The 57,671-nt window shown below is 24.2% G+C and carries 58 protein-coding genes (2 of these 58 cut by a window edge); 46 read left to right on the forward strand and 12 right to left on the reverse strand.

Features of this window, described 5'->3' with window-relative positions:
• From argS to EV215_RS08370, 43 genes are all read left to right on the forward strand, one after another.
• Positions 1-979, forward strand: the 3' portion of a protein-coding gene (gene argS, locus EV215_RS08160; RefSeq protein ID WP_134113516.1) for an arginine--tRNA ligase. Its footprint begins 734 nt before the window's first position; the window shows 979 of its 1,713 coding nt (coding positions 735-1,713); its start codon lies off the left edge, out of view; the stop codon is at positions 977-979.
• Between the two features lie 93 nt (positions 980-1,072).
• Entirely contained in the window at positions 1,073-1,555 is a 483-nt protein-coding gene (locus tag EV215_RS08165; RefSeq protein ID WP_134113517.1) for a chemotaxis protein CheW, read from the forward strand.
• A gap of 43 nt (positions 1,556-1,598) precedes the next feature.
• Entirely contained in the window at positions 1,599-2,459 is an 861-nt protein-coding gene (gene rapZ, locus EV215_RS08170; protein WP_134113518.1) for an RNase adapter RapZ, read from the forward strand.
• 11 nt (positions 2,460-2,470) lie between these two features.
• A complete protein-coding gene (uvrC, locus tag EV215_RS08175; RefSeq protein ID WP_134113519.1) occupies positions 2,471-4,270 on the forward strand; it encodes an excinuclease ABC subunit UvrC in 1,800 nt (599 codons plus the stop codon).
• Positions 4,254-4,637 carry a response regulator gene (locus EV215_RS08180; protein ID WP_134113520.1) on the forward strand — a complete coding sequence of 128 codons (384 nt, stop codon included), beginning with the start codon at positions 4,254-4,256 and terminating at the stop codon, positions 4,635-4,637. The genes uvrC and EV215_RS08180 overlap by 17 nt, the downstream gene beginning before the upstream one ends.
• Positions 4,634-5,680, forward strand: coding sequence for an HD-GYP domain-containing protein (locus tag EV215_RS08185; RefSeq protein WP_134113521.1), 1,047 nt, complete (start codon positions 4,634-4,636; stop codon positions 5,678-5,680). Before EV215_RS08180 ends, EV215_RS08185 begins: the two co-directional genes overlap by 4 nt.
• Positions 5,677-6,618, forward strand: a complete 942-nt coding sequence (locus EV215_RS08190; RefSeq protein WP_134113522.1) for a hypothetical protein — start codon at positions 5,677-5,679, stop codon at positions 6,616-6,618. Before EV215_RS08185 ends, EV215_RS08190 begins: the two co-directional genes overlap by 4 nt.
• Complete coding sequence (locus tag EV215_RS08195; protein ID WP_134113523.1) at positions 6,618-8,105, forward strand: GAF domain-containing SpoIIE family protein phosphatase; 1,488 nt, start codon at positions 6,618-6,620, stop codon at positions 8,103-8,105. The genes EV215_RS08190 and EV215_RS08195 overlap by 1 nt, the downstream gene beginning before the upstream one ends.
• Before the next feature lie 16 nt (positions 8,106-8,121).
• Positions 8,122-9,825 (forward strand): hybrid sensor histidine kinase/response regulator, encoded by a 1,704-nt coding sequence (locus tag EV215_RS08200; protein ID WP_134113524.1) that lies wholly within the window; start codon positions 8,122-8,124, stop codon positions 9,823-9,825.
• A 123-nt stretch (positions 9,826-9,948) separates the two neighbouring features.
• Positions 9,949-10,953: a BMP family lipoprotein gene (locus tag EV215_RS08205; RefSeq protein WP_134113525.1), complete on the forward strand. Its 1,005-nt coding sequence runs from the start codon at positions 9,949-9,951 to the stop codon at positions 10,951-10,953.
• 142 nt (positions 10,954-11,095) lie between these two features.
• A complete protein-coding gene (gene deoD, locus EV215_RS08210; RefSeq protein ID WP_134113526.1) occupies positions 11,096-11,791 on the forward strand; it encodes a purine-nucleoside phosphorylase in 696 nt (231 codons plus the stop codon).
• Between the two features lie 18 nt (positions 11,792-11,809).
• On the forward strand, positions 11,810-12,202 hold the full coding sequence (gene cdd / locus EV215_RS08215; RefSeq protein WP_134113527.1) for a cytidine deaminase: 393 nt from the start codon (positions 11,810-11,812) through the stop codon (positions 12,200-12,202).
• Positions 12,203-12,280: 78 nt separating this feature from the next.
• On the forward strand, positions 12,281-12,925 hold the full coding sequence (locus EV215_RS08220; protein WP_134113528.1) for an N-glycosylase/DNA lyase: 645 nt from the start codon (positions 12,281-12,283) through the stop codon (positions 12,923-12,925).
• Between the two features lie 90 nt (positions 12,926-13,015).
• Positions 13,016-14,329 (forward strand): tRNA (N6-isopentenyl adenosine(37)-C2)-methylthiotransferase MiaB, encoded by a 1,314-nt coding sequence (gene miaB / locus EV215_RS08225; RefSeq protein ID WP_134113529.1) that lies wholly within the window; start codon positions 13,016-13,018, stop codon positions 14,327-14,329.
• A gap of 22 nt (positions 14,330-14,351) precedes the next feature.
• Positions 14,352-15,671 (forward strand): alpha-amylase family protein, encoded by a 1,320-nt coding sequence (locus tag EV215_RS08230; RefSeq protein ID WP_134113530.1) that lies wholly within the window; start codon positions 14,352-14,354, stop codon positions 15,669-15,671.
• A gap of 71 nt (positions 15,672-15,742) precedes the next feature.
• Complete coding sequence (locus EV215_RS08235) at positions 15,743-16,117, forward strand: response regulator (protein ID WP_134113531.1); 375 nt, start codon at positions 15,743-15,745, stop codon at positions 16,115-16,117.
• Positions 16,118-16,119: 2 nt separating this feature from the next.
• Complete coding sequence (locus EV215_RS08240; protein WP_134113532.1) at positions 16,120-17,115, forward strand: sodium:calcium antiporter; 996 nt, start codon at positions 16,120-16,122, stop codon at positions 17,113-17,115.
• A gap of 15 nt (positions 17,116-17,130) precedes the next feature.
• Positions 17,131-18,378: a transcription termination factor Rho gene (gene rho, locus EV215_RS08245; protein ID WP_134113533.1), complete on the forward strand. Its 1,248-nt coding sequence runs from the start codon at positions 17,131-17,133 to the stop codon at positions 18,376-18,378.
• 60 nt (positions 18,379-18,438) lie between these two features.
• Entirely contained in the window at positions 18,439-19,434 is a 996-nt protein-coding gene (locus tag EV215_RS08250) for a M23 family metallopeptidase (protein WP_134113534.1), read from the forward strand.
• Positions 19,435-19,550: 116 nt separating this feature from the next.
• Positions 19,551-21,260 (forward strand): M30 family zinc metallopeptidase, encoded by a 1,710-nt coding sequence (locus tag EV215_RS08255; protein WP_134113535.1) that lies wholly within the window; start codon positions 19,551-19,553, stop codon positions 21,258-21,260.
• Between the two features lie 9 nt (positions 21,261-21,269).
• Positions 21,270-22,319, forward strand: a complete 1,050-nt coding sequence (ispG, locus tag EV215_RS08260; protein ID WP_134113536.1) for a flavodoxin-dependent (E)-4-hydroxy-3-methylbut-2-enyl-diphosphate synthase — start codon at positions 21,270-21,272, stop codon at positions 22,317-22,319.
• An 11-nt stretch (positions 22,320-22,330) separates the two neighbouring features.
• Positions 22,331-22,624 carry a hypothetical protein gene (locus EV215_RS08265; protein ID WP_134113537.1) on the forward strand — a complete coding sequence of 98 codons (294 nt, stop codon included), beginning with the start codon at positions 22,331-22,333 and terminating at the stop codon, positions 22,622-22,624.
• A gap of 9 nt (positions 22,625-22,633) precedes the next feature.
• Positions 22,634-23,092, forward strand: a complete 459-nt coding sequence (locus tag EV215_RS08270) for a hypothetical protein (protein ID WP_134113538.1) — start codon at positions 22,634-22,636, stop codon at positions 23,090-23,092.
• Between the two features lie 12 nt (positions 23,093-23,104).
• Entirely contained in the window at positions 23,105-25,024 is a 1,920-nt protein-coding gene (locus EV215_RS08275; protein ID WP_134113539.1) for an amino acid permease, read from the forward strand.
• A 67-nt stretch (positions 25,025-25,091) separates the two neighbouring features.
• Positions 25,092-26,363 (forward strand): alpha-amylase family glycosyl hydrolase, encoded by a 1,272-nt coding sequence (locus EV215_RS08280; protein ID WP_166667385.1) that lies wholly within the window; start codon positions 25,092-25,094, stop codon positions 26,361-26,363.
• A gap of 21 nt (positions 26,364-26,384) precedes the next feature.
• Positions 26,385-27,626 (forward strand): serine hydroxymethyltransferase, encoded by a 1,242-nt coding sequence (gene glyA / locus EV215_RS08285; RefSeq protein WP_134113541.1) that lies wholly within the window; start codon positions 26,385-26,387, stop codon positions 27,624-27,626.
• 194 nt (positions 27,627-27,820) lie between these two features.
• A complete protein-coding gene (locus EV215_RS08290; RefSeq protein WP_134113542.1) occupies positions 27,821-28,651 on the forward strand; it encodes a Rossmann-like and DUF2520 domain-containing protein in 831 nt (276 codons plus the stop codon).
• Positions 28,648-29,475 (forward strand): 3-methyl-2-oxobutanoate hydroxymethyltransferase, encoded by an 828-nt coding sequence (gene panB, locus EV215_RS08295; RefSeq protein WP_134113543.1) that lies wholly within the window; start codon positions 28,648-28,650, stop codon positions 29,473-29,475. Before EV215_RS08290 ends, panB begins: the two co-directional genes overlap by 4 nt.
• Before the next feature lie 9 nt (positions 29,476-29,484).
• Positions 29,485-30,336 carry a pantoate--beta-alanine ligase gene (panC, locus tag EV215_RS08300; protein WP_243832409.1) on the forward strand — a complete coding sequence of 284 codons (852 nt, stop codon included), beginning with the start codon at positions 29,485-29,487 and terminating at the stop codon, positions 30,334-30,336.
• Positions 30,337-30,375: 39 nt separating this feature from the next.
• Positions 30,376-30,762, forward strand: a complete 387-nt coding sequence (gene panD / locus EV215_RS08305; RefSeq protein ID WP_134113544.1) for an aspartate 1-decarboxylase — start codon at positions 30,376-30,378, stop codon at positions 30,760-30,762.
• A 26-nt stretch (positions 30,763-30,788) separates the two neighbouring features.
• Positions 30,789-31,436, forward strand: coding sequence for an SIMPL domain-containing protein (locus EV215_RS08310; protein WP_134113545.1), 648 nt, complete (start codon positions 30,789-30,791; stop codon positions 31,434-31,436).
• Between the two features lie 98 nt (positions 31,437-31,534).
• Positions 31,535-32,305, forward strand: a complete 771-nt coding sequence (locus tag EV215_RS08315; RefSeq protein WP_134113546.1) for an aminotransferase class IV — start codon at positions 31,535-31,537, stop codon at positions 32,303-32,305.
• A gap of 17 nt (positions 32,306-32,322) precedes the next feature.
• Complete coding sequence (locus EV215_RS08320; RefSeq protein ID WP_166667386.1) at positions 32,323-34,278, forward strand: PASTA domain-containing penicillin-binding protein; 1,956 nt, start codon at positions 32,323-32,325, stop codon at positions 34,276-34,278.
• Positions 34,279-34,282: 4 nt separating this feature from the next.
• Positions 34,283-35,653, forward strand: coding sequence for an anthranilate synthase component I family protein (locus tag EV215_RS08325; protein WP_134113548.1), 1,371 nt, complete (start codon positions 34,283-34,285; stop codon positions 35,651-35,653).
• On the forward strand, positions 35,650-37,791 hold the full coding sequence (priA, locus tag EV215_RS08330; protein WP_134113549.1) for a replication restart helicase PriA: 2,142 nt from the start codon (positions 35,650-35,652) through the stop codon (positions 37,789-37,791). The genes EV215_RS08325 and priA overlap by 4 nt, the downstream gene beginning before the upstream one ends.
• 13 nt (positions 37,792-37,804) lie before the next feature.
• The gene (gene def / locus EV215_RS08335; protein WP_134113550.1) at positions 37,805-38,314 is read left to right on the forward strand and encodes a peptide deformylase; all 510 of its coding nucleotides are present in this window, start codon (positions 37,805-37,807) and stop codon (positions 38,312-38,314) included.
• 8 nt (positions 38,315-38,322) lie between these two features.
• The gene (gene fmt / locus EV215_RS08340; protein WP_134113551.1) at positions 38,323-39,255 is read left to right on the forward strand and encodes a methionyl-tRNA formyltransferase; all 933 of its coding nucleotides are present in this window, start codon (positions 38,323-38,325) and stop codon (positions 39,253-39,255) included.
• Between the two features lie 21 nt (positions 39,256-39,276).
• Positions 39,277-39,906: a redox-sensing transcriptional repressor Rex gene (locus EV215_RS08345; protein ID WP_134113552.1), complete on the forward strand. Its 630-nt coding sequence runs from the start codon at positions 39,277-39,279 to the stop codon at positions 39,904-39,906.
• 19 nt (positions 39,907-39,925) lie between these two features.
• Positions 39,926-40,780 carry a bifunctional methylenetetrahydrofolate dehydrogenase/methenyltetrahydrofolate cyclohydrolase FolD gene (gene folD / locus EV215_RS08350; protein ID WP_134113553.1) on the forward strand — a complete coding sequence of 285 codons (855 nt, stop codon included), beginning with the start codon at positions 39,926-39,928 and terminating at the stop codon, positions 40,778-40,780.
• A 150-nt stretch (positions 40,781-40,930) separates the two neighbouring features.
• Positions 40,931-41,461, forward strand: a complete 531-nt coding sequence (locus tag EV215_RS10590; RefSeq protein ID WP_208320360.1) for an SHOCT domain-containing protein — start codon at positions 40,931-40,933, stop codon at positions 41,459-41,461.
• Between the two features lie 11 nt (positions 41,462-41,472).
• Positions 41,473-41,697, forward strand: coding sequence for an SHOCT domain-containing protein (locus EV215_RS08360; RefSeq protein WP_134113554.1), 225 nt, complete (start codon positions 41,473-41,475; stop codon positions 41,695-41,697).
• A gap of 66 nt (positions 41,698-41,763) precedes the next feature.
• Positions 41,764-42,453, forward strand: coding sequence for a response regulator transcription factor (locus tag EV215_RS08365; RefSeq protein ID WP_134113555.1), 690 nt, complete (start codon positions 41,764-41,766; stop codon positions 42,451-42,453).
• Positions 42,437-43,858 carry a sensor histidine kinase gene (locus tag EV215_RS08370; RefSeq protein WP_166667387.1) on the forward strand — a complete coding sequence of 474 codons (1,422 nt, stop codon included), beginning with the start codon at positions 42,437-42,439 and terminating at the stop codon, positions 43,856-43,858. The genes EV215_RS08365 and EV215_RS08370 overlap by 17 nt, the downstream gene beginning before the upstream one ends.
• Before the next feature lie 5 nt (positions 43,859-43,863).
• Here EV215_RS08370 and EV215_RS08375 read toward each other — a convergent pair whose 3' ends face one another.
• From EV215_RS08375 to EV215_RS08395, 5 genes are all read right to left on the reverse strand, one after another.
• The gene (locus tag EV215_RS08375) at positions 43,864-44,673 is read right to left on the reverse strand and encodes a sensor histidine kinase (protein WP_134113557.1); all 810 of its coding nucleotides are present in this window, start codon (positions 44,671-44,673) and stop codon (positions 43,864-43,866) included.
• A gap of 239 nt (positions 44,674-44,912) precedes the next feature.
• Positions 44,913-45,152 (reverse strand): hypothetical protein, encoded by a 240-nt coding sequence (locus tag EV215_RS08380; protein WP_134113558.1) that lies wholly within the window; start codon positions 45,150-45,152, stop codon positions 44,913-44,915.
• Positions 45,153-45,184: 32 nt separating this feature from the next.
• Positions 45,185-45,985: an ATP-binding cassette domain-containing protein gene (locus EV215_RS08385; RefSeq protein ID WP_243832412.1), complete on the reverse strand. Its 801-nt coding sequence runs from the start codon at positions 45,983-45,985 to the stop codon at positions 45,185-45,187.
• A gap of 208 nt (positions 45,986-46,193) precedes the next feature.
• Positions 46,194-46,898, reverse strand: a complete 705-nt coding sequence (locus EV215_RS08390; RefSeq protein WP_134113560.1) for a GTP-binding protein — start codon at positions 46,896-46,898, stop codon at positions 46,194-46,196.
• Positions 46,899-48,107 (reverse strand): ABC transporter substrate-binding protein, encoded by a 1,209-nt coding sequence (locus EV215_RS08395; protein ID WP_134113561.1) that lies wholly within the window; start codon positions 48,105-48,107, stop codon positions 46,899-46,901. It lies immediately after the preceding gene.
• 121 nt (positions 48,108-48,228) lie between these two features.
• On the opposite strand from EV215_RS08395, the gene EV215_RS08400 reads away from it, so the two are divergent.
• Both EV215_RS08400 and EV215_RS08405 read left to right on the forward strand, forming a co-directional pair.
• Positions 48,229-48,891 (forward strand): Crp/Fnr family transcriptional regulator, encoded by a 663-nt coding sequence (locus EV215_RS08400; protein ID WP_134113562.1) that lies wholly within the window; start codon positions 48,229-48,231, stop codon positions 48,889-48,891.
• 67 nt (positions 48,892-48,958) lie between these two features.
• Positions 48,959-49,825 (forward strand): hypothetical protein, encoded by an 867-nt coding sequence (locus EV215_RS08405; protein WP_134113563.1) that lies wholly within the window; start codon positions 48,959-48,961, stop codon positions 49,823-49,825.
• Positions 49,826-49,859: 34 nt separating this feature from the next.
• Here EV215_RS08405 and EV215_RS10525 read toward each other — a convergent pair whose 3' ends face one another.
• Positions 49,860-50,024: a hypothetical protein gene (locus EV215_RS10525; protein WP_166667388.1), complete on the reverse strand. Its 165-nt coding sequence runs from the start codon at positions 50,022-50,024 to the stop codon at positions 49,860-49,862.
• Positions 50,025-50,178: 154 nt separating this feature from the next.
• Between EV215_RS10525 and EV215_RS08410 the strand changes: the two genes are divergently transcribed.
• On the forward strand, positions 50,179-50,682 hold the full coding sequence (locus EV215_RS08410) for a hypothetical protein (RefSeq protein WP_134113564.1): 504 nt from the start codon (positions 50,179-50,181) through the stop codon (positions 50,680-50,682).
• 74 nt (positions 50,683-50,756) lie between these two features.
• On the opposite strand, the gene rpsO is transcribed toward EV215_RS08410, so the two are convergent.
• From rpsO to EV215_RS08440, 6 genes are all read right to left on the reverse strand, one after another.
• Entirely contained in the window at positions 50,757-51,017 is a 261-nt protein-coding gene (rpsO, locus tag EV215_RS08415; protein WP_134113565.1) for a 30S ribosomal protein S15, read from the reverse strand.
• A 113-nt stretch (positions 51,018-51,130) separates the two neighbouring features.
• A complete protein-coding gene (ftsH, locus tag EV215_RS08420) occupies positions 51,131-53,257 on the reverse strand; it encodes an ATP-dependent zinc metalloprotease FtsH (protein WP_134113566.1) in 2,127 nt (708 codons plus the stop codon).
• Positions 53,250-54,605, reverse strand: a complete 1,356-nt coding sequence (tilS, locus tag EV215_RS08425) for a tRNA lysidine(34) synthetase TilS (RefSeq protein ID WP_134113567.1) — start codon at positions 54,603-54,605, stop codon at positions 53,250-53,252. The genes ftsH and tilS overlap by 8 nt, the downstream gene beginning before the upstream one ends.
• A gap of 11 nt (positions 54,606-54,616) precedes the next feature.
• Positions 54,617-55,762 carry a SpoIID/LytB domain-containing protein gene (locus EV215_RS08430; protein ID WP_134113568.1) on the reverse strand — a complete coding sequence of 382 codons (1,146 nt, stop codon included), beginning with the start codon at positions 55,760-55,762 and terminating at the stop codon, positions 54,617-54,619.
• Between the two features lie 2 nt (positions 55,763-55,764).
• Positions 55,765-57,420, reverse strand: coding sequence for a B12-binding domain-containing radical SAM protein (locus EV215_RS08435; RefSeq protein WP_134113569.1), 1,656 nt, complete (start codon positions 57,418-57,420; stop codon positions 55,765-55,767).
• A gap of 47 nt (positions 57,421-57,467) precedes the next feature.
• Positions 57,468-57,671, reverse strand: the 3' portion of a protein-coding gene (locus EV215_RS08440; protein WP_134113570.1) for a CheR family methyltransferase. Its footprint extends 627 nt past the window's final position; the window shows 204 of its 831 coding nt (coding positions 628-831); its start codon lies beyond the right edge, outside the window — the gene reads right to left on this strand; the stop codon is at positions 57,468-57,470.

Genomic DNA, 57,671 nt, shown 5'->3' on the forward strand with positions numbered 1-57,671 from the left:
TAAACGGATGAATATAGAGTTTGATACATATTATGGTGAATCATTTTATCATGATATAATGCCACTAATAATAGAAGAATTAAAAGAAAAAAATATTGCAAAAGAAGATGAAGGGGCCTTAGTGGTATTTTTTGATGAAAATAAGAATTTACATCCGTGTATAGTCCAAAAAAAAGATGGAGCTTATTTGTACTCAACTTCTGATTTAGCCACTATAAAATATAGAAGAGAAAATTATAATTTAAATAAAATAATATATGTAACAGATGAAAGACAACAAGATCATTTTAGACAAATATTTGAAATTACAAATATGCTAGATTGGAAAGACGAAAAACATCACATTTGGTTTGGAATAATGAGGTTTGCTGATGGGATTTTTTCTACAAGAAAAGGTAATGTAATCAAATTAAATGATTTATTAGATGAATCTGTAGAAAGAGCCTATAAAATAGTATCAGAAAAAAATCCTAGCCTTAACGAAGATGAAAAAAGGAATATCGCTGAAGTAGTTGGGATAGGAGCTGTAAAATATGCAGATCTTTCTCAAAATAGAACAAGTCCGATTATTTTTGAATGGGATAAAATATTAAGTTTCGAAGGAAACACTTCTCCATATTTACAATATAGTTATGCTAGAATAAAGTCAATAATGAGAAATGCAAATGAAAATAATATTAAAATAGATTATAATAAAAAATTGATATTTACTGAAAATAGTGAAATTAATTTAATTAAATTTGTATATCAATTTCCTAGAATAGTGATGTTAGCGGCAACAACTTTTAAGCCGAATTTATTAGCAGATTATATATTTGAATTATCTAAAAAATTTAATACTTTTTATAATGCGGCACCTATTTTAAAAAGTGAAAACAAAGATATAATAAATTCAAGGCTTATATTATGTGATAAAGTATCGTTTATAATAAAAGAAGGGTTAAATTTATTGGGAATAAGTACAGTAGATAGAATGTAAGGAATATTTTTCTGTACTTTTGAAAAATTACAAGGTATAATTTAGTAAAGGATGAACTTATAAAAAGTATATTATTAGAAGGGGGACTTAAGTATGGAAAAAGAAAAAAATATGTCTGATGAACTTCAGGTTGTAGTATTTATTTTAGATAAGAATTATTATGGGGTTCATATTTTGCAAGTCCAAGAAATTATAAAAATGACAGAAATAACACAGCTTCCAAATACTCCAGATTTTATAAAAGGGATTGTAAATTTAAGAGGTAATATAGTTCCGATTATGAATCTTAGAAAAAGATTTGGGCTAACAGAACAAAAAGAAAATGAGAATGCTAAAATTTTAATTTTAAAATTAGAAGAGTTACAATTTGGTATAATTGTTGATGAAATATCAGAAGTTGAGAAAGTTTCGGTTTCGTCTATAGAAGCTCCACCTAAAATTGTTTCTGGAGTAAGAGGAGAGTTTATAAATGGAATAGCTAAAACTAATGATAGATTATTAATCTTATTAAACATTGAAAAAATATTAACATTAGAAGAAAAAGAAATATTAAAAGAAATAGAAGAAACAAATTAAGGCGGATAGAATCCGCCTTTAAATATATACAAATGGGGGAGATATGAAAAGTTTTGAAATATTAATAATAACTGGTATGTCCGGAGCAGGAAAATCTAGTGCTATAAGATTTTTTGAAGATAGAGGATATTTGACAATAGATAATTTGCCAGTAAAACTATTGAGTAATATGTATAAATTATTTTTTAAATCTAGTAAAATAAGAAAAGTAGCTTGTGTAATAGATAGCAGATCGTGGAATAGTGCAAAAGAGTTTATAAATGAATGTAAAAAATTAAAAAAATTAGAAATTAATTTTAAAATACTTTTTTTAGATTCGGCTAATGAAGTAATTTTGAACAGATATAATTTAACAAGAAGAAAACATCCAATTAAAGAGTTTAATACACTTTTAGAAAATATAAAAGAAGAACGAAAACAATTAGAAGAGATAAAAGATTTAGCAAATGAAATAATAAATACGTCAAATATAACACCAAAAGAATTAAATAAAGAGTTGGAAAAATTATTAACAAGTGAAACTAAAAAAATAACAATAAGCATTTCTTCATTTGGATTTAAATATGGAATACCAATTGATTTAGATCTTATGTTTGATGTGAGATTTTTACCGAACCCATATTATGTAGAAGATTTAAAAAATAAAACAGGTAATAATAGAGAAGTATTTGATTATGTATTCAATTTTGATTTAACAAATGAATTTTATTTAAAACTTAAAGAGATGTTAATATTTTTAATACCACAATATATAAATGAGGGTAAATCACATTTATCAATAGGTATAGGATGTAGCGGTGGGAAACATAGATCGGTAAGTATAGTGAATAAACTATATGATGAACTTAAAGAAAATGATACAATAGAAGTATTAAAATCCCATAGAGATATAAGAAAAAATTAGATTGGAGTTATATGAGTAATATAGATTTAAATGAATTTCCAGATATGCCTGGAGTTTATTTAATGAAAAATATTAATAAAAAAATAATATATATTGGAAAGGCTAAAAATTTAAAAAAAAGGGTAAGTTCTTATTTTCAAAAAAAACATGATAGAAAAAAAACAGAAGAATTAGTTAAAAATATTTCTACTATTGATTATATTCTCTGTAAAACAGAGTTAGATGCTTTAATATTAGAAAATAATTTAATAAAAAAATATAAACCAAAATATAATATTGCTTTAAAAGATTCTAAAACTTATCCATATCTTTTTATTTCAAATGAAAAATTTTCAAAAATTTCAGTTATTAGAAATACAAAATATTTAAATAAAAATGGAGATTATTTTGGTCCATATCCAGGAACTGCATTTGAGCTAATAAAAATTATAAAAAAAATATTTATGATAAGAGACTGTAATAGAGATATGAATAAAAAGTATGATAGACCGTGTTTGAAATATTATATGAAAATGTGTTTAGGACCATGTGTGTATAAGAATATTGAAGCAAAATATAATGAAAATAAAGAGCAATTAAAACTTTTTTTAAAAGGGAATTATAAAGAGATACTAAAAAAATTAGAACAACTGATGAATAGTTATAGTGAAAAAATGGATTTTGAGACAGCTATTATATATAGAGAAAAAATAAAAAATATAAAAAATGCAATGAAAAATCAAATTGTTGAATATGGGAAAGATATTGATGAAGATGTTTTTTTAATAAAAGAAGAGTATGGTAATATTTTTATACAAGTACTTAATATAAGAAATGGTATAATTATTGGGAAAAATGAACAAATAATAAGCCTGGAGAATAATATAGAAGAGAGGAAAATAGAAGAATTTTTTTTAGAAATTTTTATTCAATATTATAATAATTATGTAATACCTAAAAATTTAATATTAGATAAAAAATTTAAAAAACTAGATAAATTAATAAAAAAATGGATTTTTATTGAGAAAAAAATAAAAATAAATCTATATTACCCTGAAATAAAAAGCAGAAGAAAAAAATTAATTGAAATGGGGTATTTAAATTTAGAAAAAGAAATAAAAAATTTTTATAATCGAAAAACAATACTAGAAATAGGAATAAAAAATTTATTTACGATATTAAAATTAAAAAAAATACCTAGAAGAATAGAATGTTTTGATATATCTAATATTCAAGGGAAAGATGCAGTAGCTTCAATGAGTGTAGCATTAGAAGGAAAACCATCTAAAAAAGAATACAGAAAATTTAAGATAAAAACAAAAGATACTCCTGATGATTTTCATATGATGAGAGAGGTTTTATTTAGAAGATATTCGAAATTAAATGACAATGAGCTTCCAGAGCTTATATTAATTGATGGAGGAAAAGGTCAATTAAATTCTGCTGCAGAAATATTGCAGAAATTAGGAAAAATTGATAAAATAGATTTAATAAGTATAGCAAAACGAGAAGAGGAGATATTTAAATATGGAGAATCTGTTCCGTATATTATATCTAAAAGAGATGAAACACTTAAAATACTTCAAAGATTAAGAGATGAAGCGCATAGATTTGGGATTACTTATCATAGAAAATTAAGAACTAAAAGAATAATAATAAGTGAACTTGATAAGATAGAAGGAATTGGACCTAAAAGAAAAGAAGTTTTATTAAAAAAATATAAATCAATTGAGAATATAAAAAAACAAAGTTTAGCTGAATTAAAATCCATTTTACCAGAAAAAATAGCAATAACTCTGTATAATTCACTAAATAATGAAAGGAGTGAATGATATAAAAACAGTATTAATTATTGATGATGAGCCTACTATTAGATTTTTATTAAAAGAAATAATATCTGATATGGGGTATAAAGTTTTAGAAGCGTCTAGAGCAGAAAAAGGACTACAGCTAATAAAAAAAGAAAAAATAGATTTGATATTATTAGATATTCAGCTTCCAAATATGAATGGATTAGAAGCTATACAGCAAATAAGAAAAATAAATATGGAAGTTCCAGTATTTATGATAACAGCTTTTCATAATATGAAAAATGTGGTAGAGATGTTAGATGTTGAGATTCAAGGTTTTATACCGAAACCTTTTGAAATATTAGAATTAAAAGATAAAATTTCAAAAATATTGGAGGCAAAAAAATGATGGTTAAAACTATTGATTTAAAAGAAAATATGGAATTAAAAGAGGGAATAGTTGTAAATAATATTGTACTTATAGAAGAGGGGACAAAATTAACAAAAGAGCTTATTGAAAGAATAAAAAAATTTAATATAGAAGAAGTCTCTATTAAAGATGAGGAAAAAAACATAGAGGATATTTTACTTGAAGAAGAAAAAATAAAAGAAGAGTTTAAAAAAGAATATTTAGAAAGTATAGAAGACACAAAAGAAGTATTAGAAGATGTTTTAAATAATAAAATTGATGATACTACATTAGAATTAATTGTAGATAAAACAATGGGTAATATAGAAAAGGATAAAAATATATTACTATCATTAATGGATATGAAATCTGAAGGAGAATATTTATTTGATCATAGTTTAAAAACTACAATGTTAGCTATTATGTTAGGGAAAGAATTAAATTATACTGATGAAGAATTGGAAATATTAGGAAAAGCTGCAATATTACATGATGTAGGAATGCTTAAAGTAAAAAAAGAAATAATTGATAAAAAATCAAAATTAACTTTAGAAGAGATGGAAGAAGTAAAAAAACATATAGATATTACTTTGGATTTGTTAAAAAATGAAGAAAAAGAAGTATTAGAAATAATAAAATATCATCACGAAAGAATAGATGGAAAAGGTTATCCAAATGGACTTAAAAGCGAGGATATACCAGATATGTCTAAAGTATTAAAAATAGCAGATATATATGCGGCACTTGTATCAAATAGAAGTTATAGAAAAGCTTTTAATGCAAATGAAGCAATAAAAGAGATGGTTCATGCTTCTGGAAAAGAAATAGATTTAATTTTATTTAAGAAATTTTTAAAAATCATGTCAATGTTTCCAATAGGAAGTAAAGTTAGATTAAGTAATGGGAAAATAGCTATAGTAAAACAAATTACAGAAAATATTTTTAGACCTGTAATAGATATTGAGGAGAATGGGAAAATAGAAAGAATAGATTTATCAAAAAAAGAAAACTTTTTATTGCATATAATGGGGTTAGCAGAATGAAAAAAGCTTTATTTTTTTTAATTTTAATTATAGTAGGATGTAGTCGAGAGATAATTTTAAGAAAGGAACCTTTAGAAAAGGTTCCTTTTAAAAGTGAATTAAAAAATACAGGAAATGTAATTAAAATATTTTATATTGAATACCCAAAAACAATAAATGAAAAAAATAAGTTTTGGACAGAATTTAGTAATATATCTAAAAAATTAATTGCTACTCAAGAAAAAAGAAACATTATTTTAACAAAAGAATTTTTTGATGATTTAAAAATTTTAACTCAAGAAAAAATATTTAAAGAAGAAAAAATATTTATTAAAATAGCTTCAGATTTAACGGAAGAAGAGAAAAAAGAATTAGTAAAATATTTTAAAGAATCCGAGAAAGAAACTGTTGATGATTATTTGAAGTTACAGATCAAATATTGGTTAACAAGATTACATAAAATAGGTGAATTTAAAGAAGAAAAAATATACAATGAGAAAATTAAAAACGATTTAATTTTAGAAGTAATAGAAAAAAGAAAAGAACAATTAAAATATATAATCAATGCTAATTATAACTATATAGCTAAATTGGATAATATTAATGTAGATAGTAAAATATATTTTAATGATAAAAATGTAAATATAGAATATGAAAGTATTTTAAAAAATCAAATTTCAAAATACGAATACGTATATATAACAAATTTAACAGAGGATATTATAGAAAAAATTTATAATAAAATAATAAAATTGGATAAAAACATTATTATATCAAATGCCAAATATAAGGGATATATATATAATGATAAATTTGTATTTTTTGTAAATGGAGAAAAAACTGTAAAAGAGTATAACGAATATAATGTTTTCATTGAAATAAAAAGTAGTAGCTTAAAAGAATTATTAAAATATAAAAATCTAATTACTTTGAATGAATTTTTAAAAGGAGAAAAATAATGATTTTATTAATGTATTTATTATTAAATATAGGAGTAATAATGTTTTTCAAACAAAAATATCAAAAAGAAAAAATAAAATCTAATGAAGAATTAATTAAAAATATCATTCAAAGAAACAAAGATTATAAAACAGATGATGAAATTCAAGATGAATACATAGAACTTATAAATGATATTGAAAATCAAGAGAAAGCTTTAAAAATATCATTGGACGAAATAAACTCGTATAAAAAAGAATTAAATATAACTTATAAAAGTTTGTTAGCTAAATCAACAGAATTAGAATATAGTAACTTAGTTTTAGAAAAAAGAGTAGCAAATTTATCAAATTTAAATGCAATAGGAAAATCTGTTTTATCTGAATTAGAGTTAGATAAAATTATTTCTATAATATTAGATGCATATTTTGTTTTAACAGGAGCTAAAAAGATAGTTTTATATTTATGGGAAGAAGGAGTATTAGTAAATAAAGCAATTAAAGGAAATGTAAAAGCTAAGAAAAAATATGAGTTTATAAAAGAAGAACTAGATCCTAATTTGATTTATGAAAATATATCAAAAGATATAGTAGATATAAATGAAGACATTATTTACTCAAATCTAAATGTAAAAGGGAAAGAATTGGGAGTAATATATATTATAGAAGATAGCGAGAATAAAAGAAAATCTGATGATAGAGAAACAATATCTGCTTTAGCAATGCATGTAGCAATAGCAATAAATAACTCTAAGGTTTACTCAGAACTAGCAATAAAAGAAAGATTAAATAAAGAATTGAATATAGCTGCAAAAATACAAAAAGATTTATTACCTAAAAAATCAGGAGTGAAATTTGATATTGATATTTCTGAATATTTTGAACCAGCAAAAGAAATAGGTGGAGATTATTATGATTATAACATTTATTCAGACGACGAAATTTATATTACAATAGGAGATGTAAGTGGAAAAGGTGTACCTGCGGCATTGTTAATGACAACAATTAGAGCAATATTAAAGACACTTTCATTTACAATAAATGCACCAAATATTATGTTAGATATGCTTAATAAACTTATGTATAAAGATATGAGTAGTGATATGTTTGTAACAATTTTTCATAGTAAATATAATAAAAAAACAAATATTCTTGAATTTTCTAATGCAGGGCATAATCCACTTTTAGTGTATAGGAATAAAGAAAATAATATAATGGAAGAAAATGTAAAAGGAATAGCCATTGGATTTTTAGAAAATTATAATTATAAAGAAGGAAAATTAAAACTTTTTAAGAATGACATATTAGTATATTATACTGATGGAATAACTGAAGCAGAAAATGAAAATGGAGAATTATTTGGAATAGATAGATTAAAAGAGATAATATTGAAAAATAGTTATAAATCAAGTATAGAGATAAAAAATGAAATACTAAATGGTGTAAGAAAATATAGAGGTAATAAATTGCAAACAGATGATATTACATTGCTAGTATTAAAAGTATAGCTTTGAGGTGAAAAAAGTGGAAATAAATAAAAAAATATTATTAATAGATGACCAAAAAGAAATATTAGAAAGTATGAAAAATCTACTTTCTGGTCAAGATAATTTAAAAATAATAAATAATAAGCTAGATGATTTACTTAGTGATTTTTTTGAAGAAGAAAAAAAAGAACAAGAGGAAGAAAAATACCAAGTTGATATAGCTGAAGATGGCCAAACAGGATATAATATGGTGAAAAAAGCATTAGAAAGAGATGAACCGTATTCAGTAGTAACAATAGATATGAGGATGCCTGGTTGGGATGGATTACGGACAGCAAAAGAGATAAGAAAAATTGATGAAAATATAGAAATAGTAATAATTACAGCATATACTGATAGAAATAGAAAAGAACTTGTAAAGAAAATAGGAAAACCTGAAAAGTTATTATATTTAAAAAAACCTTTTGAAAGAGAAGAAATTTTACAAATAATAATGTCGCTTACAATAAAATGGTCATTAGAAAAAAAAGTACAAAATCAATTTCATATAATAAAAGATTCAAATAATAAATTGGAAAAAATAATTGAAAGTATAAGTAATATAGAAGAAAAAGTAATATCAAATTTTAGCGATATATGTAAAGTAGTACTTACAGAATTAAAAGCACTTTTTGATTTTGAAGAACTTTTTATTTTTTTAGAAAACAATATAATAAAATATGATGAAAAGACAGAAGTAGATTTTAATTATAAAAATTTAATTAAAATAATAGACACAAATTCTAAATTTATCGTCTATAATGATTATTTGATTACTAAACTAGGGGATATTGAAGATGTAAAATTAGATAATCCAATAATAGCAGTAATTAAATTTAATAAAGAAAAATTTACTGAAAAAGAAAGAAAATATTTTGAAATATTTATAACGCACGTAAATAATTTTTTTATAAATTCAAATCTTTATATTGAATTAGAAAAAAAGAATAAAGAGCTTGTGCAAAGTAATATAAAATTGAAATTAGCAAATGAATTAAAAAGAAAATTTTTAGTGACTTCTTCGCACGAATTAAGAACGCCAACTTCATTATTATTAGCGTATTCAGAAATTTTATTTGATAAAAATTATAGAAATAAAGAAAAAATTTTAAAAAAAATATTTAAAGTAAGTCTTAGAATAAATGAATTAATAGAAAAAATGTTTAACGCACTTACAACAGAAGATATGAAAGAATCAATAGCACAAAAAATTGAAAAAACAAAGTTAAAAGAAATGTATGAAGAGGTAAAATCAAAAGTAGAAATTTTTCTAGAAAAGCGAAATCAAAAATTTATATATATAAATGAAACTTCGTATGAAGAAATACATATTGACAAACATAAGATAATAAATTTTGTATTGTATAATCTAGTTGTAAACGCTATAAAATTTTCAGAAGATGGAGAAATTATTATATTTAGAGTAAAAGAGGATATTGAGAAAAATAAGATTTTAATTTCAATAGAAGATAAGGGAATAGGTATATCAAATGAAGATATAGAAAATATATTTAAACCTTTATTTGTAGGTGGAGAGGAAAATAAACATCATTCGGGAATATATGAATACAAATCAAAAGGATTAGGACTAGGATTAACTATTGCAAAAAATGTAATAGATTCAATGAAAGAAGAAATTTACTGTAAAAGTAATTTAAAATCAGGGACAGTAGTTACATTTACATTAACAAAGCAAACTTAGTAAACATATGTTTAGAAAATAAATTTTTTTTAAATTATATCTTGAAAAAATTTCGAAATAGAGGTATAATTATGATACGATATCTTCGAAAAACAGACTATTAAAATTTAGAAGGAGGATGTAATGAAGAAAGGTCTAATTTTAACAATTTTAACAGGTTTAATTTTAACATTTGTAAGCGTTAACACTTATGCGGGGCTTTTTTTTGGAAACAAAAAAGAAAAAGCGGATAAAGGGTTAAAAGTAGGAATTGTTTTATCAATTGGTGGATTGGGAGACAAATCTTTTAATGATGCTGCTTACAGAGGATTACAAAGAGCAAAAGAAGAATTAGGAGTAGATTTTAAATATGTAGAACCTGCATCTCCTGCAGAAGATGAAGGATATTTAAGAGAATATGCAGAAGCTGGATATGATTTAGTAATTGCTACAGGATTTTTAATGAGAGATGCAGCTGAAGCTGTTGCAAAAGATTTCCCAGAAACTAAATTTGCAATTATTGATGATGTGGTAGATTTACCAAACACACAATCTTTATTATTTAAAGAAGATGAAGGTTCATTCTTAGTAGGAGCTTTAGCTGCTATGATGTCTAAAACAGGAACTATTGGATTTGTTGGAGGAATGGAAGTACCTTTAATTAAAAAATTCCAAAGAGGATATGAAATGGGAGCTAAATATATAAATCCAGATATTAAAATTGGAGTTTTATATACTTCAGGGCCTAATCCATTTAATGACCCAGTTAGAGGAAAAGAAAATACTTTAGCGTTAGTAAAACAAGGTGCAGATGTTGTATATCATGCAGCTGGTGGAACTGGAGCTGGGGTTATAGCTGGAGCTAAAGATGCTGGAATATATGCAATAGGAGTAGATTCTAATCAAGATGGAGAAGCACCAGGAGTTGTTCTTACATCAATGTTAAAAAGAGTTGATGTAGCAGTATTTGAAGCTGTAAAAGCTCTTAAAGAAGGAACTTTTAAAGGTGGAATAAAGAGATTTGGAGTTGCTGAAAATGGAGTAGGAACTACTGATTTCGAATTTACTAAAGATATAATTGGAGCTGAAAAAATAGCTAAATTAGAAGAAATAAAACAAGATATAATAGCAGGGAAAATTAAATTTTAATTAAAGCCGGATTATTCCGGCTTTATCTTTCCTATAAAGATAAATATTAAAAAAGGTGACGTAAGTCACCTTTAAATTTCTAAAGTGGATAATTACGAGAAAATAATCAAGAGAGAATTTTAATAGTTTTAGGAGGAATAAAATGAGTGTACATATAGGAGCTAAAAAAGGAGAAATAGCAGAAACAGTTTTACTTCCTGGAGATCCAATGAGAGCAAAATGGATAGCAGAAACATTTTTGGAAGATGCTGAATGTTATAATACTGTTAGAGGAATGTATGGTTATACGGGGTATTATAAAGGGAAAAAAGTGTCAGTACAAGGAACAGGAATGGGAGTTCCATCTATTTCTATATATGTAAATGAATTAATAAGAGATTATGGAGTAAAAAATCTTATAAGAGTAGGATCAGCTGGTTCGTATCAAGAAAATGTAAAAGTAAGAGATATAGTTTTAGCAATGGCAGCATCTACAAACTCTGGAATAAATAGACATAGATTCAATGGTGATTTTGCGCCGACAGCTAATTTTGAATTATTTATGAAAGCGGTAACTGCAGCAAAAGAAAAAAATATAGAAGTTAAAGCAGGAAATATATTAACAAGTGATGAATTTTATCAAGATGATTTTAATTCTTATAAAAAATGGGCATCATTTGGAGTACTTGCAGTAGAAATGGAAACAGCTGCTCTTTATACAATAGCTGCTAAATATGGAGTTAAAGCTTTAACGATTTTAACTATATCAGATTCATTAGTAACAGGTGAAGAAACAACATCTGAAGAAAGAGAAACGACATTTAAGGATATGATTGAAATAGCTCTTTCAACACTTTAATTATCAAGGAGAGTAATTATGGAAGAAAAAAAAATAATTGATTTAATAGATGAGGCTATTCAAGCTAGAGAAAATGCTTATGTAGAATATTCGCATTTTTCAGTAGGAGCTATAGTTGTAGATGATAAAGGGAAGCATCATAAAGGAGCAAATGTAGAAAATGCTTCTTATGGATTATCTAATTGTGCTGAGAGAACAGCAATATTTACAGCGGTTACAAATGGTATGAAAAATATAGATACTATTTGTATTGTAGCAGATACTACTGGACCTGTAAGTCCTTGTGGAGCATGCAGACAAGTAATAAAAGAATTTTCAGCAGAAAATACAAGAATTATTTTGGCAAACTTGAAAAAAGAATATAAAATACTAACTATGGAAGAGCTTCTTCCATATGGATTTAAATTATAGGAGACGATTAGTCTCCTTATTATTTTAATATTTAATTCTAATTAAATATTAAAATAATAAATAAAATGAGGTGAAAAAATGGATATAAAAGAATTAAAAAATAGCTATAAAAGGCTTAAAATAGACATCGAAAAGAGGTTGGAAGAATTTAAATTAATATGGTTAGAAGGAAATAATGAAGATATTTTTATTGAATTAGCTTTTTGTATATTAACTCCCCAATCAAAAGCTAAAAGTGCATGGAAAGCAATAACAAAATTGAAAGAAACAGGGTTATTATTTTATGGGGAAGAAGAAGAAATAGTGGAATATTTAAATATAGTAAGATTTAAGAATACAAAAGCAAAAAATTTAGTGCTTTTAAGAGAAACTATAAAAGATGAAAACGGTGTAATAATAATAAAAGAAATATTAGATAAATTAGAATCACCAATTAAAATGAGAAATTGGATAGTAAAAAATATAAGAGGGATTGGGTATAAAGAAGCAAGCCATTTTTTGAGGAATATAGGTTTTGGTAGTAAGCTAGCTATTTTAGATAGACATATATTAAAAAATTTGTTTAAATTAAATGTAATAAATGAAATCCCTAAAACATTAACAGCAAAAAAATATTTAGAAATTGAAAATAAAATGATAGAATTTTCTAAAAAAATAAACATAAAAATGGAACATTTAGATTTTGTATTATGGTATCAAGAAGCAGGAGAAATTTTTAAATAGAATCTTTTCTTAAATTGTCAAAAATATGTATTTATGATATAATCTTGATATTGTAGTAACTTTAAAATGTAGGAGGAATAATAAAAAATAATGAAAAAAGTAGCAATTTTAACATATGGTTGTCAAATGAATGTAAATGAAAGTGCAAAAATAAAAAAACTATTAGAAAATAATAGTTATGAAGTAATAGAAGATATTAAAAATGCTGATGTAGTATTTTTAAATACATGTACTGTAAGAGAAGGAGCAGCAACACAAATATTTGGAAAACTTGGAGAATTAAAAAATATAAAAGAAAAAAAAGATAATAAGATGGTAATAGGAGTAACAGGGTGTTTTGCACAGGAGCAAGGAGAAGAATTAATAAATAAATTTAATTATATTGATATTGTTATTGGAAATCAAAATATTGCTAAACTACCTAAAGCAATAGAAGATATAACAAATAGTGATTTAAAACATGTTATTTTTACAAATAATGAAGATGAATTACCACCAAGTTTAGAAGCAGATTTTGAAAATGGATTTTCAGCATCTATCGCAATAACATATGGATGTAATAACTTTTGTACATATTGTATAGTACCATATGTAAGAGGACGAGAAAGATCTGTACCTATGGATGAAATTATAGAAGAAACTAAAAAATTTGTAAATAAAGGATATAAAGAGATACTTCTTTTAGGTCAAAATGTCAATTCATATGGAAAAGACTTGAATAGTGGAGAAAATTTTGCTAAATTATTAGAGGAATTAAACAAAATAGAAGGAGAATTTTGGATAAGATTTACATCTCCTCATCCAAGAGATTTTACAGATGATGTAATAAATGTAATAGCAAAATCAGAAAAAGTAACAAAATCAGTTCATTTACCACTTCAAGCAGGCTCTACAAGAATTTTAAATTTAATGAATAGAGGATATACAAAAGAAGAGTATATAGCACTTGCTAATAAGATAAAAGAAAAAATACCAGGAGTAGCACTTACAACAGATATAATAGTAGGATTTCCATATGAAACAGAAGAGGATTTTTTAGATACCTTAGATGTAGTAGAAAAAGTAAAATATGATAATGCATTTATGTTTATGTATTCTAAAAGAAGTGGAACTAAAGCAGCTGAAATGGATGGGCAAATTGATGATAATATAAAAAAAGAGAGATTACAGAGATTAATTAATTTACAAAATGAATGTTCTAAAAAAAATAGTAATATATATAAAGGAAAAATTGTAAAAGTATTAGTAGAAGGACCTAGTAAAAAAAATAAACAAGTTTTAAGTAGTAGAACTGGAACAAATAAAGTAGTACTTTTTGAAGGGAATATTAACTTAAAAGGAACTTTTGTTAATGTAGAAATTACAGAAACAAAAACATGGACATTGTATGGTAAATTAGTTTAATATAGAGAGGATGGTAAACTAAATGAAAAAAGGTATAAGAGTATATAATTTATATCCCAAATTAATAGGTAAAATGGATAATTGGATTAATCATTTTGATAGGATTCAAGACATGAATTTTAATTGGATTTATATTAATCCTATAAATGCATCAGGATTTTCTGGTTCTGATTATGCAATAAAGGATTATTATTTATATAATCCAATGTTTATAAAAGGCTGGCCATTAAAATCAGAAGATTATAAGGAAGAAAATTTAGAAAAAGATAGGAAAAAAGGGAATGAATTATTAAAAAAAGTTTGCAGTGAAGCAGAAAAAAGGGGTATAAAAGTAATGTATGATATTGTTATAAATCATACAGCAATAGATTCACCGTTAGTAAAATTAAAACCAGAATGGTATGAAAGAGATGAAAATGGGAAAGTAAAAAATGCAGGAGCGGATGATAATGGAACTTGGGTTGTTTGGGGAGATTTAGCTCAAATAGATAATGCTAATTCTCCAGATAAAGAGAATTTATGGAAATATTGGTTAGATATGTTACTTCATTATTGTGATCTTGGAATAAGAGGTTTTAGATGTGATGCTGCATATCATGTACCAGCAGATTTGTGGAATTATTTGATTTCTAATGTAAAAGAAAAATATAGTGATGTGATATTTGTTGCAGAAACACTTGGATGTACTCCAACACAACTTATGAATGTGTCAAAAGCTGGATTTGATATTGTAATGAACAGTATCAAATGGTGGAACTATAAAGATGAATGGTTTTTAAAAGATTATAAAGAATGGGCAGGGAAATATTTTTCAATGACTTTTCCAGAAAATCATGATACAGAAAGATACTACAATGAAGTGAATGGAAATAAAGACTTAGCAATTAATAAATATGCTATACAAGCTTATTTTTGTTCAAGTATAGCAACAACAATTGGATTTGAATTTGGATTTAAAAGAAAAATAGATGTAGTACAAACTAACCCAGAATGGTGGGAAAATGCTAATTATGATATATCTAAAGAAATAAGCGAAATAAATAAAATTAAATCTCAATACCAAATATTACAAGAAGATAATATGATAATTCCTTATGATTTTCATAATGAAGAGTTATTTGGATTTGCTAAAGAAGCTTTAAATAAAAGTGAAAAAATATTTGTAGTAGCAAATTTAAGTCCGTATAATTGGCATAATATCAATATACCTAATTTTTATGAAATTATGAATGGTGATAAAATAAAAGATATTTCTCATGGGCATAAAATGGAAACTGTATTTAATAATTTAGATTATAGTTTGAAGCCTGGAGAGGTGAAACTTTTTTATATAAAATATTAAATTTTTTAAATAAAATAGAAAACTCTTTTTAAATAAAAGAGTTTTCTAATATAAAAAAAAAGGGGGCTAAAATGAAAAAAATTTTAATTGTTGATGATGAAGTAGATGTAGTAGAAGTAGTAGAAATGCTTTTAGAAACTGAAGGATATGAGGTAATAAAAGCATATAATGGAAAAGAAGCACTTGAAATAGTGGAGAAAATTACTCCAGATTTAATTATATTAGACATAATGATGCCAGAGATAGATGGAGTAGAAGTATGTAAAAGAATGAGAAATATCCAAAAACTAAAAGATATACCAATTGTTATGTTTTCAGCAAAATTATCTGCAATAGACAAAAAAGAATCCTTTAATGCAGGAGCTGATGGATTCATTACAAAACCTTTTAATGCAAGAGGATTTATTTCAGGAATTGAAACTTATTTAGAGTTGGGGAGAATGTAAAAATGGTATATTTGTTAATTTTTTGCATATTAGCTTATTTAACAATAAAAACTGGTCAAAACTTAAGTATATATGGAGATGCAATAGGTGATATAAAAGAACTAGATAAATCATGGATAGGAATAGTAATGCTTGCGTCAATTACATCACTTCCAGAAATGATTACAAGTATTTTTTCGACGTTATTAGGGCATCCTGATATGGCAGTGTCAAATATATTTGGTAGCAATATATTTAATGTTTTTATTATTTGTATTTTAGATGTGTTTGTTATAAAAAACATATGTTTCACCAATAAAATTGATAGAGGACATCTTTTGCCTGGATTTTTTTCTATTTTAATATCTATTTTTTTCATTTTTGGATATATTTTCAAATCATTTAATGTTTTTCATATAAGTATTATATCGATTATTATATTTATAGTATATTTAGTATCTATGCGACTTGTATATATTTATCAAAATGAGTATGAATTTAATATGGAAAATAACATTGGCATAGAAATAGAAGAAAAGCAAAATTTAGCTTATAAAGAAGCTAAAAAAGGATTTATTATTAATGCTATATTAATTGTATTATTTGGTATAGGACTTAGTTATACAGCAGATAGAATATCTATTATACCTATATTTGGAATAACTTTAGGAGCAAGTTTTGTAGGGACTATATTACTTGCAGTAGCGACATCACTTCCAGAATTAACAGTATCTATACAAGCAGTAAAATTAGGTGCTTATGATATGTCTATAGGAAATATATTAGGAAGCAATCTATTTAATTTATCGCTTTTAATATTGATTGATTTATTTTATTTTAAAGGAGCAATGTTTGATAAATTAACAGAATATCATATTATCTCAATGGCAGCATCTGTTATTATGGTATTAATTATAATTTTAGGAACATTTTTTAATAAAAAGAAAAAACCTTATGATGGGTATTTAGTAGGAATTATATATATAATATCTATGTATATATTATATATATATAGATAGTTTGGAAGGAGAATAATGGTACAACCAAATGAATTAATAAGTTATAAATTAAAAGAGTTAAAAGATTTAGCTAAAGATATGGGGATATCTAAAATATCAACTTATAATAAAGAAGAGCTTATTTATCAAATAATAATAGAAGAAAATTTAAATAAAGGGGAAATTATTGGTTATGGAAGGCTTGAAATTTTACCTGATGGATATGGTTTTTTAAGAGAATCTAATTTAGAAAAAGATATATATATATCTGCTTCTCAAATAAAAAGATTTAATTTAAGAACTAATGATATGGTATTAGGTGAAATAAGAACGCCAACTCCAGATGAAAAAAATTATGCAATGAAAAAATTAATTTTGGTAAACGGAGATACTTTAGAAGCAGCAAAATCTAGAGTACAATTTGATGATTTGATACCCTATTATCCAACAGAAAGAGCGAAACTTGAAACAGATGAAAAAGATAATATAGTAGGTAGATTTATTGATCTTATAGCGCCTATAGGACTTGGACAAAGGGGATTAATAGTAGCACCTCCTAAAGCTGGGAAAACTATGCTAATAAGCCAAATAGCAAATAACATAATAAAAAATAGAAAAGATATAGAAGTGTGGATACTTCTTATAGATGAAAGACCAGAAGAAGTAACAGATATAAAAGAAAATGTTACAAACGCAGAAGTATTTGCATCTACTTTTGATGAAAATCCAGAAAATCATATAAAAGTAACAGAAAAAATACTTGAAGAAGCTAGAAGAAAAGTCGAAAATGGAAAAGATGTATTTATTTTAATGGATAGTATTACAAGGCTTGCAAGAGCTTATAATATAGTAATGCCTTCAAGTGGAAAACTTATTTCTGGTGGAATTGATCCAATAGCCCTTTATCATCCAAAGAAATTTTTTGGTTCAGCAAGAAATATAAAAAATGGAGGTAGTTTAACAATAATAGCTACAGCATTAATAGATACAGGTAGTAGAATGGATGAAGTGATTTATGAAGAATTTAAAGGAACTGGAAATATGGATATTCATCTTGATAGAAATTTAGCAGAGCTTAGAATATATCCCGCAATTGATATTAAAAAATCTGGAACAAGAAAAGAGGAGCTTTTATTTACTAAAGAAGAATTAAGACTTATCTGGGGTATAAGAAGGTATTTAGGGAAATATGATAATGCAGAAGCAGCAAAGAGACTCATAGATACAATAAAAAATACCAATTCAAATAGAGAACTTTTAGAAATGTATAAAAGTGGAGAATAATTATTGTAAAAAAACTTTTAATGTGGTAAAATTATATTATTATATTTAAGGAGGAAGAGCATGAATAGGCAATATTTAAAAGGGCTCTTATTGGTTATTATATTGGGAATAGTGGGGCTAACTTTTTTTAAAAAAACTAAATCTGATGAAATTTTACCAACAGATAAATTTGTTAGCTATAAAGAGGCGATAAAAGAAGTAGAAGGAACAGACAAAATTGAAGAAGGTTCACAGATTGAAGATGGTGGAGTAGAAATATTAGATGATAATACTATATCATTTGAAAAAGAATATGTTGTAGTTGATAAAGAACCAATAGATGAATCGAAAGAAATAAAAGTAACCTATTATACAGTTCAAAAAGGAGATTCTCTTTATAAAATATCGAGTAAACTTGGAATAGATATGAATTATTTGATTGCAAATAATCCAACTGTAAAAAATGGTATTATTAGAATAGGTCAAAAGTTAAAAATAGTAAATGATAATAATATAGAATATATAGTTCAATCTGGAGATTCGTTATTTAAAATAGCAAAAAAATATAATGTGAAAATGGATGATATAATTAGTAAAAATGATTTAGACACGACAAATCTTATAGTTGGAGACAAATTAATAATTGAGAATCCTGATTTAAGCTTTATTAATAAAACAATTAATCAAGGACCAAACTTTAAATGGCCTATTAGATATTTAGGTGTGACAAGCCCATACGGAAAAAGATTTCATCCTGTATTAAAAAGAAATATTTTTCATGCAGGAGTAGATCTTCGAGCAAGAGTAGGTACTAATCTTTATGCACCAGAAGATGGAACAGTAAAAACAGCGGGTTGGCTTGGTGGATATGGGAAAATTATTATTATAAAACATAGTAATGGTTATGAAACAAGAATGGCACATTTAAATAATATATATGTTAAAGTAGGTCAAAAAGTAACAAAAGGTCAATTAATAGGAAAAACTGGGCAAACAGGAAGAGTTACAGGACCACATTTACATTTTGAAATAAGAAAAAATGGAAAAACATTAAATCCAATGAAATTTAGAAAATAGAATTTAACCTATAGATATATGAAAATATATTTATAGGTTTTTTTTATTTATTTTTTTGATAAAAAATTATATAATATAAATAATTATATTATTTAAAATAAGGAAAGGTGAAAACCATGAAAAAAATATTATTTTATTTAGCATCAATATTAGTATTTAGTAGTTGTGGGATATTTGATTTTTTTACAGAAAGTGTTACAAGTACAGCAACAAAAAAAGCTATAACATTATCAATAGATAATAATTCTAATAGTGCTTATGAAGCATATGCAATATTTACTAATGAAGAATATTATTCATACGCAGGACAAATAAAAATAACAAGTAATAATATAAATAGCAGCTTAAATAATTATATGGCTAATTATAATATAAATACATTAGGGAATGATGATATTATAAAACATCCTGTATTTTATAATAATGGAAAATTGATAAGAGAAAAATCTATAGAAAATACCATCTCATATAATATTAGAGCTAGCATAACAAATACAAGCTATACTGAAGGAAGTAAAGAAGAATTTTATGCATTGTATGCTGGAACAGGAGATTATTATAAAGAAAATAATGAATTAAATAAAAAACAAGCTACTTTAAAAAAACAGGTAAATAATATTGAAGTAAAAGTAGAGAATAATAATTCTAGTACAAGAACATTAAATATATGGGTTGCAGATGATGTATGGGAAACAGTAGTAACTCAAGAAATGATAGATGCATTAGCGGATAAATTTTTAAAAACAGGATTTGATAATGATATATATGATTGGGTAACTAATATATATGGCGATGAATGGTTTGAAGGTAATGATGAATATACAAATACAATAGACGGAAATAAAGAAATAAATATATTAATTTATAATATAAATGAAGGGAATAATAGTAATGGTAGTTATTTAGGTTTTTTTGACAGTACACATAATTTTATAAATAATGAAAATAATAAATATTCTAATGAAAAAATAATGTTTTTTATAGATAGTGGAAATCTAGCAAAAAAAGATGAGAATAGTAACTGGGATATAACTTATGTAGATAAAGAAGGTAAAGGGCCAGCAATTATATTATCAACATTAGCACATGAATTTACGCATATGATAATATTTTATCAAAAATATTATAATCAAGATATAAATATAGATTCATGGATAAATGAGATGTGTGCCATGACTACAGAGGATATTCTAGCAAATAAACTTGGAATAAATAATCCGATAAATATACGACAAGACGAATTTTCATTATATTCAAATAGTTATCCAGTTAATGAATGGACAAACTCAACATTACATTATGCTAATAAATATTTTTTTGGAGCATTTTTATTAAGAAATTTTGGAGTGGGAATATTTCATGATATTGCAACTAATGAATATAATGGAATTACAGCTATAGAAAAAGCTTTAGAAAAAAATGGATACAATATAAAATTTGAAGAATTATTAAAATATTGGGGAGAGGCTATATTAACATCAGATAAATATGAACTAGATTATGTTTATAGTAGTAAAGATTTATCTTATAATGGTATAACATATAGAGTAGCTCCTATAAACGTAGTAGATAATAAAAACTATAAAAATATAATATTTTATGGACTTGATGATAGTAGTGCTCCAGATCTTGATCTTGGGGCTAATATTTATTATAAATTAACTCCATATTCAATAGTAAGTGATAGTGAATGGGATATAACAATTCCTAGTGGAGTGGGAATAAATATTATTATTAAAGATTCTTTAGGGAATTTTAAAACAAAAGAATATTTTGAAGCAGAGGCGATAAAAAACAATAATAATTTTATATTAGAAATAAAATAGAGGTGAAAAATGAGAAAAACTAGAGAAATAAAAGTAGGAAATATAAAAATTGGTGGTAATAGTAATATAATAATACAATCTATGACGAATACAAACACTGCTAATATAAAAGAAACGGTTAAACAAATAAAAGAATTAGAAAAAGCAGGATGTGAATTAGTAAGAGTAACAGTTAATACAGAAGAAGCAGCATATGCAATAAAAGAGATAAAAAAAGATATAAATATACCATTAGTTGCTGATATACATTTTGATTATAGACTTGCATTACTTGCAATTGAGAATGGAATAGATAAACTTAGAATAAATCCAGGAAATATTGGCGGAGATGGAAATGTAGAAAGAGTAGTAAGAGCAGCTAAAGAAAAAAATATCCCAATAAGAATAGGTGTAAATGGGGGGTCATTAGAAAAACATATTTTAGAAAAATATGGAAAACCTACGCCAGAAGCACTAGTAGAAAGTGCTATGTATCATATAAAATTATTAGAAAAATTTGAATTTTATGATATAGTAGTATCTCTTAAATCTAGTGATGTAAAAGTTATGGCAAAAGCATATAGATTAATTAGTAACAAAATAGACTATCCTCTTCATTTAGGAGTAACAGAAGCAGGAACAATCTTTCAAGGTACTATAAAATCTGCAATAGGGATAGGAAGTTTATTATTAGATAATATCGGAAATACAATAAGGGTATCTCTTACAGCAAGTCCAGTAGAAGAGATAAAAGTAGCAAAAGAAATATTGAAAATTTTAGGATATAGAAATAAGGGGGTAGAGATAATATCATGTCCAACTTGTGGTAGAACTGAAATTGATTTGATAGGATTAGCAGAAAAAGTAGAAGAGGAATTTAAAAAATATAAAGAAAATATAAAAATTGCAGTAATGGGTTGTGTAGTAAATGGACCTGGAGAAGCAAAAGAAGCTGATTACGGAGTAGCTGGTGGAAAAGGCGTAGGAGTAATTTTTAAAAAAGGTAAAATTGTAAAAAAAGTAGATGAGCAAGATATTTTAGATGAGCTTCGAAAAATTATTGAGGAGGATTTAAAATAAAAAAAATAATTTTGATTATATTAATAATATTTATTTCGTGTAGTAATATTGATCTATTAGTTCGAGGATATTATGAAGTATCATTTGAATTTGATAATAATATTGAAAAAGTTTATATAGATAATATGGAAATAATAGAAAATAAAAAATATTATTTAAATAGAGCATATCATACAGCAGAAATAATATTAAAGTCTTCATCTATTAAAAAAGTAGAACTTTTCTTAGTAGATAAAGTAGGGATATATTTTATTTCAGAAAATAATATATATTTGATAAATAAAAAATATCAAATAATAGAGTAGGAGATAATAATGAAAACATTAAAAATAATAATACTAAGTATATTAATTTTGTTTATCTCATGTAGTAATAGTAGTATAAATAAAAAAATAAAAAAAAATAAAATAGAAGTGGTATTTAATTGGGATGAAAAAATATATAAAGTAAAACTTAATAACAAAAATATTATAAAAAATAAGGTATACTATTTAAAACCTGATAAATATACTATTAGTTGGATACAAACAAAAATAAATACAGAATTAAAAATAAGCAATAAAAGTGAAGATACAGGAACAAGTTTTGGAGTTAGTTTTATTATAAATTCAAAACAATTGGAATTAATAGAAGATAGTTATATAGACATAGTTTCTTCAGCTAAAGAAAATGCTAGCTTAAAAATTTATAATAAAAATATAATAAAAAAAGACAAAGAGTTTGACATGTTAGAATACAAAGAAAAAGAAATAAAAATCATTAAAAGGGAATAGGCGGTGAACAATATGGCATTAAAAAAAGAACTTGGGTTTTTGGATTTATTTAGTATAGCATCGGGAGCAATGATTAGTTCTGGGATATTTATACTGCCAGCACTAGCGTTTTCGAAAGCAGGTCCTTCAATGATAATATCCTATTTATTAGGCGGGTTAATAGCATTTGTAGGGATATTAGGAATAATAGAATTAACTACCGCAATGCCAAAAGCCGGTGGAGATTATTTCTTTATAAATAGAACTTTAGGACCATTGATAGGGACTATTTCAGGAGTTCTTAGTTGGTTTGCAATTTCTTTAAAAACAGCATTTGCAATATTTGGTATATCAGGAATAACAGCAAGATTTTTATATGGCGAAGAGATGATTAGTAGTGATATTCTAATAATTTCGATTTTTGTAACAATATTTTTTGTTGTACTAAATATTGTTGGTGTAGATTTAGCAAGTAAATTTGAAGTTTTATTAGTAGTTGTATTGATATCTATTATAGTTATTTATATAATAATGGGTATTTTTAAAATCGATATACAAGCTTTTACACCATTTATTCAAAAATATAAAATAAATATGGAAAATGAATTTGTATTTGAAAAAGCAATATCTATATTTTCTAAAGAGGGTATGATAACAATATTTTCAACGACAGCATTTGTATTTGTTTCATTTGGAGGGTTATTAAAGGCAGCTTCAGTATCAGAAGAAGTAAAAAATCCAACTAAAAATGTACCTTTAGCCTTAGTAGCTTCTATTATAACAATCACAATATTATATACTTTATTATTGTTTGTAACGGTAGGAGTAAGTAAAGGAAGAAATTTGATGATGTCAATTACACCAATAGCTGATGTAGGAAGAACTATAGCTGGAGATTTTGGATTTTATATTATAATAATAGCTTCTATGTTAGCATTTATTACTACAGGAAATGCAGGGATAATGGCAGCTTCAAGATATCCATTAGCACTTAGTAGAGATAGACTTTTTCCTAAATTTATAAGTAAAGTACATAAAAAGTTTAAAACGCCTATTTATTCAATAGTTATTACAGGAATGTTTATTATGGGATCGTTATTATTATCGCTTGAATCTTTAGCTAAAACAGCATCAGCAGTAATATTATTAACATATATTCTTACAAATGTTGCAGTAATAATTATAAGAGAAAGTGATATGGCAAATTATCAACCTAGTTTTAGAACACCATTTTATCCAATTCCACAAATATTTACAATAATAATATATTCATTGTTTATAGGTGAACTTGGATATAAAGCAGTAGAAACTAGTTTTGCATTTGTTATATTTAGTATTATATTATACTTTCTTTATGGGAAAAAACATGCTAAAAAACAATATGCATTTCTACATTTATTAATTAAAATGACAGAAAATTTAAACGTAACACATGATCTTGAAAGTGAATTAAGAGATATTATTCATGAAAGAGACGATATAGAATTAGATGAATTTGATAAACTTGTAAAACAAGCAGTAATTATGGATTTAAAAGGACCATTAACATTAGATGAATTATTTGAAGTAGAAACAGAAAGCTTAAAAAATATATTAGGAATACCTAAAAATATATTGTTAAAACTTTTTCATGAAAGAGAAAAAGAAAGTTCTACAGCTATAACTAATTTTACAGCAATACCTCATATTGTATTAAATACGGAAAAAGAAATTTTTCATTTAACAATAATTAGATGTAAAGAAGGAATAATTTATAATAAAGAAAAAAATAATATAAAATCAGTATTTTTATTTATTAGTAGTAAAAAAATGAAAAAAACACATTTGCAGACTTTAGCTTCGATAGCATCATTAGTTAGAGATAAAGATTTTAAAGAAAAATGGATAAATGCTAAAAATGCTGATTATATAAGAGATATGGTATTATTAAGTAAAAGAAAAAGAAATAATTAAATTGTAAAATAGAAAAAATTATGATAAACTTATATAGAAATGTAAAAGAAAAGAGGTGTTTGAAATAGTGAAAATATATAATCTATTCCCTCTTATAGCAGGAAAAATAAGTGATTGGATAGATAAGTTAGATGATATAAAAGATATGAATTTTGATGTTATATACTTAAATCCAATATATCAAACGGGATATTCTAGAAATATCTATGCTCCTAAGAACTTTTATGAGATAGATGAAAAATATTTAGACCCATTTTCAGAAAAATCACCGGCTGAGCAATTTAGAGAGTTTATAAATGAAGTACATAAAAGAGATATGAAAATTGTACTAGAGCTTATAGTTACTCATACGGCAATTGATTCAGATTTATTACTTACACATCCAGAATGGTATAAATATAATGAATATGGCGAAATAAAAAAGTATAGTATAAATAATTATGATACTTTGGTTGAATGGGGCGATTTATTAGAAATCAATAATCATCATGGAGATGAAACAATAAAAACATATCTTTGGAAATACTGGATAGATTTAGCACTTCATTATGAAAATTTGGGTATAGATGGAATAAAACTTCATTCAGCATTTAATGTACCAATGGATTTAGTTAAAGAATTGGTTGATAGTTTAAAGAATAAAAATAAAGAATTTATAGTTATAGGAGATAACTTAGGAGCTAGTTTTAATGATATGCTTGATTTGGCTCAAGCTGGAGTAGACTATTTATTTAGTAGTTTTAAATGGTGGAACTTCAGAGCAACTTGGTTTTTAGAACAGCATTATAAATTGAAAGAAATGGTAAAAATGATTTCATTTCCAGAAAATTATGATACAGAAAGAGTTGCAATGAGGTATAATGAAAATATAGAAGCTTCTAAAGCATTTTATATATTAGCTGCTCTTATTAATAGTTCTATTATGATTCCAATTGGATTTGAACATGGAAATAAAGTAAAACTTAATGAACTTAGAGGACTTGAACCAGAATTAAATATTGGAAATTTAGATTTAAAAGAATATATTTTACATGTAAATAGACTAAAAGATGAGATAAATCTTTTTTCAGAAGAAAATGATATATATTACTTAAGTCAAGAAAATCCAAATATTTTTGCTTTCAAAAGAATAAGTAGAGATAAAAAAGAGAGGGCCTTAGTCATAGCAAACCTTAATTTTATTTCAAGTCAATATTTAAAAATGGAAGATATTTACTATATTTTAGAAAGTGATAAAGTTATTGACCTTTCTCTTGAAAATAAAGAGGAAATTAAAAGTAAATTTTACGAAAAAACTCTTAATCCGGGGGAAGTAAGAGTTTTATATACAAAAGATTAAGAAATATAGAAGAGGTGAAAAATGTTAGAAAATTTGAAAAAAATGGATATGGGAATTTATGAAGTAATAATTAAAGAAGAAGAGAGACAAGAATCAGGTATTGAGCTTATTGCATCTGAAAATTTTGTTTCAAAAGCTGTAATGGAAGCAGCAGGAAGTGTATTAACTAATAAATACGCTGAAGGTTATCCAGGGAAAAGATATTATGGAGGATGTCATTTTGTAGATGAAGTTGAAACTCTTGCAATAGAGAGAGCAAAAAAACTTTTTAATGTAAATTATGTAAATGTACAACCTCATTCAGGGTCACAAGCAAATATGGCAGTATATATGGCTCTTATTAATGTAGGAGATACTGTTATGGGAATGGGACTTGATCATGGAGGACATTTAACACATGGATTAAATGTAAATTTTTCTGGTAAATTATACAATATAGTTAGTTATGGTGTAGATAAAGAAACAGAAATGTTAGATTATAGTAATATTAGAGAAATAGCTTTAGAACATAAACCAAAAATGATAATAGCAGGAGCAAGTGCATATTCTAGAGAAATAGACTTTAAAAAATTTAGAGAAATAGCTGATGAAGTAGGAGCATATTTATTTGTAGATATGGCACATATAGCAGGATTAGTAGCAGCAGGTGAACATATGAGTCCAGTACCATATGCACATGTAGTTACAACAACAACTCATAAAACCTTAAGAGGTCCTAGAGGTGGAATGATAATGACAAATGATGAGGAGATTGCTAAAAAAATAAATAAAATAATTTTTCCTGGAATACAAGGTGGACCTTTAATGCATATAATTGCTGCAAAAGCAGTATCATTTCATGAAGCGTTACAAGATGATTTTAAAGAATATCAAAAACAAGTAGTAAAAAATGCAAAAACTTTAGCTAAAGCTCTTGAAGAAAAAGGATTTAGAATAGTAAGTGGAGGAACAGATAATCATTTAATGTTGGTAGATCTTACTTCTAAAAATATTACAGGTAAAGATGCAGAAAAAGCACTTGTAAAAGCTGAAATAACAGCAAATAAAAACGGAATCCCTTTTGATAAACAAAGTCCATTTGTAACAAGTGGAATAAGACTAGGAACACCGGCAGTTACTACTAGAGGAATGAAAGAATCTGAAATGATAAAAATAGCTGATTTAATAACAAAAGTATTAGAAAATATCGATAATGAAGAAGTTATATTACAAGTAAAAGAGGAAGTGCATAGATTATCAAAAGAATTTCCTCTATATAAATAGTTATTAAACACTTGCAGTTGCAAGTGTTTTTTTATATATATATAATATGTTAAGTTTTAGTTTACAAAATAAAAGAAAAATTAATATATACTTTTTGATTTAAAAAGTAAAAAAAGCTTGAAATAAAAATATTTTACTAGTATAATAATTACATATGAAAAAATATTACTAATTAGTAATAAATTGGAGGATGTATGAATATTGGATTTATAGGTTCTGGGAAAGTAGGGATATCACTAGCTAGGTATTTTAAAAATAAAAATATAGATATAATAGGATTTTATGAACTTGATAAAAATAAAATAGAAAAATATAATAAAGAATTTACATTTTTTAAAAAGATAAAAGAATTTATAGAAAATATAGATATTATTTTTATAACTGTAAATGATGATAATATTAAAATTATTCGAGAAAAATTAGAAAAACTAGGATTTGAAAATAAAATTTTAATACATATGAGTGGTTCATTACCAAGTAAGGAAATTAAAATAAAAAAAAATTTTGCTTATTCTATTCATCCTATGTTTGCTTTTTCAGATGATAATACCCAAGATATAGAAAAAGCAACCTTTTCTATTGAAGGGGATAGAGAAAAAATAGATTATTTAGTAGATTTTTTTAATAAATTAGGAAATGAAATACTAAAAATAGAATCTGATAAAAAAGATATTTACCATTTATCAAATGTAATAGTTTCGAATTTAGTTTTATCTTTAATAGAAATTGGAATAAATTATTTAGGTGAATGCGGGATAGAGAAAAATGAAGCAAAAAAAGCAATTTTTCCACTTATAGAGAATAATATTAATAATATTAAAGTAAAAAATATAGAAAAAGCTGTAACAGGGCCTGTAGAAAGAGCAGATATAATAACATTAAAAAAACACTTAAAAGTAATAAAAGATGTAGATAAAGATTTATATATTAGATTGTCTAGTAATTTGTTAAAATTGTCAAAATTAAAAAATGTAGATAAAGATTATACTGAGTTAGTAGAGATATTAAGGAGTGATAAAAAGTGAAAAAGACAGTACCTCAATTTGTAGAAGCAAAACAAAAAAAAGAAAAATTAACGATGGTAACGGCTTATGATTATTCAATAGCAAAATTAGTGGATAATAGTAATATAGATTCAATACTTGTTGGAGATTCACTTGGAATGGTAATGCTTGGTTATGAGAATACCCTTCAAGTAACAATGAAAGATATGATTCATCATACAAAAGCAGTAGTAAAAGGGGCTAAAAACACTATGGTAATAGCCGATATGCCTTTTATGTCTTATCATGTAAGTATAGAAAAAGCAGTAGAAAATGCAGGAAGACTTATAAAAGAGACTAATGCAACAGCTGTAAAATTGGAAGGTGGTATTGAAATGGCTGATACAATAAAAGCAATTGTAAAAGCTCAAATACCTGTAGTAGCTCATATTGGACTTACCCCTCAATCTGTTAATATATTTGGAGGATTTAAAGTTCAAGGGAAAAATATTGATGCAGCTAAAAAATTGATTGAAGATGCAAAAGCAGTAGAAAAAGCAGGGGCATATGCAGTAGTATTAGAATGTGTTCCTGAAAAATTAGCTAAGATTATTACAGAGGAATTGGAGATACCAACTATAGGAATAGGGGCTGGAAATGTATGTGACGGACAAGTATTAGTATATCAAGATATGTTAAATATGTTCTCAGGATTTAAACCAAAATTTGTAAAAATGTACGCAGATATTGGAAAAGATATAGAAAATGCATTTAATAGATATGTAGAAGAAGTAAAAACAGAAGTTTTTCCAGCAAAAGAGCACACATTTGCAATATCTGATGATGTAATAGAAAAATTATATTAGGTGATAAAAATGATAAAAATAATAGAAAAAATAGATGAATTAAGAAAAATTTTAAAAGAGTACAGAAGAAATAATCAAACTATAGGTTTTGTGCCAACGATGGGGTATTTACATGAGGGACATGCGTCTTTAATAAAAAGAAGTAGTAGTGAGAATGAAATTACGATAGTAAGTATTTTTGTTAATCCAATTCAATTTGGACCAAATGAAGATTTAGATAAATATCCTAGAGATTTAGAAAGAGATAAAAAAGTAGCATTTGAAAATGGGGCAGATATTATATTTCATCCAAAAGTAAATGAGATGTATCCTGAAAAATTATATACTTTTGTAAATGTAGAAAATCTTGATAAAGAGCTTTGCGGTGCGAAAAGAGAAGGACATTTTAAAGGAGTAGCAACTGTTGTAACAAAGCTATTTAATATTGTGAATCCGGATAAAGCTTATTTTGGGAAAAAAGATGCTCAACAATTAGCTATAATAAAAAAAATGGTAAAGGATATGAACTTTGATATAGAAATAATTGGTTGTGATATAATAAGAGAAAAAGATGGACTTGCAAAAAGTTCTAGAAATAGTTATTTGAAACCAAAAGAGAGAAAAGCAGCAACTATATTGAAAAAAACTCTTGATAAAATAAAAGAAATGTTAGATAATAAAGAAACAGATGTAAAAAAAATTATAAATTTAGCAATAAAAAATATAGAAAAAGAACCACTTGCTAAAATTGATTATGTCGAAATAGTTGATTTATATACTTTAGAAAAAGTAAATAAAATAGAAACGGATGTGTTAGTAGCAATGGCAGTATATATAGGGAAAACAAGACTTATTGATAATTTTGATTATAAATTTAATTAGAATTAAAGAATAATTTTTTATAATAATATGGAGGAAAAAATGATATTAAGTATGTTAAAAGCAAAAATTCATAGAGCTACAGTGACACAAGCGGAACTTGATTATGTCGGAAGTATAACAATAGATGTAGAATTACTTGAGCAATCAGGTATAAATGAATATGAAAAAGTACATATTGTAGATATAAATAATGGAGAGAGATTTGAGACTTATACAATAGCAGGAGAAAGAGGAAGTGGAGTAATATGCTTAAATGGAGCTGCTGCTAGAATGGTACAGAAAAATGATAAAATAATCATAATGGCTTATTGTCAATTAGATTCAGAAGAAGTGGAAAATCATAAACCTAAAGTTATTTTTGTAGATGATAATAATAAAATTACTAAAATATCAAATTATGAAAAACACGGAAGATTAGTTGATTAATAGTTTAGATAAAGAAAGGTGTTAACATGAAAAAAATATTAATGTTTATAATAATAATAAGTAACGTAATATTTGCTGGTACAATAAAAGTAACGGGAATAGGGAAAATAAATACCAAACCAAATATAGCAAATATAAGTTTAGGGGTAATGACTGAAAATGAAGATGTATCTAAAGCTATAAAAGAAAATACTGGTAAAGTATCCAAGATAATATCAAAACTTTTAGAGTTGGGAATTAAAGAAAAAAATATTAATACTTCAAATTATAGTTTATATTATGATAAAGAAGATTATAATGATAAAGATTCTAAAAAAATTTATAAGGTAAATAATTCTTTGAATATTGAAATAGAAAATATAGAAAGAATTGGTGAGATAATAGATTTATTAGTAAAAAATGGGGTAAATAATATTTGGAATATAAGTTTTGGAGTAAAAAATAGAGAAAAATTTGAAGAAAAAGCAAAAATTATAGCATTAAAAAATGCAGAAGAAAAAGCAAAAAAAATATTAGAATCGCAAGATTTAAAATTAGGAAAAATAAAAAATATTTCAGAAAATATAGATCCTAATATACCTAGATATAGTTATGAAATGAATAGAAGTGCTGTAGCAGCTAATAATTATACAATAATATCATCAGTTTTTGTTGAATATGAAATAAGTTATTAATTTAAAAACCTCTTAAGAATAAGAGGTTTTTAAATTATTTTTGAAATATTTGTAATAATGTATTATAATTAACATAGAATGTGAAAAAAGGAGAAAAAATGTATTATTTAAATGAAAAAATATACAATAAATCTCCATTAGGGGAAGATTACTTTTATGGGATATCATTATTTGAAACTATTATGGGTTATAAAAATAAGCTAATCTTTTTAGATGAGCACTTAAAAAGGTTAGAAAATTCAATGAAATTTATAGGGATTGATAAAAAAATCGAAAAAAATTATTTATATGATTTAATAAATCAAGAAAAAGATTTAAATGATGAATTTATGTTAAAAATTCAAGTAAGTAGTGAAAATTTATTTATAAAAATAGAAAACTTTTCACATAGATATTTTAAAAATGGAATTAAACTTGTAGAAATAGTAAAATATTATCAAAGTGAGCTAGGATTTTTAAAAAGTGGAAATTATTTATTAAATATTTTAGCTAGAAAAGAAGTGATGAAAGAAAATGGATTTGAAGGGGTTTTTAGAAATAGAAATAATATTATTACAGAAGGGACAATTTCAAATATATTTTTTATAAAAGATGAAATAGTATTTACACCAAGTTTAGATTTGAATATTTTAAATGGGATTGTAAGAGAAAAAATAATAGAGATACTTAAAAAAAATGGTATAAAGGTACAAGAAGGGCATTATACAAGCAAAAATTTGTTAGAAGCGGATTCTATTTTTATATCAAATTCATTAATGAAATTAGGTTGTTTATGGGTATCAGAGTATAATAATATTTATTACAAAAAAAGCGAAATTATTCACTTGATAGAAAAAGAATATTTAAAATTAATAAAAAGTATGATATAATACCTAAGGTGATGAATTTGGAATTTAATAATAAATTAAAATTTTTTTTAATATTTATAATTTTTGTTTTCGTTATTCTTTTAGGACGATTATTTAGTTTGCAAATTATTCAAAGTAGAAAATATAAAGAAATAGTAAAAACACAAATAATAAAAAATTATAATTTAGAAGGTAAAAGAGGAAAGATATTATCAAAAAATGGAGATGAATTAGCTTATGATATTACCTATTTTTATATAATTTTAAATCCATATAATATTGTAAAAGATAATGTAGAAAAAGAGTATAGCTTAATTTTATCCAAATATATTAAAGAAAAAAAATCATCTTTTGAAAAATTATTAAATAAAAAGTATAAAGATGGTAGAAAATATTTAAAAATAAAAAATGTATTAGATGAAAAATTAAAAGAGAAATTAATAAAAGAATTAAAAAAGAATAAGTTATATAAATATAGTTATATAACTTTTGAAACCTCAAACATAAGAAAATATGCTAATGAAAAATTATTTAGACATATAATAGGATTTTTGGGATATAACGAAGATAATATAAAAGTTGGAAAATTTGGAGTAGAAAAAATATTTGAAAATGAATTAAAAGGTAAAAAAGAAAAAATTATTAGTTATGTAGAGAAAACAAGAAAAAGAGAATTACCAATGTTTTCTTCATTTAAAAATAATAATAATGAAATAAATCCAGATGGTGATAATGTTGTTTTAACAATAGATTATTTTATGCAATATATTTTATATGAAGAATTAATAAGTATGTATAATGATTATCAACCAAATTGGGCTTCAGGAATAATAATGAATCCTAATAACGGAGAAATACTTTCAATGGTATCACTTCCAGTTAATAAAGTAGCATATACAAAAAATACTATAATCCAAAATATATATGAGCCTGGTTCGGTAATGAAACCAATAATAGTATCTGCAGCACTTGAAGAAAAATTAGTTTCAACAAAAGATACTTTTAATAATTTAGAGGGAAAAATAGTAAAATATGATGCAGTTATTAGAGATAGTAGTAATTCATCTAGAGGAATATTAAAATTAGAAGATGTATTAATAAAGTCAAGTAATGTAGGAATGGTTAAAATAGCTGATAGAATAGACGCAAAAACTTTTGAAGAATATCTTAAAAAATTTGGATTTTATGAAAAAACAAATATAGATTTACCTAATGAGATTAATATAAAACAACTACCTTATAAAAAATGGGATGGATTAAAAAAATATACAATGGCATTTGGTCAAGGGATAGCAGTAACTCCTATTCAAATGATAAACGCGTTTAGTGCAGTTATAAATGGAGGGATTCTTTATAAGCCAAGAGTAATAAAAAAAATAACTACAGCTGAAGGAGAAACAATTAAAGAATTTAAATCAGAAATTATTAGGAGTAATATTATTTCTAAAGAAACATCAGATACAATAAAAAAAATATTATATAAAGTTGTAGAAGAAGGAACAGGTAAAAAAGCTAAAATTGACGGTTATAGTATAGGTGGTAAAACAGGAACTTCACAAAAAAGTGAAAATGGGAGATATTCTGATGATAAATTTATAGTGTCTTTTATGGGATTTTATCCTTTAGATAAGCCAGAATATTTAATATTATTAATAGCAGATGATCCTAAAAGTGATAAAAATGTATATGGTGGAAGTATATTAGCACCTGTATTTAAAAATGTAATGAAGAGAATTTTTAAATATAAAAATATACCACCAGAAAAAAATATAGAGGAGTTAGAAGACGAGGAAGTAAAATATAATAAAATAGAATTTGATTTAAAATATATGCCAGAGTTAAAAGGGCTAACATATAGAGATGTTATAGGAGTGTTTAAAGACACGGAATTCAAATTGGATATAAGTGGAAGAGGTAAGGTTGTTTATCAATATCCAAAGCCAGGAATTGAGCTTAAGAAGAATATAGCAATAAAAATAAAACTAGAGGAGTAAACAGGTGAAGTTATTTGAAAGTAATATTTCAATTGTTGATTTTTATAAAATAAATAAAGAAAATTTTTCAGAAGAATTTATTATACTTGACTCAGCTAATAAGAGTAAATTATCTAATTATTCATATATATGTGCTTATTTTAATAATAAAATTACATTAAAAGATAATTTAGTGAAATTTAATAATCAAATAATTGAAGAAAATATTTTTTATAAAGCTAGAGAAATATTGGAAATAAATAATAATAAAAAATATAAATATCCGTTTTATAATGGTGGACTGATAGGAATAATTTCTTATGACTATAATAAATATATAGAAAAATTGCCTAATATAGCAAAAGACGATTTAGGAATTGAAGATATATATTTTGTAATGCCTAATTTAATTATAGTAAAAGATGAAAAAACTAATGAATTTTATGAATTGAATTATTCAGATAAAAGATTTAAATGGAATAATACAATAAATTTTAAAAATAATATTGAAATAATTGAAGAAGATGTTGAGTGGGAAGATATAAAAAATTTTATACCTAATATGTCAAAAGAACAATTTGAAAAAATTGTAGAAAAAGCTAAATATTATATAAAAGAAGGAGATGTATTCCAAGTAAACCTAAGTCAAAGATTTATGACGGAATTTCCAGACGAAGATAGTTTTTATTTATACGAAATACTTAGAAAAATTAATCCATCGCCATTTGCATCTTTTATAAATTTAAAAGAATTTAGACTTATTAGTCAATCACCAGAAAGACTAGTTAAATTAGAAAATAATAAAATAGAAACAAGACCTATAGCAGGAACTAGAAGAATAAAAAAAGATAATAAAATAGATAATATAAATTTTGAAAAAGAATTAAAAATAGATGAAAAAGAATTAGCAGAACATGTAATGCTTGTTGATTTAGAAAGAAATGATATAGGGAAAATATCAAAAATTGGAACTGTAAAAGTAAATGAATTTATGGTAATAGAAAAATATTCTCACGTAATGCATATAGTATCCAATATTATAGGAGAATTAGATAAAAAGTATGATGGATTTGATGTTATAAATGCTATGTTTCCAGGTGGAACAATAACAGGTGCTCCTAAAATAAGAACTATGGAAATTATAGAAGAATTAGAACCTACTAAAAGAGGTTTTTATACAGGAAGTATGGGATTTATAGACTTTAATGGGAATATTGATTTTAATATTATTATAAGAAGTTTTATTCAAAAAGAAAATAAAGTGTACTTTCAAGTAGGAGCAGGTATTGTATATGATTCGGATCCTAAAAAAGAGTATAAAGAAACTATTAATAAAGCTAGAGCAATGATTTTAGCTTATAAAAATTATATAAATAATAAAAAAGGTAAAATATGAGATATTTAAATTTATATGTTTATGGACAAGAAGGTTTTTATGTTTATTTAGATGAAAACAACGAATATGAAATAGGTGAACATGTCCTTGTAATGTTTATGAATAGAAAAAAAATAGGACTTGTAGTTTCTGAATCAAAAGATAGAGAATTTTCTTTTAAAGTAAATAAAATCCTTCAAAAGCTTTATGGTGAAATAAAATTTAGTAAAAATTTAATAGAACTTTTTTTATGGATACAAAATCATTATTTATGTAGTTTTTCTCAATTAATAGATAGTATTTATCCAAAAGATTTGAAAGCAGAGATAGAAAAATATTATAAATTATCAAATGAATTTATACCTGCAGATGAAAAAGATAAAGAATTTCTCAATTATATAAAGAAAAAAGAGAAATATAAATTAAAAACTTTATATAATAGATATACAAAAGGATATATTGAAAAATTAATAAAAAAGAAAGTTTTAGAAGAAGTAAATCAAGAATTTAACACAAAAAATAATTATAATGATTTTAAAGATATAAAAGTTATACTAGAAAACAATAAAATAAATTTAAATGAAGAACAAAAATTAGCAAAAGAAAAAATAATTAATGGGAATAAAAAATACTACTTACTCTATGGAGTAACAGGTTCTGGAAAAACAGAAGTATATATACAACTTATAAGAGATGCTATTATAGAAAATAAAGGTGCAATATTTTTGTTACCAGAAATATCATTGACTCCACAAATGATAAAGAGATTTAAAGAAGAATTTGGAGAACAAATAGCCATACTTCATAGCAAACTTACTAATACTGATAGAAAAAAAGAGTGGTTAAGTATATATAATGGGAATAAAAAAATAGTATTAGGAGTGCGTTCAGCAATATTTGCACCAGTAAAAAATCTAAAATATATAATAATGGATGAAGAACATGAAACAACATATAAGCAAGACACTAATCCAAGATATAATGCTAAATATGTAGCAATCAAAAGAGCAGAAATTGATAACTGCAAAGTTATATTTGGAAGCGCAACGCCTTCAATAGAGAGTTATTATTTTGCACAAAATAATATTTTTGAATTAATTAAATTAAAAAATAGATTTAATAGTATAAAAATGCCTAAAATAAATATAGTAGATATGAAAAGAGAAGAAAATGAATATTTTAGTAAAAAACTTATAAAGAGAACAATAGAAGAGTTAAGAAAAAATAATCAAGTAATATTTTTTATCAATAGAAAAGGTTATTCTACGTATATTCAGTGTAAAGAATGTGGACATGTAGAAGAATGTCCGAATTGTGCAGTATCACTTGATTTTTATGCAAGTAGTAAAGAATACAAATGTAATTATTGTGGATATAAAAGAAAATATACTAATAAATGTAGTAGTTGTGGAAGTACAAATTTAAAATATTCTGGAAAAGGTACTGAAAAAATAGAAACCGAATTAAAAAAACATTTTAAAGATAGTAAAATAATAAGAGTGGATGCAGACACTACAAAAGATAGAGATAGCTATGCACAAATATATAATGATTTTTATAATAAAAAATATGATATAATGATAGGAACTCAAATAATTTCTAAAGGATTTCATTTTCCAAATGTAACTTTGGTGGGCATTATTACAGCAGATACAATAATTAATTTTCCAGATTTTAGAGCTGGCGAAAAAACATTTCAAATTATATCTCAAACAGCAGGAAGAGCAGGACGAGATAAAAAAGAGGGAGAAGTGTTAATTCAAACTTATAATCCAGATCATTATAGTATTTTATCAGTTATAAATCATAATTATGAAGAATTTTATGATATAGAAATAAAAAATAGAAAAATGCTTAATTATCCACCATTTTCTAGAATCATAAATATAATTGTATCAGGATTAGAAATAGAGAAAGTATTTAAAAAAGCTAAAAAATTATATGGTATACTGATAAATATAGCTAAAAATTTAGAAATATATGGGCCTATTGAAGCACCTATATTTAAAATAAAATCTAGATATAGATATCAAATATTTATTAAAGGAGAGAGAAAAGAGATAAATAGAATAAAAAAATATATTATAGAAAATGTAAATAAAGAAAAAAATGATAGTGTGAGAATAGTAATTGATGTTGATCCAATGAATTTAATGTAATATGGAGGTAAAAATGATAATGGATATAGTAACATATGGTAGCAGTGTATTAAGAGAAAAATCAAAAAAAATAGAGAAAATAGATGACGAAATAAAAACTCTTTTAAATAATATGGTAGAAACTATGCAGGAGGCACAAGGTGTAGGTTTAGCAGCTCCACAAGTGGGAATAAATATTAGAGCTTTTGTTCTTGATATTGGTGATGGAAATATAAGAAAAGTAATTAATCCAGAATTTTTAGAATTTTCTAATAATATAGTAGAGCAAGAAGAAGGATGTTTGAGCATACCTGGAATATATAAAAAAGTAAAAAGACCTGAATCACTTAAAATAAAATATTTAAATGAAAATGGTGAAGAAGTAATAGAACAAGCAGAGGGGTTATTAGCTAGAGCATTTCAACATGAATATGATCATTTAGAAGGGGTTCTTTTTGTGGATAAAATTTCACCAGTAGCAAAAAGATTGGTCTCGAATAAATTGCAAAAATTAAAAAAAGAAACATTAAAAAAAATAAAATAGGAGGGAATATGAGAATATTATTTATGGGAACACCAGAATTTGCAGTTCCTTCTCTAGAAATATTAAATAAATATCATGAAATTATTGGAGTATTTACAAAAATAGATAAGCCAAATCAAAGAGGGAAAAAAATAAAATTTAATCCTGTAAAGCAATATGCAATTGATAATAACTTAGATATATATCAAGTGAAATCAGTAAAATCAAAAGAAGTAATTGAAAAAATAAAAGAACTAAACCCAGATCTTATTGTAGTAGTAGCATATGGCAAAATATTACCAAATGAGCTTATAGAAATACCAAAATATGGAACAATAAATGTACATTCATCATTATTACCAAAATATAGAGGAGCAGCTCCTATTCATTATGCAATAATTAATGGAGAAAAAGAAACAGGAGTAACCATTATGGATATTGCAGAAGAACTTGATGCAGGAGATATAATTTTGCAAGCTAAAACAGAAATAAGTGATGATGATAATTTAAAAAGTGTTCATGATAGATTGGCTGAAATAGGTGCTAAAACTTTATTAAAAGCAATAAAATTAATTGAAGAAGGAAAAGTAATAAGAAAATCACAAAATCATGAAGAAGCGACATTTGTAAAACCAATATTAAAAGAAGAAACAAAAATTAATTGGAATAAATCTAAAAGAGAAATATTTAATTTCGTAAGAGGATTAGATCCATTTCCAGGAGCATTTTTTACGTTTAATAATAAAATTTTTAAATTATATAGAGTAGAAGAGTATGATAAAACATATGAAGATGCAGAAATCGGAGAAATAGTAGAGTTTGATAAAAAAAGAGGACCTATTGTAAAAGTTAAAGATGGTTCTATAATTTTAACAAAAGTTAAACCAGAAAATAAAAAAACTATTTCTGGAAGAGATATAATTAATGGAAATTATTTTGAATTATGTAATAGATTGAATTAAAATGATTGGAGGTAATTATTAATGAAAGAAGAAAGAATATCACCGAAGGTGATCGAAAGATTAACAAAATATTTAAGATGTTTAGAAAATCTTCCACAAGAGGATTATATTTCATCAGAAGAATTAGCAGAAAAAATGGGATTTACAGCGGCACAAGTAAGAAAAGATTTATCTAATTTTGGAGAGTTTGGAATTAGAGGTAAAGGATATCAAGTAAGAAATCTTTATGCAGATATTGAAAAAATATTAGGTGTTCATAAAACTAATAATGTAATTATTGTAGGAATGGGAAGACTAGGAAATGCACTTTTTTCTGAACCAGAATTTACAAAAGAAAGTTTTAATATTGTAGGAATTTTTGATAATTCGGAAAATAAAATAGGAAAAGAAATAAATGGTATTAAAATAAGAGATATAAAAGAATTAGAGCATTTTATCAATAGAAAAGAAGATGTAAATATAGCAATTATTACAGTACCAAAGTCAGTAGCACAAGAACTTACTGATTATTTAGTGAAATGTGGAATAAAAGCAATACTCAATTTTGCACCAATAAAATTAAATGTGCCAAAAAATGTTGTAGTAGAAAACATAGATTTATATGCTAAATTACAAGAGTTAAATTATTGGAAAGAAAAAGTTTTAAAATAAACAGGAGGATTATATTTTAATGAAGAAAATAATTGATGGGAGAAAAATCTCTAATGCTATAAAAGAAGAGATAAAAAAAGAAGTAACTGAATTAAAAGAAAAAACAGGAAAAATTCCTGGACTTGCAGTAGTTTTATTAGGGGAAAATCAAGCTTCAAAAGTATATGTAGGTTCAAAAATAAGAACTTGTGAAGAATTGGGAATTTTTTCTGAAAAATATCATTTATCAGAAAAAACAACAGAAGAAGAATTATTAAGATTAATTCAAACGTTAAATAAAAAAGAAAATATTGATGGAATATTAGTACAATTACCCATTCCAAACCATATATCAGAACAAAAAATAATTGATGCAATTTCTTATAAAAAAGATGTAGATGGTTTTCATCCAATTAATGTGGGAAAGACTCTTATAGGAGATAAAACAGGATTTAAATCATGTACACCATATGGAATAATAGAAATGTTAAAAAGAGAAAATATAGAAATATCAGGTAAAGATGCAGTAATAATAGGTAGAAGTAATATCGTAGGTAAACCTATGGCATCTTTACTTATAGCAGAAAGTGCTACTGTACAAATTTGTCATAGTAGAACAAAAGATTTAGCAGAAAAAACTAAAAAAGCAGATATACTAATATCAGCTGTAGGAAAAGCTAAATTTATAAAAAAAGATATGATAAAAGATGGAGCAGTAGTTATTGATGTAGGAATGAATAGGGATGAAAATAATAAATTATGTGGAGATGTAGATTTTGATGATGTATATGAAAAAGTAAGTAGGATAACGCCTGTACCTGGCGGAGTAGGACTTATGACTGTAACAATGCTTATGAAAAATACATTACTATCATTTAAAAATAATAGATTATAAAAAGTTCTAAATTAATAGAACTTTTTTTATTTTTTGAAACTTTCTTTAATTGGTCACAAAATGAACACATTAATAGAGTAAGATTATAGTGTAAGAAGAGATAAAGTCTTAATCAAAACTAAAATATATAAAATAAAAGGAGTGAGTAAAATGAAAAAAAGATTTTTAATAGCAGGATTAATAGCAATAGCGGTAATTACTAGTACATATGCACATGGTGGTGCAGGAAAAATGTCAGGAAATGGGTATAATAGAAATAGTAAAAATTTGAATAATAGAGATTATAAATTTACTAATGAAGAAATAGAAAAATATGAAACAGAACTTAGAGCAAAATATAATATTAAAAATGATGAAAAAATTGATTATAAAAAATTAACAGATAAAGAATTAGAAGAATTTGGAGAAATTTTAATGGATAGTATGGTATATGATAAAGAAAGACATGAATTTATGGAAAAATTAATGGGCGGAGATAATAGCGAACAGTTAAAATATATGCATATAAATACAGCAATAAATTATCTTGAAGGATATGGATTTGGAATGGGTGGAATGATGGGAAACAATGGAATATGGGGAAATAATTCTGATGCATTAGATATATTAAAAGAAAGATATGCAAAAGGAGAAATAACAAAAGAAGAATATAATGAAATGAAAGCTGAATTAACTAAATAGAGGTGGAAAATATGTGGAGATTTTTTAACGGTGGATGTTATAATTTGTTTGGAGGTCAAGGAATAATGATGATAATATTTTGGATAGTAATAGTGGCATTAATATTTTACTTTATAAATAAAAATGGAAATAAAGAAATATTTAAAAGTAAAACATCTTTAGAAATTTTAAAAGAAAGATATGCAAAAGGAGAAATAACAAAAGAAGAATATGAAAAAATAAAAAAAGATCTATAATATGGTATAATAATAGAGTGAGAATATTAAATTTTCACTCTATTATATATTTTTATGAGGTGTAAAATGAAAAGAATACTTATTATTGAAGATGAAAAAAATATACGAAAAATAATAAAAGATTATTTGAAAAAAGAAAATTATAAAATATTAGAAGCTGAAGATGGAGAAGAAGGATTAAATAAGTTTTTTGAAAATAATATTGATTTAGTAATATTAGATATAATGTTACCTAAAATAGATGGATGGAGTGTATGCAAACAAATTAGGCATAAAAATAAAGAAGTATATATTCTGATGTTAACAGCTAGAGATAAAGAATTAGATGAAATATTTGGATTTGAGCTTGGAGCAGATGAATATATAACAAAACCATTTAGTCCAAGAGTATTAGTAGCTAAAATAAATAGAATTTTTAAAAAAAACTTAGAATTAAATAAAAGTAATAAAATAAAAATAGAGAAATTACTAATAAATAAAGATAGTCATAGAGTATATTATGATAATAATTTACTTAATTTATCACCAAAAGAGTATGAACTTTTATTATATTTAATAGAAAACAAGAATATAGTTTTGTCACGAGAAAAAATATTAGATAATGTATGGGGATATAATTTTTTTGGAGATGTACGAACAGTAGATACACATATTAAAAAACTTAGAAAAAAAATAGAAAATAATTATATTGAAACAATAAGAGGGTATGGTTATATGTTCTCATTTAAGGAGATTGATTATGAAAAAAACAAATAAATTTAGTATTAAAATGTTTTTTATATTTTCGTTAATATTGTTTTTTTCAATGATATTTATAATTTTATTAAATAGAGTGTTTCTAAATAAATATTATATATATAAATATAAAATAAAAATGGAAAAAGAGTTAAAAGAAATATCTAAAAACCAGAATGATATTTATTATATAATAAAAAATTATAAAGGTGAATTTAATGTTTTTATATCAAAGAAAAAAAACTTTAGAGATAATAATTTTCATATGAGTATGGGAATGATGACAAATACTACTATGATGAAAAATCATATTATAAATAATCTTATTAAAAAATTAGATGAAAATAAAGATTATATAATAGATAGTTACTATAATATGCCTTTTGGATATAATGAAATAGTAGGAGTTTTAAAAAAAAATGATGATTTTATAGTTATGACATTTCCGATTAATAAAATTAAAGAAAATTCCCAAATAGCAAATGAATTATTTCTAATAATAGTTTTTATAGTAATATTTTCAGTGAGTTTTGTTAATTTTTATTTTATAAAAAGATTTTCAAAACCTCTAAAGAAACTCATTGATTTTACTAATGGTTTAGCCAATCTTGATTTTTCTAAACGAATCCAATTAAAAACAGGAGATGAAATAGAAAATTTAGCAAATTCATTTAATTATTTGGCAAATGAATTAGAAATAAATTTTAAAAAATTAAATGATGTAACAGAAAATCTAAAAAAAGAAAAGGATATTAGGGATGAATTTTTAAAAAATGTAAATCACGAATTAAAAACCCCAATAGCTTTAATTAAAGCATATACAGAAGGATTAAAAGACAATATTGCAGATGATAGAGAGGAATATTATAATATTATTTTAAATGAAACTGATAGAATGGAAGAAATGGTAAAAAAACTTCTTGAAGTAATAAAAAATGAAGAAATAAATTTAAAAAAATTAGAAAAAATTAATTTGAAAAATTATATAGAAAATATTTTAGAGAAATTTAAAGTTGATTTTATAAATAATAATATAAAAAAAGATATAGAAATAAACGAAAGCATAAATATTTGTTATACTAAAACAGATTTTGAAACATTAATGGTAAATATTATTACGAATGCAATAGGAAATATAAAAGAGCCAAAACAGTTTTATATAAAAGGAAAAGATAATAATGAATATATAGAACTTGCTATATTCAATAGTAGTGAAAAAATAGATGATGAAGAAATAGAAAAATTGTGGGAGCCATTTTACAAAAAAGATAAATCAAGAAAAAGAAGTTATGGTGGAACAGGACTTGGATTATCAATAATAAAAAAAATATTAAATAAACATAAAAATAATTTTTTATTTGCATATAATGAAAATAAAAAAGGTATGGAATTTAAAATTTTATTTAAAAAAGAGAGTTGTAAATAACTCTCTTAAGTTTTTTTTGTAATAGGAATGGTAAAACTAAATGAACTTCCAATATTAATAATACTAGAAATTTTTAAATCCCCGCCTAATCTTTTAATAAAATCAATACATAAAATAAGACCAAGACCAGTGCCATCTTCACCATTTGTCCCACTAGTACTAGAAAATTTAAAATTATTTAATATTTTATTTATTTTTTCTTCTGATATACCAACTCCAGAATCTTTTATTGTGATAGTTACACAATTGTCTTTTTTTTCAGCTAAAACTTCAATTTTACCATTATTCTCAGTAAACTTTATTGCATTAGAAAGTAGATTTCGGATAATAGTTTTTAGCATGTTTTCATCAGTAATCATATAAATTTTTTTATCTATAGAAGTATTTAAAGATATATTTTTGTTTTCAGCATTTAATTTAAGTATTTTCATTTGACTAGTAATAGCTTCTCTTAATTCAAATTCATTAGGATTGAATTCAATTTGATTGAGGTGAGATTTTGCCCAATATAATAAATTTTCTAATAAGTTATAAGTAGTTTTTGAAGATTCTTTTAATTGTAAAAGAGTTCGTTCAATATATTTTTTTTCGACATCTTCACTATATAGTTTTATCAATAAATATTCTACTAAATTATTATAAGTAGCAATTTGCCCCATTAAGTCATGAGAAATAATTGAAAATATTTTTTCTTTTCTATGTTTTAATGCATAGATTTCATTTTTTAGTTCTTCATTTTCTTTTTTCAATAAATTATTTTTACCTATTAAAACTTTAATTTTACTTTTTTTCCCCCTTAATAAATACCTAAACATAAAACCTCCCGAGTACTAAAACAAAACTTTATGACTAATATTAGCATATTTTTTAAAAAAAATCAAAATATAATTGACAAGTTTATAAAAAATATAGTATTCTATTTATAGGAAGGTGATAGTATGAAATTTTTAAAAAGAGTTTGGAAGACGTTAGCATTTATGGTAATTTCAATGATAAATAATATAGAATAAAAAATTGGCTATTATATAGCCAATTTTTTATTTTGAAATTAAAATTAATAATCTTTTCCAGCTGCGAGAATATTACTTTTATCAAAAGCGTGACATGGAGTAACCCCATAAACCATCCCACAATGAGGACATTTAGACTCAAAAGTTTTCATTATAAAACTTTTTTGACATTCACAATCAATTTTTACAGGTAAAGGCATAGCTTGTCTTTCAAATCCCATCATTCTCAATTTATCAACTATTTGTTTTCCACTTTCAAATTTTCCTGAACATCCTTCATGCATATTAATACCTCCTAATTTATATTTTAAAAATTTTAAATTTTTTTATCTAAAGTGATTTCTTTACCATATCTTAGTTTATTTCTCATATCTTGCATAATTTTATCAAGCTTTTCAAGTTCTGATAAAATACTTCTTTCTTTTTCTGTTACATTTATAATTTTTGTAATTCCACCGTTATTTATGACAATTCTTTTATTTCCCATAAGTGCCAAAATAGGATCATGTGTAGCCATTATTACAATTTTTTCTTCTCCTACTAATAGTTCAAGAGCTTTTTTTCTATCAATTCCGGCATTTTCAATTTCATCTATAAGTACTATAGGAGAACTACTTAATATTGCTGTATCAGCGATCATAAGCGCTCTAGATTGACCTCCACTAAGACTTGTTATAGGTGTATCTTTAGTAAATTTTTCTCCAGCTAATTCATTAGCTTTTGCTATTATTTTTTTTACTATTTCTTCATCATTTTCAACCATTCTACTTTGTGCATGAAGTTTTAAAAATTCATATACAGTAAGATCCATTACAAAGTTCATATTTTGAGATAATTGAGCGACTAGTTTATTACCAGCTGAAAATCTATTTGCTATATCAACAGGATTATTATCTATATGAATAATTCTTTTTGTAGGAGTATCTCCTTGAGCGGCCCATTCAATATCAGCTAATAATCTACTTTTTCCACTACCTGTAGGTCCAACAATACATATTATTTCTCCAGCATGGACATCTATTTTATCATAATTTTCTTTTTCACCGTATTTATTGTATCCTGGATAAATTGTAAGTGTTTTAACTTTATTATCATTCATTCCAAGAAATTCTATCATTTGATTAGTATAATCAATAATATTTTCAATTATTTGATCATCATCAATAGTATTTTCTTCTTTTTCGATTTTATCAATTGAATCAAGGAGTTGAATAAGAGTTAAATTTTCTTTGTTTTCAACATTTATTAGATTGTCTTTAAAATAATCTGATAAAAATGAATATTCTTCCTTTAATTCTTTTATAGTTAATATTTCTAATTTTTTTCTATTTAGCATTATTATCACCCAAATCTATTTTTCTTACATTTCCCATTTGATGTTCTTCCCCAATTCTTGTTTCTCCTAAACAGTAAGAGCAAAGAGCTGAAGGCATAGAGAATCTTAATTTTTTTCCTTTTAATGTTTCAATGTTTTCATTGTTATCGTACATAAGAGTAGATAATTCATAAGCGCCTTGGCCAGTTAATCCATTTATATGTATTGTTTTTGCTTTTGGATTTACTGAATTTACTCTAGAAGCAAATACTTCTCTTTCTGCTTGAGAAACAATATCTCCTTTAGTTATAACAACAATATCAGCACTTTTTAACATAGGACCTATTTTTTTAGGTGTATTTATACCACTTAGATTATCTATTACACATATGGCTTTTATATCTTGAATATAAGGCGAGCATCTATTACAAAGTCCAGCACTTTCTGTAATTAAAATATCTAAATTCTTTTCTCTTCCCCACTGAACGACTTCTTCGATATTACTTACAAAATAATGATCTGGACAAAGAGAAGCAGATAATCCTTTTTTTACAGGAACACCTATTTTTTCATATATTAAATCATCATCTGTATATAGGCAATCAAATTTTACAACGCCTACTTTTATATTTCTCTGTTTGAAACTTTCTATAGTTTTAATAATAACCGAAGTCTTACCTGATGAAGGTGGACCAGAAAATGTAATTAGATTCATCTATTCTTCCTCCTTAATTGAATTATTAAATATTTCTTCACAATAATTAATTAATTTACCGATATCATTTGAATTTATAAAATCCCATCCAAGCCAAATAAATTTATTATTTTCTAATTTATTATCTACTTTAGGATGTGTAGATGGAAATAAACCTTTATGAGATAATATTTCTCCTATTTCTTTTGAAGCAAAAAATTTTGCTATATTTTCTAATTTATCTTTTTTATTTTTTTTAGTTAACATAAATATGGGAGATATAATAGCTCCATCTTCTGGCCATTGAGCTACCATAGGGCCTCCTTGACCTGTCATTTTTGTAAAAAAATAAGGCATAATAGTAACAATAGGTTTTTTCATTTTCAATCTATCTGATTTAACCATTTGAGCAGGATGCATACTTCTAAGCAGAGCTCTTCCAAGTCTTTTAACTCCATCTTCACCATATAATTTATAGATATTTAATAAAATAGCGTTGAATAAATCAAAATCTGAGACAGGTAAACTTATAGAATTTTCATATTCATCTGATAATATATCTGCCCAAGTTTTAGGAAATTTTTTATTTCCTAACTCTTCAGTATTTACCAAAAATACAGCAGGTACAACAGATATTATAGAATAATAATTATTAGGATCTTTTATATTTAAATCTTTAAAATCTTTGTTATATTCAGTTATTCCAGTAATATCTTCAAATATTTTTTCTTTTCTATATTGACCCATTAAGTCATCTTCAAAAAACAAATCAAATCCTGCAGAGATAAATATATCTGAGATGTTTGAACTATCTTTTTTAATACTTTCTTTTAACCAATCAAGACCACTTGAAGCTGCTTTTAAATCTGCAGAGATATTTAAAGAATTTTGTTTTTTAAATTTTTCAAATCCTTCTAATAATGGGACTCTTACCGGACAAGGCAAAAGACCAGTAATTGAAATATCACTATTAGTTTTAATTTCTGAATTTTTTAATGTAATATCTTCAGTTTCAATGTTATGAGAAATAAAATCGTTAATTCCTTCAAGGAATGCATCAACAGATAATTTTTTTAATTTTATACTTTGCTCTAATGATATTTTTCCGACAGTTTTTAACATTAAGTTATTTTCAAAACCTTTAAATCCCTTAGATTTGAAAAACTCTATTGTTTCTGGATATTTATTTAGTATTTCGATTATTGTCATTTCTTTATTTATAAAATTCATATTAAACCTCCTAAAAATATATCTTTTATTTCTTTACAAAACAAGTATACAATTTTCTATTGATTTTTTCAGTAACATAAGTTACTATATAATATATTATAATAAAAAAGTGAGGTATACAATGAAAAGATTAGTTGAAATGTCTATTTTTAAAGGTTTAAAAGAGATAGAAATAGAAAATATTTTAAAAAAAGTAAGATATAATATAAAAAAATATAAAAAAGATGAAGTAATTGCTTTTCGTGGAGATGAAGTTAACAATATGTTAATCTTATTAGAGGGATTTCTTTATACTGAAATGCAAAAAAATGATGGAAAATGTATTAAAATTGATGAATTAAAAAAAGGAGATATATTGGCAAGTGCATTTATTTTTGGAGAAATGAATTATTATCCAGTTGATATTTATTGTAAAAGTGATGCAGAAATATTTTGTATTACAAAATCTGAATTATTAAAGCTTTTTAGATTGAACGAACAAATACTTGTAAATTATTTAAATAATATATCGACAAAAACACAATTTTTAAGCAAAAAGATTTGGTTTGATTTTAAAAATAAATCAATTATAGAAAAATTAAGAGATTATATAAATGAAAATATAAAAGAAGATAATACGTTTAAATTTCATAAATCATTAAAAGATATATCGGAAACTTTTGGAGTAGCAAGACCATCATTATCAAGAACTCTATCACATTTGATAGATAAAAAAATAATAGAAAGAATAGGCAAAAATCATTATAAAATTTTAGATGAAGATAAATTATTAGAAGAAGAATAAATAGATTTTGAAAAACTTTCTTAATTATAGTATAATAGTTGTATTAATAATAATTAATGGAGGTAAGATGTATAAAAATTATTTTTTATTAGGATTTGGATTATCTATTCTAATAACGGGAATTATAATGAAAACTTCTTTAAAAGAAGAAAAAAATATTTTAAAATCTAAAGAAAAAATAGAAAAAATAGAAAAAAAAGAAGAGATAAAAAATAAAGAAGTAGAAAAAACAAAAGAAGAATTTGAAAAATTATTAAAAACAATTGAAGAAATTAATAATGAAAAAACAAATAAAATAAAAGAAGAAAAAAAAGAAGAAATTTCAGAAAAAATATTAACTAAAAAAGAAGAAAAAAAAGATAATCAAATAGAAATAAAAAAAGAAAAAAATATAGTAACGTTAGCAGAACAAAAAGAAAATAAAAATAACGAAATAAAAAAAGAGGTTAAAATAGAAACTAAAGAAAATAAAATTATTTTTGTAGAAAATAAAAATAAATTAATAGATGATTTTTCAAACATATATAACATTAATTTTGGTGATTTGAAAGATAAAGAAGAAATAAAAAATAAGTTAAAAAAAATATTAGATATTTCTTTAATAAGAGTAAAAGATAAAGAATATATAATAAGTAAAGATAAATTTCCAAAAGAAATAGCTATGGATATAAGCAATAAATTAAATAATTTATTTGGAATAGATTCTGTGTTAACAATAAAAGAGTGGAGATTAGTTTTATTGAAAGATAAAAATCTCGATAACTTGGTTAAAGAGCAAAAAAGATTTGAAAAATATATAGAACTTGAAATTTTTGAAAAAAATGGAGAATATATTTTACAATCAAAGAATATTTTCTTTAAAAAAATTGCAGTTGAATATGCAAATTTAATAAAAAATAAAGAAAATATAGATATAATTATTATGCAACAATAAAAAATGAGAGTTTTGACTCTCATTTTAAATATATCTAATTATTACTTCTTGCTACTTGAATTTCATTTAATACTTTTGCTAAAGCGACCCATTCATCTACATATTTTTTATTAAAGGGGTTATTCTTTAGTTCAAATTCTACGGCATTTAATTCTTCTAAGTAAAGTTGTTCATAAAAAGTAAGTTTATCCATAAACATGTAAACCACCTCCAAATATTTGATTATATAAGGTGCTGCATATATATTATATGATAAAAATTAATATTTCCTTTAAAAATTTTTATTTGTTACGATAATTAATATATAGGATAATATTACTTTAAAATTAAAATTTAATTAGAAAGGAGAAGATATGAAAAAAACACTTATTTTATTTATTTTATTAATGGGAGTTCAAGCGTATGCACTGGATATTACACTTAGATTACCTGTTAGTACAAACACAGCGTTTCAAAAATTAAATGAAACGGATAATAGTGCAAGAGTTGGTATAGGTTTAGAAGCAGGCCAAGACTTAATTACATTTTCAATAGGAGCAGGAATGGAATGGGACAAGTCTATTAGCTTAAGTACAGGAGAAAAATTTGCACCAAGATTGACTTATGGATATTTAAAATATAATTTATTTCCAGTAGCATTTAAACCATATTTAGTAGGTAAATACGGCTATATGAGTGCATATAGTAAATCTGGTTTTACATCTCTAGACACAAGTACTTTTTGGGGAATGGGGCTTGGAATAGATATATTTAATTCACAAGGTGAATTACTTTATACAAATTATCCAGTGACAATAAATGGTACAAAAGATACTATGACAATGATTACATTAGCTTTAGGAATAAAAATATTTTAATAAAAAAAGGGCTTTTATTTAAAAAAGCCTTTTTTTATTAAAAAGAGATAGCAATTTGCTATCTCTAAAATTAATTATTTTCTTATTCCTAATTCTTTTATTAAATTTCTATATCCTTCGATATCTTTAGATTTTAAGTAATTTAATAATCTTCTTCTTTTACCAACCATTTTTAAAAGACCTAATCTTGAATGATGATCTTTTTTATGAACTTTTAAATGTTCAGTTAAATGATTAATTCTATCTGTTAAGATAGCTACTTGAACTTCTGTAGAACCAGTATCTTTTTCACTTTTACCAAATTTTTTTACTAAATCTTTTTTGTTTGCCAACATTTTGTTACCTCCTAATTATATTATTATTTAATCCAAGTATAGAGCCGGCAACAGCTACTAAACCTAGAATAAATGCAACAAATTATATCATAATTAATAAATTATGTAAAGAATTAATTTTTATATTTTTTTAAATTTTCAGTAATAGTATCTTTTAAAAAATCTTCTTTTACTTGAGGAAAACCAATAATTTCTTCTAATTCTTCAGACATTATAGTTTCTTTTTCAAGAAGTTGTAAAGAAATTTTTTCAAGAAGTTCTATATTATCAGATAATATTTTTTTAGCGGAATTATATGCATCATTAATAAGTTTTTTAACTTCTGCATCTATTAGTTTAGCAGTATCTTCACTATATATTCTTTGTTTAAACCATTCTCCTTCTTGAGAATCATCAAGCATAAGAGGTCCAAATTTATCTACCATACCAAACCGAGTAACCATAGCAAGAGCCATTTTTGTAGCTCTTTCAATATCATTACTTGCTCCAGTAGTAATATCTCCAAATACAAGTTCTTCAGCAGCTCTTCCACCAAGAAGTGCTTGTAATTCTGATAAATATTCATTTTTTGATTTTAAATATTTATCTTCAGTAGGTAAACTCATAGTATAACCAAGAGCCGCCATACCTCTAGGAACAATAGTTACTTTATGTACAGGGTCTGTATGAGGAATCATCCATTGAACAAGTGTATGACCTACTTCATGGTAAGCTACAATATATTTTTCTTTTTCAATAGTAAGTCTAGATTTTCTTTCAGGTCCAATAGATACCTTTTCACTAGCTTCTTCTAAGTCAGCCATAGTAATAACAACTCTATTATCTCTAGCAGCTAAAATTGCAGCTTCATTTAATAAATTAGCTAAATCAGCACCAACAAAGCCAGGCGTTTTTCTAGCAACTACTTGTAAATCTACATCTTCGGCTAATTTTTTATTTTTAGAATGAACTTTTAATATTTCTTCTCTACCTTTTTTATCAGGTCTATCAACTACTACTTGTCTATCAAATCTACCTGGTCTCATAAGAGCTTTGTCAAGGATTTCAGGTCTGTTTGTAGCGGCAATAACTATAATAGTTTCATCATTTCCAAAACCATCCATTTCTACAAGAAGTTGATTTAGAGTTTGCTCTCTTTCATCATTTCCGCCACCTTGTCCACTTCCCCTTTTTCTACCAACAGCATCAATTTCATCTATAAATACAATACAAGGTGCATTTTTTCTAGCTTTTCCGAATAAATCTCTTACTCTTGAAGCTCCAACACCAACAAACATTTCAACAAATTCAGAACCAGAAATACTAAAAAATGGTACATTTGCTTCTCCAGCAACAGCTTTTGCTAAAAGGGTTTTTCCTGTACCAGGCGCCCCCATTAATAATACACCTTTAGGAATTTTAGCTCCAGCTTTTAAGAATTTTTTAGGTTCCTTTAAAAACTCTACTATTTCTTGAAGTTCAACTTTTGCTTCATCAGCTCCAGCAACATCATTAAAAGTAACTTTTACTTTTTGTGATGTTCCATCTTTTGTTTTAGATTTACCAATATTAAATATTTGAGGACCACCACTATTACTATTTCCTCTATTCATTCTATTTAGTAAAAATATCCATACAACTATAAGCAATATCATTGGTGACCATGATAAGAATATATTAGTTAATAAAAGTGGCATTCTATCAGGTTCTAGAGATATTACATCTATATTTTTTTCATCAATAATTTTCATTAGTTTTTCGTCTTGAGATATTCTATATGTTATCATTTTAGTTTTATATTTTTGTTTAGTTACATCATCATATGCATATAGATAGTCTTCTTTTTCTTCAACTCTTAGAATATTACCATTTTTAAGAGTATTAATAAATTCAGTATAAGATACTTCTTTTATAGTTTGAGTTGTAGAAGTTGATAAAAGATTTGGTAGGGAAATAATAAGGACAATCACAAAAAGAATTAATACAATATTTTTAAAATTAACTTTTAATTTTTTTTCGCTATTTTCATCAGAAAATAACTCTTCTAATATTTTATCTTTATCTTTTTTTGTATCTTCTTTTTTATCCTTTTTTTCTTCATTAGTTTTATTTTCTTTCTTATTCTCTTCTTTCTTATTTTCTTTAGAATCTAATTTTTCATTAGAATCATTAGACTCTTTATTCTCATTTTGAATATCTTCATTTTTTTGAACATCTTCATTTTCATGAGAATTATTTTGATTTTCATAATCATTATTCATTAGTTTCTACCTCCTTAAGTTCGATTATTAAAAATTTTTTAGTAGTTGTGGTAGTCTTAAATTCTTCGCTTAATCGAATATTACCAACACAAACTATTTTATCATTATTAATTATTAAAGGCAAAGAATTTCTTTTATATTTATCAATTTTTTCATTTATAAAGAAATCTTTTAATTTTTTTTTGTTTTTTGAGCCAATAGGGATAAAAAAATCGCCTTTTTTTCTTGTACGAATTAAAAATTCATTATGTAAAATTTTATCTTTATCAATACAAAAAACATTATTTTTTGAAATATACTTATCACTTTCTCTAATAGAAATATAATAATTATTAAATATTAAATTTGAATTAATTTTTAATGTTTTTTCTAAAGAATTGTTATTAAGAATTTTAATATTATCAGAAATATAAAATTCATTATATATTTTATATAATTTTTTTTGCTCATTTAATAAGTATTCTTTGCTACCATTTGAATACAACAAATTAAAAATTTTATTAATTTTTTTTCTGTTATAGGCAATATTATTGTTTTTTAGAATAGTTTTAATAATTTCTTTTTGTAAGTATTCTGGAAAAGATATAAGTTTATCAATATCAAATTTCTTTCCAGAGTTATTTATATAATTATCAATTTCTTTTTTAAAGTATTTATTAATGTCATTTAACTCATCAATTAAAGATATGATTTTATCTTTAAAATTTGAGTTAAATTCTTTTTCAAAATATGGAATTAATTCAAGTCGAATTTTATTTCTAGTATAAATTGATTTGAAATTACTCTCATCAATTTGATATCTCAAATTATTTTCTTCTAGAAATTTTAGAATTTCCTCTTTTTTGATATATAATAAAGGACGAATATAATAATCTCTTTTTACAGGAATAGAACAAAGTCCATCTATAGATGTTCCTCTCGATAGTCGAAACATAAATGTTTCTACATTATCATCTAAAATATGTGCAAGAGCCACTTTATTAGCGCCTATTTTATTTTTTATTTCTTTAAAGAAGTTGTATCTAACTTCTCTACCAGCTTCTTCTTCACTAAGTTTAAAAGAGGTAGCATATTTTTTTATATCTACACTTTTTATAAAAGTAGGAATATTGTATTTTTTACCTAATTCAATAACAAATTGTTCATCTAAATCAGCATCTATTCCTCTTAAGTTATGATTGATATGTGCAAAATAAAGAGATAAATTATATTTAGATTGTAATTTATAAAGTAAATGAAATAAACAAACTGAATCAGGACCACCTGATAATGCAATAATTATTTTATCATTTTTTGAAATTAAATTATTATTTTGTATAGTTGATAAAAATTTATTATAAATTCTCACTATTTTCCTTTCTATTTTTCAGCAATTTGATAATTTATGCTTTTGATGCTAACACCTTGATAATATTTTTTTAATATTTCAATATAATTTTTACCTTTTTTAGCTAATGTATAAGCACTCCACTGAGGAAGTCCTACACCATGTCCAGAACCACTACCAGAAAAATAAAAATAATTTCCTGATGATTTTATTGTGAACATTGTACTAAAAATTTTAGAATAACCTACTATTTGACGCAATTTATCCCCAGAAATAGTAATTGTTTTATCGCCTATAATTTTTACTTTTTTAGCACGCTTACTTTTTATTTCAATGATTTTAATATAAGAGACTTTGAATCCTATTAATTTTGAAAAATCTTGCTTATTAATTTTATAACTCCAATGTCTACGAGGTGATTCTATATCATTTTTTCTATCATCAACACTTCTAAGATAAGGAATTTTACTTCCCCAAACATCTTCACTATTAGCAGTATATCCTCCACTACTAGCATGAAAAAGAGCGTTTATATATTTTCCATTATAAGTAATAACTTGATTTTCTGTCTGATTAATCAAATCATTTATTCTTTTGTTTTCTTTATTATAACCTAAATATACCTGAGAAGTAACTCCATCTTCTACATCATATAAATCAAACTTTTTATTTTTCATTGAATAGAATAAATATGTTCTAGCTGCAACAGCTTGAGCCTTTATAGCTTCGTCAGGAAATGAAAAACCTATTTCTGAAGGAACAACACTATATAAATATTCTTCGGTTCTTACTATATTAATAGGAAGAATATGGTTATTATGCGGTAATAATTCTAATTCGCCTCTATAAGTAGAATATGTTTTTCCATTTTTACTAATATCAAACATTGAAATAATATCTAATTTTTTTATTATTATTTTGTTAGTTATGCTATTTAAAATTTTTATTTTATTATTATAGTAAGTGATTTTTATACTATCATTTTTAGAAAGTATAGAAGTTTTGTTATTATATTTTATTAATAAATTTCCGTTAATAGACTTTATATAAATAGAATTACTTTCAAATCTTTTTAAACCTACTCTAATTAAAGGACCAAAAGTATCTAAAGATAATTGATAATCAAATGAAAATGAAAAAGTTGATAATAAAATAAAAAATAATAATATTTTTTTCAATGTTAAATCTCCTTTATTATTAAATCATTATTATAGATAAAAAGTATCTCTTTTTTCTCTTTTTTATTATTTATTATATCATAATTAAATATTTCATATTCAGTTTTTTTATAAGCTTCTCGTTTAGATTTGAAATTTAAATTATTTAATAATTCATTATATTTTTCTTTATCAGTATTTCTTTTGAACCAATATGGAAAATATCCCGTTTTTCCTATTGAGAGATAATCAAATTTTAAATATTCTATAAAAATATCAATATTTTTAAAAGATTTGTCTAAATAAAATTCATATAAATAATTAAATATAGACACTTGTTTATGAGCGACATTAATTAATTTTCTCTTTTTATAATACTCAGAAATATTTTCATAAAATTCAAAAGGTGAATCATAAAAATTTATTAAGATATAATTTAAAGATTTTAAAAATTTATTAGAATTATAATAAAAATCTAACGCTTTTTCAATATTTTTTAGTTTTACAAGGTCATTAAAAGATATATAATTATTACTTAAGACTTCGTATGGTGGGAAATCGAGATAATTATAATTATATTTACTAACAAGACTCTCCATTTCAGTACCATTTAAAATTTTTAAAAAACCTAATTGTATCATTTCAGCTTTTAAAGAATGAACATAATTAAATGATTTTTTAAATGTATTATAATCTTCTTCAGGTAAACCAGCTATTAAATCAACATGTAAATGTATATTATCTTTTATATCCAAAATATTTTTTTTGAGTATTTCTAATTTATTTGTTCGATGAATAATATTTAAAGTTTTTTCATTAATAGTTTGAATTCCTATTTCAAATTGGAAATATTTTCTAGGAACTTTTTGTAAAAATTTAATAACCTCTTCATCAAATAAATCTACACTTATTTCAAAATGAAAAGTAGTTTTTTCATTATAATTTTCTAATAAAAATTTCCATATTTCTAAATATCTTTTTTTATTAAGATTAAAAGTTCTATCAACAAATTTTACTAATTTTACTTTTTTATTAATAAATTTCATTAAATCAGTTTTAACTCTTTCTAATGAAAAATATCTAACTTTTTTATCAAGTGAAGACATGCAGTAAGCACAATTAAAAGGACATCCTCTTGAAGATTCATAATATAATATTAATGGTGATGTTTCAGATAATTCATTTTCATCATATGGGAAAGGAATTATGTCTAAATTTAAAATAGGTGTTTTATATCCATTAAATGTTATTTTCTTTTCTTTTCTATAATAAATACCTTTTACAGAGTCAATGTCTTTAGTTAAAAATTCTAAAAAAATTTCTTCACCTTCACCAGAAATGATATAATCAATTTCTTTGTATAAATTCATTAGTTTTTCTGCTTGATAAGATACTTCAGGTCCGCCTAATAAAATTTTTGTATTAGGTAAAATCTTTTTTATTTCAATAATTAATTTATATACATATTCACTATTCCAAATATACGTTGAAATAGCAATTAAATCAGGATTTTCTTCATTTATAGTAGTCAAAATTTCGAGTAAATGATTATTTATAGTTTTTTCAATTAAATTTATTTTATAAAAGCTATTTATTTCAATATATTTTTTTATATATCTAAGAGCAAGATTAGTATGTACAAACTTACTATTTATTGCTAAAAATAAAATATTTTTCATTAACTTCTCCTTATCAAGAAAAAATAAGCGTTCTATATTAAAGAACGCTATTTTTGATATATCATTAAATTTTCATTGTTAAATTTTCTATATGTAAAATTATTATCAATTCCATTTAATGTTTCAGAATGTCCTAAAATAAAAAATCCATTAGGATTTAACTTATCATAAAATTTATCGACAATCTCTTTTTGAGTGTGTTTTTGAAAATAAATAAATACATTTCTACAGAAAATAATGTCCATTTTAGG

The organism is Hypnocyclicus thermotrophus (genome assembly GCF_004365575.1).
GTDB lineage: Bacteria > Fusobacteriota > Fusobacteriia > Fusobacteriales > Fusobacteriaceae > Hypnocyclicus > Hypnocyclicus thermotrophus.

What these genes read in the sequence shown, in the direction of transcription:
- EV215_RS08190 (WP_134113522.1), top strand. Translation starts at nt 5,677, where the DNA reads ATGAAAAAAGCTTTATTTTTTTTAATTTTAATTATAGTAGGATGTAGT.
- EV215_RS08230 (WP_134113530.1), top strand. Translation starts at nt 14,352, where the DNA reads ATGAAAAAAGGTATAAGAGTATATAATTTATATCCCAAATTAATAGGT.
- EV215_RS08180 (WP_134113520.1), top strand. Translation starts at nt 4,254, where the DNA reads ATGAAAGGAGTGAATGATATAAAAACAGTATTAATTATTGATGATGAG.
- EV215_RS08235 (WP_134113531.1), top strand. Translation starts at nt 15,743, where the DNA reads ATGAAAAAAATTTTAATTGTTGATGATGAAGTAGATGTAGTAGAAGTA.
- EV215_RS08410 (WP_134113564.1), top strand. Translation starts at nt 50,179, where the DNA reads ATGAAAAAAACACTTATTTTATTTATTTTATTAATGGGAGTTCAAGCG.
- rho (WP_134113533.1), top strand. Translation starts at nt 17,131, where the DNA reads ATGGTACAACCAAATGAATTAATAAGTTATAAATTAAAAGAGTTAAAA.
- ftsH (WP_134113566.1), bottom strand. Translation starts at nt 53,257, where the DNA reads ATGAATAATGATTATGAAAATCAAAATAATTCTCATGAAAATGAAGAT.
- EV215_RS08370 (WP_166667387.1), top strand. Translation starts at nt 42,437, where the DNA reads ATGAAAAAAACAAATAAATTTAGTATTAAAATGTTTTTTATATTTTCG.
- EV215_RS08390 (WP_134113560.1), bottom strand. Translation starts at nt 46,898, where the DNA reads ATGAATCTAATTACATTTTCTGGTCCACCTTCATCAGGTAAGACTTCG.
- EV215_RS08400 (WP_134113562.1), top strand. Translation starts at nt 48,229, where the DNA reads ATGAAAAGATTAGTTGAAATGTCTATTTTTAAAGGTTTAAAAGAGATA.
- EV215_RS08185 (WP_134113521.1), top strand. Translation starts at nt 4,634, where the DNA reads ATGATGGTTAAAACTATTGATTTAAAAGAAAATATGGAATTAAAAGAG.
- EV215_RS08310 (WP_134113545.1), top strand. Translation starts at nt 30,789, where the DNA reads ATGAAAAAAATATTAATGTTTATAATAATAATAAGTAACGTAATATTT.
- EV215_RS08290 (WP_134113542.1), top strand. Translation starts at nt 27,821, where the DNA reads ATGAATATTGGATTTATAGGTTCTGGGAAAGTAGGGATATCACTAGCT.
- panD (WP_134113544.1), top strand. Translation starts at nt 30,376, where the DNA reads ATGATATTAAGTATGTTAAAAGCAAAAATTCATAGAGCTACAGTGACA.
- glyA (WP_134113541.1), top strand. Translation starts at nt 26,385, where the DNA reads ATGTTAGAAAATTTGAAAAAAATGGATATGGGAATTTATGAAGTAATA.
- priA (WP_134113549.1), top strand. Translation starts at nt 35,650, where the DNA reads ATGAGATATTTAAATTTATATGTTTATGGACAAGAAGGTTTTTATGTT.
- ispG (WP_134113536.1), top strand. Translation starts at nt 21,270, where the DNA reads ATGAGAAAAACTAGAGAAATAAAAGTAGGAAATATAAAAATTGGTGGT.
- EV215_RS08380 (WP_134113558.1), bottom strand. Translation starts at nt 45,152, where the DNA reads ATGCATGAAGGATGTTCAGGAAAATTTGAAAGTGGAAAACAAATAGTT.
- EV215_RS08315 (WP_134113546.1), top strand. Translation starts at nt 31,535, where the DNA reads ATGTATTATTTAAATGAAAAAATATACAATAAATCTCCATTAGGGGAA.
- miaB (WP_134113529.1), top strand. Translation starts at nt 13,016, where the DNA reads ATGAAAAAAGTAGCAATTTTAACATATGGTTGTCAAATGAATGTAAAT.
- EV215_RS08405 (WP_134113563.1), top strand. Translation starts at nt 48,959, where the DNA reads ATGTATAAAAATTATTTTTTATTAGGATTTGGATTATCTATTCTAATA.
- EV215_RS08165 (WP_134113517.1), top strand. Translation starts at nt 1,073, where the DNA reads ATGGAAAAAGAAAAAAATATGTCTGATGAACTTCAGGTTGTAGTATTT.
- EV215_RS08270 (WP_134113538.1), top strand. Translation starts at nt 22,634, where the DNA reads ATGAAAACATTAAAAATAATAATACTAAGTATATTAATTTTGTTTATC.
- panC (WP_243832409.1), top strand. Translation starts at nt 29,485, where the DNA reads ATGATAAAAATAATAGAAAAAATAGATGAATTAAGAAAAATTTTAAAA.
- deoD (WP_134113526.1), top strand. Translation starts at nt 11,096, where the DNA reads ATGAGTGTACATATAGGAGCTAAAAAAGGAGAAATAGCAGAAACAGTT.
- EV215_RS08220 (WP_134113528.1), top strand. Translation starts at nt 12,281, where the DNA reads ATGGATATAAAAGAATTAAAAAATAGCTATAAAAGGCTTAAAATAGAC.
- EV215_RS08385 (WP_243832412.1), bottom strand. Translation starts at nt 45,985, where the DNA reads ATGATAGAATTTCTTGGAATGAATGATAATAAAGTTAAAACACTTACA.
- EV215_RS08365 (WP_134113555.1), top strand. Translation starts at nt 41,764, where the DNA reads ATGAAAAGAATACTTATTATTGAAGATGAAAAAAATATACGAAAAATA.
- folD (WP_134113553.1), top strand. Translation starts at nt 39,926, where the DNA reads ATGAAGAAAATAATTGATGGGAGAAAAATCTCTAATGCTATAAAAGAA.
- def (WP_134113550.1), top strand. Translation starts at nt 37,805, where the DNA reads ATGATAATGGATATAGTAACATATGGTAGCAGTGTATTAAGAGAAAAA.
- EV215_RS08255 (WP_134113535.1), top strand. Translation starts at nt 19,551, where the DNA reads ATGAAAAAAATATTATTTTATTTAGCATCAATATTAGTATTTAGTAGT.
- EV215_RS08360 (WP_134113554.1), top strand. Translation starts at nt 41,473, where the DNA reads ATGTGGAGATTTTTTAACGGTGGATGTTATAATTTGTTTGGAGGTCAA.
- EV215_RS08375 (WP_134113557.1), bottom strand. Translation starts at nt 44,673, where the DNA reads ATGTTTAGGTATTTATTAAGGGGGAAAAAAAGTAAAATTAAAGTTTTA.
- EV215_RS08250 (WP_134113534.1), top strand. Translation starts at nt 18,439, where the DNA reads ATGAATAGGCAATATTTAAAAGGGCTCTTATTGGTTATTATATTGGGA.
- EV215_RS08435 (WP_134113569.1), bottom strand. Translation starts at nt 57,420, where the DNA reads ATGAAAAATATTTTATTTTTAGCAATAAATAGTAAGTTTGTACATACT.
- EV215_RS08395 (WP_134113561.1), bottom strand. Translation starts at nt 48,107, where the DNA reads ATGAATTTTATAAATAAAGAAATGACAATAATCGAAATACTAAATAAA.
- rpsO (WP_134113565.1), bottom strand. Translation starts at nt 51,017, where the DNA reads ATGTTGGCAAACAAAAAAGATTTAGTAAAAAAATTTGGTAAAAGTGAA.
- cdd (WP_134113527.1), top strand. Translation starts at nt 11,810, where the DNA reads ATGGAAGAAAAAAAAATAATTGATTTAATAGATGAGGCTATTCAAGCT.
- EV215_RS08240 (WP_134113532.1), top strand. Translation starts at nt 16,120, where the DNA reads ATGGTATATTTGTTAATTTTTTGCATATTAGCTTATTTAACAATAAAA.
- EV215_RS08195 (WP_134113523.1), top strand. Translation starts at nt 6,618, where the DNA reads ATGATTTTATTAATGTATTTATTATTAAATATAGGAGTAATAATGTTT.
- EV215_RS08205 (WP_134113525.1), top strand. Translation starts at nt 9,949, where the DNA reads ATGAAGAAAGGTCTAATTTTAACAATTTTAACAGGTTTAATTTTAACA.
- EV215_RS08275 (WP_134113539.1), top strand. Translation starts at nt 23,105, where the DNA reads ATGGCATTAAAAAAAGAACTTGGGTTTTTGGATTTATTTAGTATAGCA.
- fmt (WP_134113551.1), top strand. Translation starts at nt 38,323, where the DNA reads ATGAGAATATTATTTATGGGAACACCAGAATTTGCAGTTCCTTCTCTA.
- rapZ (WP_134113518.1), top strand. Translation starts at nt 1,599, where the DNA reads ATGAAAAGTTTTGAAATATTAATAATAACTGGTATGTCCGGAGCAGGA.
- uvrC (WP_134113519.1), top strand. Translation starts at nt 2,471, where the DNA reads ATGAGTAATATAGATTTAAATGAATTTCCAGATATGCCTGGAGTTTAT.
- EV215_RS08345 (WP_134113552.1), top strand. Translation starts at nt 39,277, where the DNA reads ATGAAAGAAGAAAGAATATCACCGAAGGTGATCGAAAGATTAACAAAA.
- EV215_RS10590 (WP_208320360.1), top strand. Translation starts at nt 40,931, where the DNA reads ATGAAAAAAAGATTTTTAATAGCAGGATTAATAGCAATAGCGGTAATT.
- EV215_RS10525 (WP_166667388.1), bottom strand. Translation starts at nt 50,024, where the DNA reads ATGTTTATGGATAAACTTACTTTTTATGAACAACTTTACTTAGAAGAA.